Origin of the sequence: Arenibacter sp. S6351L (assembly GCF_023016025.1) — a bacterium.
Lineage (GTDB): Bacteria > Bacteroidota > Bacteroidia > Flavobacteriales > Flavobacteriaceae > Arenibacter > Arenibacter algicola_B.
This window is the reverse complement of the sequence record NZ_JALKBB010000029.1, coordinates 1-57,671: the sequence shown is the minus strand read 5'-3', so window position 1 is coordinate 57,671 and position 57,671 is coordinate 1. Positions and strand designations below refer to the sequence as shown.

50 protein-coding genes and 1 tRNA gene (1 of these 51 running past the window's edge) are annotated in these 57,671 nt (G+C 39.8%); 31 read left to right on the top strand and 20 right to left on the bottom strand.

Annotation, left to right across the window (positions count from 1 at the left end):
• Together MWU82_RS19675 and MWU82_RS19670 are read left to right on the top strand one after the other, a co-directional pair.
• On the top strand, positions 1-231 hold the final stretch of the coding sequence (locus MWU82_RS19675; protein ID WP_247097655.1) for a hypothetical protein. The gene continues 372 nt to the left of window position 1, outside the view; the window shows 231 of its 603 coding nt (coding positions 373-603); the start codon falls outside the window, past its left edge; the stop codon is at positions 229-231.
• Between the two features lie 170 nt (positions 232-401).
• Positions 402-3,179 carry a CHAT domain-containing tetratricopeptide repeat protein gene (locus tag MWU82_RS19670; protein WP_247097654.1) on the top strand — a complete coding sequence of 926 codons (2,778 nt, stop codon included), beginning with the start codon at positions 402-404 and terminating at the stop codon, positions 3,177-3,179.
• On the opposite strand, the gene MWU82_RS19665 is transcribed toward MWU82_RS19670, so the two are convergent.
• A complete protein-coding gene (locus MWU82_RS19665; protein ID WP_215949231.1) occupies positions 3,176-3,910 on the bottom strand; it encodes a tetratricopeptide repeat protein in 735 nt (244 codons plus the stop codon). The two genes, MWU82_RS19670 and MWU82_RS19665, sit on opposite strands and share 4 nt — an antisense overlap.
• Before the next feature lie 2 nt (positions 3,911-3,912).
• Positions 3,913-4,485: a sigma-70 family RNA polymerase sigma factor gene (locus MWU82_RS19660; RefSeq protein WP_247097653.1), complete on the bottom strand. Its 573-nt coding sequence runs from the start codon at positions 4,483-4,485 to the stop codon at positions 3,913-3,915.
• Between the two features lie 244 nt (positions 4,486-4,729).
• On the opposite strand from MWU82_RS19660, the gene MWU82_RS19655 reads away from it, so the two are divergent.
• From MWU82_RS19655 to MWU82_RS19625, 7 genes are all read left to right on the top strand, one after another.
• Positions 4,730-5,776, top strand: a complete 1,047-nt coding sequence (locus MWU82_RS19655) for a hypothetical protein (protein WP_247097652.1) — start codon at positions 4,730-4,732, stop codon at positions 5,774-5,776.
• A gap of 60 nt (positions 5,777-5,836) precedes the next feature.
• Positions 5,837-6,328: a hypothetical protein gene (locus MWU82_RS19650; RefSeq protein ID WP_215949228.1), complete on the top strand. Its 492-nt coding sequence runs from the start codon at positions 5,837-5,839 to the stop codon at positions 6,326-6,328.
• A gap of 238 nt (positions 6,329-6,566) precedes the next feature.
• Positions 6,567-6,965, top strand: a complete 399-nt coding sequence (locus tag MWU82_RS19645; protein WP_215949227.1) for a hypothetical protein — start codon at positions 6,567-6,569, stop codon at positions 6,963-6,965.
• 114 nt (positions 6,966-7,079) lie between these two features.
• On the top strand, positions 7,080-7,706 hold the full coding sequence (locus MWU82_RS19640; protein WP_247097651.1) for a collagen-like protein: 627 nt from the start codon (positions 7,080-7,082) through the stop codon (positions 7,704-7,706).
• Positions 7,707-7,830: 124 nt separating this feature from the next.
• Positions 7,831-8,445 (top strand): collagen-like protein, encoded by a 615-nt coding sequence (locus tag MWU82_RS19635; protein WP_247097650.1) that lies wholly within the window; start codon positions 7,831-7,833, stop codon positions 8,443-8,445.
• A 120-nt stretch (positions 8,446-8,565) separates the two neighbouring features.
• Positions 8,566-9,129 carry a hypothetical protein gene (locus tag MWU82_RS19630; RefSeq protein ID WP_215949224.1) on the top strand — a complete coding sequence of 188 codons (564 nt, stop codon included), beginning with the start codon at positions 8,566-8,568 and terminating at the stop codon, positions 9,127-9,129.
• Positions 9,130-9,284: 155 nt separating this feature from the next.
• The gene (locus MWU82_RS19625; protein ID WP_247097649.1) at positions 9,285-10,403 is read left to right on the top strand and encodes a hypothetical protein; all 1,119 of its coding nucleotides are present in this window, start codon (positions 9,285-9,287) and stop codon (positions 10,401-10,403) included.
• A gap of 118 nt (positions 10,404-10,521) precedes the next feature.
• Here MWU82_RS19625 and lipB read toward each other — a convergent pair whose 3' ends face one another.
• Both lipB and MWU82_RS19615 read right to left on the bottom strand, forming a co-directional pair.
• Complete coding sequence (gene lipB / locus MWU82_RS19620) at positions 10,522-11,238, bottom strand: lipoyl(octanoyl) transferase LipB (RefSeq protein ID WP_247097648.1); 717 nt, start codon at positions 11,236-11,238, stop codon at positions 10,522-10,524.
• A gap of 44 nt (positions 11,239-11,282) precedes the next feature.
• On the bottom strand, positions 11,283-11,438 hold the full coding sequence (locus MWU82_RS19615; protein ID WP_187588110.1) for a YqaE/Pmp3 family membrane protein: 156 nt from the start codon (positions 11,436-11,438) through the stop codon (positions 11,283-11,285).
• 188 nt (positions 11,439-11,626) lie between these two features.
• Between MWU82_RS19615 and lysS the strand changes: the two genes are divergently transcribed.
• The 11 genes from lysS to MWU82_RS19560 all read left to right on the top strand — a co-directional run bounded on the left by lysS (position 11,627) and on the right by MWU82_RS19560 (position 27,751).
• Positions 11,627-13,318 carry a lysine--tRNA ligase gene (gene lysS, locus MWU82_RS19610; protein ID WP_247097647.1) on the top strand — a complete coding sequence of 564 codons (1,692 nt, stop codon included), beginning with the start codon at positions 11,627-11,629 and terminating at the stop codon, positions 13,316-13,318.
• Between the two features lie 547 nt (positions 13,319-13,865).
• Positions 13,866-16,604 carry a PSD1 and planctomycete cytochrome C domain-containing protein gene (locus tag MWU82_RS19605; RefSeq protein ID WP_247097646.1) on the top strand — a complete coding sequence of 913 codons (2,739 nt, stop codon included), beginning with the start codon at positions 13,866-13,868 and terminating at the stop codon, positions 16,602-16,604.
• Positions 16,605-16,606: 2 nt separating this feature from the next.
• Positions 16,607-18,115 carry a DUF1501 domain-containing protein gene (locus MWU82_RS19600; protein WP_247097645.1) on the top strand — a complete coding sequence of 503 codons (1,509 nt, stop codon included), beginning with the start codon at positions 16,607-16,609 and terminating at the stop codon, positions 18,113-18,115.
• A 25-nt stretch (positions 18,116-18,140) separates the two neighbouring features.
• The gene (locus tag MWU82_RS19595; RefSeq protein WP_247097644.1) at positions 18,141-19,010 is read left to right on the top strand and encodes a TIM barrel protein; all 870 of its coding nucleotides are present in this window, start codon (positions 18,141-18,143) and stop codon (positions 19,008-19,010) included.
• A 7-nt stretch (positions 19,011-19,017) separates the two neighbouring features.
• Positions 19,018-20,415 carry a c-type cytochrome domain-containing protein gene (locus tag MWU82_RS19590; protein WP_247097643.1) on the top strand — a complete coding sequence of 466 codons (1,398 nt, stop codon included), beginning with the start codon at positions 19,018-19,020 and terminating at the stop codon, positions 20,413-20,415.
• Between the two features lie 110 nt (positions 20,416-20,525).
• Positions 20,526-21,965, top strand: a complete 1,440-nt coding sequence (locus MWU82_RS19585; protein WP_247097642.1) for a PKD domain-containing protein — start codon at positions 20,526-20,528, stop codon at positions 21,963-21,965.
• Between the two features lie 95 nt (positions 21,966-22,060).
• Positions 22,061-23,491, top strand: a complete 1,431-nt coding sequence (locus MWU82_RS19580; RefSeq protein WP_215949216.1) for a DASS family sodium-coupled anion symporter — start codon at positions 22,061-22,063, stop codon at positions 23,489-23,491.
• A gap of 336 nt (positions 23,492-23,827) precedes the next feature.
• A complete protein-coding gene (locus tag MWU82_RS19575; RefSeq protein WP_247097641.1) occupies positions 23,828-26,329 on the top strand; it encodes a zinc-dependent metalloprotease in 2,502 nt (833 codons plus the stop codon).
• 220 nt (positions 26,330-26,549) lie between these two features.
• The gene (locus tag MWU82_RS19570; RefSeq protein WP_247097640.1) at positions 26,550-26,735 is read left to right on the top strand and encodes a hypothetical protein; all 186 of its coding nucleotides are present in this window, start codon (positions 26,550-26,552) and stop codon (positions 26,733-26,735) included.
• Between the two features lie 140 nt (positions 26,736-26,875).
• On the top strand, positions 26,876-27,055 hold the full coding sequence (locus tag MWU82_RS19565; RefSeq protein ID WP_215949213.1) for a hypothetical protein: 180 nt from the start codon (positions 26,876-26,878) through the stop codon (positions 27,053-27,055).
• Positions 27,056-27,292: 237 nt separating this feature from the next.
• Complete coding sequence (locus MWU82_RS19560) at positions 27,293-27,751, top strand: hypothetical protein (protein WP_247097639.1); 459 nt, start codon at positions 27,293-27,295, stop codon at positions 27,749-27,751.
• 74 nt (positions 27,752-27,825) lie between these two features.
• Here the strand turns inward: MWU82_RS19560 and hemL are convergent, their stop codons facing one another.
• The 4 genes from hemL to MWU82_RS19540 are packed head-to-tail and all read right to left on the bottom strand — an operon-like array spanning position 27,826 to position 31,210.
• A complete protein-coding gene (hemL, locus tag MWU82_RS19555; protein WP_247097638.1) occupies positions 27,826-29,115 on the bottom strand; it encodes a glutamate-1-semialdehyde 2,1-aminomutase in 1,290 nt (429 codons plus the stop codon).
• Between the two features lie 3 nt (positions 29,116-29,118).
• Positions 29,119-29,967, bottom strand: coding sequence for a glucosaminidase domain-containing protein (locus MWU82_RS19550; protein WP_247097637.1), 849 nt, complete (start codon positions 29,965-29,967; stop codon positions 29,119-29,121).
• On the bottom strand, positions 29,964-30,869 hold the full coding sequence (locus MWU82_RS19545; protein WP_247097636.1) for a pyridoxal-phosphate dependent enzyme: 906 nt from the start codon (positions 30,867-30,869) through the stop codon (positions 29,964-29,966). The genes MWU82_RS19550 and MWU82_RS19545 overlap by 4 nt, the downstream gene beginning before the upstream one ends.
• 2 nt (positions 30,870-30,871) lie before the next feature.
• Positions 30,872-31,210 carry a hypothetical protein gene (locus MWU82_RS19540; protein WP_247097635.1) on the bottom strand — a complete coding sequence of 113 codons (339 nt, stop codon included), beginning with the start codon at positions 31,208-31,210 and terminating at the stop codon, positions 30,872-30,874.
• Between the two features lie 181 nt (positions 31,211-31,391).
• On the opposite strand from MWU82_RS19540, the gene MWU82_RS19535 reads away from it, so the two are divergent.
• The 4 genes from MWU82_RS19535 (at position 31,392) to MWU82_RS19520 (ending at position 35,528) form a co-directional block, all read left to right on the top strand.
• Positions 31,392-31,559 carry a DUF5522 domain-containing protein gene (locus MWU82_RS19535; protein ID WP_215949207.1) on the top strand — a complete coding sequence of 56 codons (168 nt, stop codon included), beginning with the start codon at positions 31,392-31,394 and terminating at the stop codon, positions 31,557-31,559.
• A gap of 68 nt (positions 31,560-31,627) precedes the next feature.
• Entirely contained in the window at positions 31,628-32,188 is a 561-nt protein-coding gene (locus tag MWU82_RS19530) for a DUF4136 domain-containing protein (protein ID WP_215949206.1), read from the top strand.
• Positions 32,189-32,448: 260 nt separating this feature from the next.
• Entirely contained in the window at positions 32,449-34,200 is a 1,752-nt protein-coding gene (locus tag MWU82_RS19525; protein WP_247097634.1) for an aromatic amino acid hydroxylase, read from the top strand.
• A 62-nt stretch (positions 34,201-34,262) separates the two neighbouring features.
• Complete coding sequence (locus MWU82_RS19520) at positions 34,263-35,528, top strand: acetylxylan esterase (RefSeq protein WP_247097633.1); 1,266 nt, start codon at positions 34,263-34,265, stop codon at positions 35,526-35,528.
• A 27-nt stretch (positions 35,529-35,555) separates the two neighbouring features.
• On the opposite strand, the gene MWU82_RS19515 is transcribed toward MWU82_RS19520, so the two are convergent.
• The 7 genes from MWU82_RS19515 to alaS all read right to left on the bottom strand — a co-directional run bounded on the left by MWU82_RS19515 (position 35,556) and on the right by alaS (position 44,064).
• Positions 35,556-36,167 (bottom strand): DUF4230 domain-containing protein, encoded by a 612-nt coding sequence (locus MWU82_RS19515; RefSeq protein WP_247097632.1) that lies wholly within the window; start codon positions 36,165-36,167, stop codon positions 35,556-35,558.
• Positions 36,168-36,210: 43 nt separating this feature from the next.
• Positions 36,211-36,861 carry a response regulator transcription factor gene (locus tag MWU82_RS19510; protein WP_247097631.1) on the bottom strand — a complete coding sequence of 217 codons (651 nt, stop codon included), beginning with the start codon at positions 36,859-36,861 and terminating at the stop codon, positions 36,211-36,213.
• A 3-nt stretch (positions 36,862-36,864) separates the two neighbouring features.
• Positions 36,865-38,838, bottom strand: coding sequence for a tetratricopeptide repeat protein (locus tag MWU82_RS19505; protein ID WP_247097630.1), 1,974 nt, complete (start codon positions 38,836-38,838; stop codon positions 36,865-36,867).
• Between the two features lie 28 nt (positions 38,839-38,866).
• A complete protein-coding gene (locus tag MWU82_RS19500) occupies positions 38,867-39,130 on the bottom strand; it encodes a hypothetical protein (protein WP_247097629.1) in 264 nt (87 codons plus the stop codon).
• Positions 39,131-39,288: 158 nt separating this feature from the next.
• Positions 39,289-40,341, bottom strand: a complete 1,053-nt coding sequence (locus tag MWU82_RS19495) for a hypothetical protein (RefSeq protein ID WP_247097628.1) — start codon at positions 40,339-40,341, stop codon at positions 39,289-39,291.
• A gap of 80 nt (positions 40,342-40,421) precedes the next feature.
• A complete protein-coding gene (locus tag MWU82_RS19490; protein ID WP_247097627.1) occupies positions 40,422-41,366 on the bottom strand; it encodes a GSCFA domain-containing protein in 945 nt (314 codons plus the stop codon).
• An 82-nt stretch (positions 41,367-41,448) separates the two neighbouring features.
• Complete coding sequence (alaS, locus tag MWU82_RS19485; protein ID WP_247097626.1) at positions 41,449-44,064, bottom strand: alanine--tRNA ligase; 2,616 nt, start codon at positions 44,062-44,064, stop codon at positions 41,449-41,451.
• Between the two features lie 104 nt (positions 44,065-44,168).
• Between alaS and MWU82_RS19480 the strand changes: the two genes are divergently transcribed.
• The 5 genes from MWU82_RS19480 to MWU82_RS19460 are packed head-to-tail and all read left to right on the top strand — an operon-like array spanning position 44,169 to position 47,327.
• A complete protein-coding gene (locus MWU82_RS19480) occupies positions 44,169-45,146 on the top strand; it encodes a M23 family metallopeptidase (RefSeq protein ID WP_072860729.1) in 978 nt (325 codons plus the stop codon).
• A complete protein-coding gene (locus MWU82_RS19475) occupies positions 45,146-45,475 on the top strand; it encodes a MerR family transcriptional regulator (protein WP_031445282.1) in 330 nt (109 codons plus the stop codon). Before MWU82_RS19480 ends, MWU82_RS19475 begins: the two co-directional genes overlap by 1 nt.
• A gap of 21 nt (positions 45,476-45,496) precedes the next feature.
• Complete coding sequence (locus MWU82_RS19470) at positions 45,497-46,096, top strand: LemA family protein (protein ID WP_215949197.1); 600 nt, start codon at positions 45,497-45,499, stop codon at positions 46,094-46,096.
• A 6-nt stretch (positions 46,097-46,102) separates the two neighbouring features.
• Entirely contained in the window at positions 46,103-46,540 is a 438-nt protein-coding gene (locus tag MWU82_RS19465) for a TPM domain-containing protein (protein ID WP_215949196.1), read from the top strand.
• On the top strand, positions 46,521-47,327 hold the full coding sequence (locus MWU82_RS19460; protein ID WP_215949195.1) for a TPM domain-containing protein: 807 nt from the start codon (positions 46,521-46,523) through the stop codon (positions 47,325-47,327). Before MWU82_RS19465 ends, MWU82_RS19460 begins: the two co-directional genes overlap by 20 nt.
• Before the next feature lie 582 nt (positions 47,328-47,909).
• Here MWU82_RS19460 and MWU82_RS19455 read toward each other — a convergent pair.
• Together MWU82_RS19455 and der are read right to left on the bottom strand one after the other, a co-directional pair.
• Positions 47,910-50,675, bottom strand: coding sequence for an outer membrane beta-barrel protein (locus MWU82_RS19455; RefSeq protein ID WP_247097625.1), 2,766 nt, complete (start codon positions 50,673-50,675; stop codon positions 47,910-47,912).
• Positions 50,676-50,807: 132 nt separating this feature from the next.
• Positions 50,808-52,112 (bottom strand): ribosome biogenesis GTPase Der, encoded by a 1,305-nt coding sequence (der, locus tag MWU82_RS19450; RefSeq protein WP_215949193.1) that lies wholly within the window; start codon positions 52,110-52,112, stop codon positions 50,808-50,810.
• 79 nt (positions 52,113-52,191) lie between these two features.
• Between der and MWU82_RS19445 the strand changes: the two genes are divergently transcribed.
• Positions 52,192-52,695 (top strand): GTP-binding protein, encoded by a 504-nt coding sequence (locus tag MWU82_RS19445; RefSeq protein WP_247097624.1) that lies wholly within the window; start codon positions 52,192-52,194, stop codon positions 52,693-52,695.
• A gap of 157 nt (positions 52,696-52,852) precedes the next feature.
• Here the strand turns inward: MWU82_RS19445 and MWU82_RS19440 are convergent, their stop codons facing one another.
• The 3 genes from MWU82_RS19440 to MWU82_RS19430 all read right to left on the bottom strand — a co-directional run bounded on the left by MWU82_RS19440 (position 52,853) and on the right by MWU82_RS19430 (position 56,937).
• Positions 52,853-54,376: a choice-of-anchor I family protein gene (locus MWU82_RS19440; RefSeq protein ID WP_247097623.1), complete on the bottom strand. Its 1,524-nt coding sequence runs from the start codon at positions 54,374-54,376 to the stop codon at positions 52,853-52,855.
• A gap of 146 nt (positions 54,377-54,522) precedes the next feature.
• Positions 54,523-55,407 carry a GTPase Era gene (gene era, locus MWU82_RS19435; RefSeq protein WP_247097622.1) on the bottom strand — a complete coding sequence of 295 codons (885 nt, stop codon included), beginning with the start codon at positions 55,405-55,407 and terminating at the stop codon, positions 54,523-54,525.
• A gap of 48 nt (positions 55,408-55,455) precedes the next feature.
• The gene (locus MWU82_RS19430) at positions 55,456-56,937 is read right to left on the bottom strand and encodes a Na+/H+ antiporter NhaC family protein (protein ID WP_247097621.1); all 1,482 of its coding nucleotides are present in this window, start codon (positions 56,935-56,937) and stop codon (positions 55,456-55,458) included.
• 249 nt (positions 56,938-57,186) lie between these two features.
• Here MWU82_RS19430 and MWU82_RS19425 point away from each other — a divergent pair.
• A tRNA-Met gene (locus MWU82_RS19425) sits at positions 57,187-57,259 on the top strand.
• Positions 57,260-57,671: the final 412 nt, after the last annotated feature.

Genomic DNA, 57,671 nt, shown 5'->3' with positions numbered 1-57,671 from the left:
TTTGAATACCTCTTGGCACCAAATACCGTAGAGAAAATGGAAATCCTAATTTTGAATGCAAATGGCAAGACCATAGGCGGAGGCGTTATTGATGACTTAAGTCCCCTGTCCGGCACTGGAGGTATGATCCAATTTAGCAAATTAAAGTTTGATTCCTATAAAGAACCAATTACAATATCGGTGAAGGTTTTCGGTGTAAATGGGAAAGACATAAACTATATTGTGGAATAACTGTAATCCTATTTAAAGGACTTTACATATACAAAGGCTAATCTAAAAAGTGTATTTTTAATTCCTCGGTCATTCTCGCGGAGTCGAGCTGGCGGAAACCTCATTGGTTTAACGCTCTCCATTCTTCCCGAATTGACCGTAGAATGGACTTTTAGATTGGCCTTTTTTGTATGAAATGGTATGCTTCACTTTTTTCGGTTCTTTTATCCATTACGGCTTTTGCCCAAAAGGTTTCCTATGAAACCCAAATAGATGAACTCTTTGCAAAGGCTTACGAGCATCTGTATGTAAATAAGGATTCCGCTTACCATTATTTCAAGGAAATAGAGGATTTGGCCGTTGAAAACAACGACTGGGCCACGGTTTTTGAAGCCCTGATTAGTTCCAATAGAAATGCCGGTGCTTTTTACGACCTTGACAAACTAGGCGATAATCTGAACATCTTGGATTCCCTTTTTTTAACACACAAGACATATCTGGATACCCTACCGGAAAAACGTCTCTTCATAAATTCCTTATTGTACGATAAGGGCAATTACTTTTTTCAACTTAATAATTACAGGTCTTCCCGACAAACCTTTGGGCAAATTATTGAATCATTGGAGGCCTTACCAGATTCGGAAATGGATGAAGACCTAATAGACCTATTATCGGTTTCCTATAGTTTTATCGCCAAGATGTACACCGAAGAGGGCAAATATGCACTTGCCCAGCAATATTACGAAAAGAACATTAGGTATATCCTACAAAAAAAACCCGATGACCTAGCTTCCTTGAACACCAATTATAGCTTACTGGCAGAACTGTACGCTAAAAAAGGGCAGTATGAAACTTCCAATACTTATTTTAACAAGGCCTTGGAGTTCTACCTTAAAGACCAATCCGGCATTAACGGCATTATTGCAACGGCCCATAATCTCTCGAAAAATTATCTTTCCCTATCCAAGACCGATAGTGCCCAACATTATCTAAAATTGGCCAAAGACTATTTGAACGACACCCATCATTTTGCGTCTTTTCATCATAGGGTACAAGCAAAATTGGAACAGAAGATGAACCGTTTTGAACTGGCAGTCAAGGAACTAAATTTAGCACTTCAATTGGAAAGAAATAAATGGAAAAATGCCAAAAATGAGAGCATGGCCCAGATTTATAATGAAATTGGAGATTTACACGCCTCATTCGGACAACATAGGAGTGCGGTTTCCAATTATAATTTGGGCTTGGATCAAATTGTGGATTTTAGCGAAGATGGAACCATCGCATTAAAACTTCTCAAAAATAAATCCCTGGCAATGAACACCCTAAACTCTAGGGATAATTATAAGACCACCTTAGAAACCGTTAATCTAGGCATTAAAACCTTGGACTCCCTAAAACCCACTTTTAGAAGTCAGGCTGACCAATTGTTTCTAATTGAGGATGCCTTTCCCTTATTTGAAGCAGGTCTGGAAGCTGCTTACCAACTTTATCTTACGTCAAATGACGACTCCCTTTTAAATCTGGCTTTCCAATATTCCGAGAAAAGTAAATCTGTCCTATTGCTAGAGGCCTTATTGGGAGCCAAAGCCACGGAATTTGCCGATATACCAGCTGACGTTTTGGAGCGGGAGAGCGAGTTAAAATCTGAAATCACCCATTTGGAGAAACAAATCAAAAATTCCATAGGAGAAAAAACTGAAAAACAGGATGCTCTTTTCAATCTAAAAGAAGAATACCGCCAACTAGTACGGAAATTGGAGACCGATTATAAAAGCTATTACGATCTAAAATACAATACAGCCACTATTTCAATCTTAGAGACTCAACAGGACTTGGCCAAAACCGAACTTTTAATTTCCTATTTCTATGGCAATAACGCTATTTATGTTATTTCCTTGGGCAGCAATACAAAGGATATGCTAAAAATACCCATTGATGCAGACTTTGAGGCGAGCATCAAAAAGGCCTACAGGTTGCTTGCCGATCCCAAAACGGATGTAACGGCTCTGAGTAAGGCAACCCATAAAATATATGTACGCTTGCTAGAACCCATCTTAAAATCTGAAGACCAAAAGAAACTTATCATCATTACCGATGGTCTATTGAACTATATCCCTTTCGCGGCTTTGAACACGGCTCCCGAAGACATTAGCTATTTGGCCGAAAAGCATGCCATTAGTTATGTTAATTCCGCCACGCTGCTTTCGGAATTGCGGCAACGGCATCCAAAAGAACATAGCGTTTTGGCCTTTGCCCCAAGTTTTGATGGCACCGTAAGTGTAAGCAATGCAGACCGAGGAAAATTACTGCCTTTGCCAAACAATAAAAAAGAAGTGGAGCAGATATTAACCTCTTTCAACGGCCGTTCTTTTATTGATAATGAGGCGACTCTCCTAAACTTTAAATCCCAACTATCCTCTTTCGGGGTGGTTCATTTGGCTACACACGCCATTTTTGACGACGCTGCTCCGGAATATTCTTATTTGGCCTTTTCACAGAACCAAAACGCAACGGAAAACCTTCTTTATGTAGCCGATCTATACAACCTGAAAATAGATGCTGACCTGGTTACCTTAAGTGCCTGTGAAAGTGGTTTGGGAGATCTAAATCGGGGCGAAGGCTTTATGAGCTTGGCGAGAGGTTTCTTTTACAGCGGGGCGGCGAGTATTGCCAGTACCTTGTGGAAGATCAACGATGCCAGTACAACTGCTTTAATGCACGGTTTCTATATAAATCTTTCCAAAGGAGATTCCAAGGATGTAGCCTTGCAAAAAGCGCAGGTAGAATTTTTGAACACCAACCGTCAAAACGGCTTTTCACATCCTTATTATTGGTCGGGTTTTGTGATTTCCGGAAATACCGTTCCGCTGTCATTTTTCAATAATTGGACCTGGACATTAATTGGCGTCATCGTTGTGCTTGTGGCAATAATTTTATACTTGCGAACTCGAAAAAGAAACCCTTAGTCCAATTCCCTGAGCAAAGCTTCTGCTTTATTCTTGTTGTAGTTGAAGTCCGCAACATGTTTTTTAAGCGTGGCAACCGCGTTTACCTTATCAGAATCCTTAAGATAGGCAAGTGCCATATACCAATTGGCTTCAGCTTTAAATGCTTCATCGTTCAATATTACATTCTTTAACAAATCAATGGCCTGTGCATTCTTTCCCAATTGTAAATAGGACAGTGCTTGGTAAAAATCGCCATGGGATATACCTCCCGTGCTCCTAAGTTCTTGGAAGGCAGTTATCGCCTTTTCATATTCACCAGCCTCATAGGCAGCAAACGCATCCCTTTCCTTTGATGTATCGCCATCACCTCTACTTATGGTGTAAACAGTATTGGGATAGCCTTCAAAATTATCTTGGTACAGGTTATCATAATCAGGCCCTGACAAGGATTTGAAACCAATCCAACCCAAACCGATCAATAAGGTTATGGAAGCTGCAATGGACCAATTCTTAAAGCGCCATTTGGAGGGGTTACTTTTATCCTTCGCACTAATCTCCTTTTCATAACCGACCAGTTTTTCTTTGAGGTCTTCATTTACATATTCCTTGATGACACGTTTTAAATCTTTTTCAAACTCGAATTGCGCCTTGAAATCCATGTCATTTTTCAATAATTCATCAAAGAGAAGTTGCTCATCTTCAGTGAGCTGGTTCGCAAAATAGTTATATAATAAAAGTTCCTTATCCATAATTACTGGACGTTATTAGCTTGGATTCGTTCCCGCAAGGTTTTCATACAACGGGATTTTGCCGCTTTTACAACGTTCTCGCTATTGTAATTTTCAGCTTGCATAATCTCCTTTATGGTATAACCGCGATAGTAAAAAAGGATCAATAACTCCTGACATTGTTTACCCAAGGTGCCAAAGTGTTTTTGTAATAATGTCTGCTCGGTCGTCAACTCCTGTTCTTCCATTTCAAAACCACTCACCAGTTCATCTTCCCTACCAACAATTGTTAGGTCAAATTTGGAGCTCACCTTTTTTTTATTTTTTTTCATACGATCAAAAATCAAGTATTTGCCAACACCAAAAAGATAGGTAGCAATACTACTGGTAAAGCTTTCCACTTTACCGCTCATCACGTTATCATAGAATATAATATAGGCATCTTGGTAAACATCAATATTTTCCTCATCCGACAAGTGGTACCTCCGAGCAAAATTCAAAAATTTTTCACGGTTCTCTTCGTAAACCTGTTTCAACGCTTTGTCAGAACCATTTCTTAAGTCTTCCAGCGTTATTTCGGTCTTTGCTTCTTTCACTTTATAGATGGGGGATAAATAAGGTTAACACCGCTATGCTAATTTAACATTTTTAAGAAAAAGATTTCCATGAAATCTCCAAAATAGTATGTATTGCCCTGTTTGTAGTATTACCGCTACAATGTGTGCCACTTCTTTACAACAAAATCCCTGTGGCACTAACAAAACACCAAAGAAATTTTCTTCATGATGTTAACCTTTCCTTTCCAATACTATGAAAGGTTAAATTCTTAAAACCAAAATCATGAAAACTATTAGAACTTTATTACTCATAACAATTATATTATTTGTTGCATCATGCGATAAAGACGAGTCCATTTCAATGGATACAGATCTTACAAAAGGCACCAGCATTCCAAAAGGTGATGACCCGGCAACGGAAGATGAATCACTGACTTTTACGGTACGGACAACTGAAGATCAGATGGGCCCATTTGCGAAAAGCACCATGGTTGAATACAATGGAAAAGTATGGTCTGTTGGAGGTATCAACGCCTATTCAACCCCTAATTCATCAAGTGATGTCTGGAGCAGTGAAAACGGGAAAAACTGGATTTCTGTGACAAACGATAAGTTTAGTGAACGTGAGGGCCATACGCTGACCGTATATGACAATAAAATGTGGCTTATTGGAGGTGTAGATGATTCGCGCACCCATTTAGGAGAAATATATTTCTCTACCGACGGTGTTAACTGGACCATGGTAACGGCCCTTAGCCCCACACTACTCGCCCCTGCCTTTCACAGCACAGTAGTATTCAACGATAAACTTTACGTAATCAGGGATGGCTTTGATGACCATGTCATTGTATTATCCTCCAGTGATGGCATTAATTGGAATCTTGAAACTGACCATGCTTTTTCCAACAGGGAAGATTTTGAAGCCGTGGTATTTGAAAATGCCATTTATGTAATTGGCGGCAAACATTTGGACACCTCTTTTAATGAAATATGGAAAAGCACCGACGGCATTGAATGGAATTTGGTTACTCCCAATACCGACATATTTAGTCCCAGGTATGCACATACGGCAACGGCACATAACAATAAAGTATGGGTAGTTGGCGGTGTAACCGGACCTTATTCGGAAACACATATCGATTTTTGGTATTCGGAGAACATGGAGGATTGGACAGAATATGATGGCCCATTACCTGCTACAGAAGGTCTTATTCATCATGCGTCGCTTTCCTATAATGAGGAATTATGGCTCTTTGGCGGGTATCAGCCAAATGCTTCAGGCACGGCTCCTATAACAGGGGAAATTAGAAGTATTAAAGAAGAAGAATAAAGGTCAATGTTAACCTAACGAATACCTAAAACATAAAAAGAAAACTCTAAAACCCAAGTTATGAAAACAATATCCATCATTAGAATCAAATTTAAAAATATTTGGACATTAGGACTGCTACTCCTTCTTGCAACAACCTTTTTAAGTTGCAACAAAGAGGACGATCCTGAAATTGAAGCCTCCCTTCTGATAGACAGTTCACAAGAACTGGTATTGGGCAAATGGTTTGTAGAACTGGCCCAAAGCGATATTCCAGGTCATTGTCTTGAACAGTACTATTTGGATTTCAAGTCCGACGAAGTTAGAAATGTGGGGGCATTGGGCTTGATCCATGAACAGACAACAAATTTAGACACGGGCATTCCGCTGACCAAAATTTGTGAGCTGCCCGATGAAACTACTCATGGGTATTCCTGGGCAGGTGACCAAGATCTTAATGTTATGATAGACTCTAGAGAGGCAAGGTTTTCCATCATTATGATATCCAATAACCTTCTTATCCTGAACAACGAAACAACCGGAAGAATGCTAGTGTTGAAAAAGAAGCCTTGACAAGCATAATTTTTATAGTCGATCCCGTTTTTAATATTTTCATCCCATAATCCTGAAGATGGCAGGGATGGCCCAACTTAGGATCCGGTAACGCCAAATCCATACTATTTAGGACGCATCTTCGTGGCATGGATATAATTTTGAAAGTCCGGTTGTAAACGTAATCAATATTTTTTTGCCGAAATGTTAACCTTTAAGGAGTGGGGCCATTAAGATTACAAATACTAAAAACACAATTATGAAAACTATCAAAACTATAATGACATTGAGCCTAATATCAACGTGCATAGCTTGTCAAGGACAGGCAAAACAAGAAAACCCGAGCAAAAAGGAAGCGCAGAATGTTTCTAAGACGGATACTACCAAACAGATGAATCTTTTGGATGAACAAGCTAAGGTCTTAGGTTCTATTTTTGGAAATCTTGAAACGGGAGAAGAAAATCCGTTTGAAGATATTACCAACTATTTGGAACTGATTGAAAAAATGGAAGGTCCCGAAGCAGATAAACAGTATTTACGGGAACAGTACAAATTGTATGACCTGGGAACAGACCCCAAGAAAAAGGAAGAGTTTAAAGTTTTGTTCAATAAAAAACTAAAAGAGGCCATGGACAAAGGCATGGCAGAACAGCAATAAGATAGCGTCATTAAAAAAGCCGAAGTAAAAATCTTCGGTTTTTTTATGCCCTAATGTTAACCTATTAAATATCCAAACCATTAAAAGGTAAATAACATAATAAAACAAGAAATTATGAAAACTTCAAAGAAATTTTTAGGCTTAGTTATAGCAGTAATGGCCCTTACTTTTACATCTTGTTCAAAAGATGGAGAAATAGGGCCTATAGGGCCTACCGGACCTCGAGGGGAACAAGGTATTCAAGGTGCCACGGGTGCCAACGGAGAAGTTGGAGAAGATGGAGAAGATGGCCAAGATGGTATTGACGGAGTTGACGGGCAGGATGGCAATGCCAATATAATTGCCTCAGAATGGATTTCGTCCCAATTCCCAGAGGGGACAGCTTTTACGTATTTCTTGGTAGATGACGACAGGATTACCAACGAACTGGTTGCAGAAGCCGCTATACTTGCCTACGGATTGGATACTACTGGAGCTGTAGCGCCCTTACCTGTTTCCTCAAACAACGAGTCATATTCTTATGTCTTATATCCTCAATTTCTACAAATCGGTTTTTTTGCAAAAAGTGTAGATGGCACGAATGAGACCTTTGATATTTTAAGCGCATTCAGATATGTAATTATACCCACCACTATGACTGGAAAAACTAGTGGGACAAACATACATTCAATACTTAAGAATGCAGGTATCGACATTAATGATTACTACGCTGTTATGGATTACTTGGGTTTGGATTACTAATAATGTAAGTCCCTAATGTAATTATAGAATCTTGGCTCAAATCGGGATTTATTTTATGTACCAATGTTAACCTATTAAATATCCAAATCATTAAAAAGTAAATAACATAAAAACACAAAAAATCATGAAAACTACAATGAAATATTTAGGCTTAGTTATAGCAATAATGACCCTTACTTTTACATCTTGTTCAAAAGATGGCGAAATAGGGCCTATGGGGCCAGCGGGCGCAAACGGCATCAATGGCATTGACGGGGTCGATGGACAGGATGGGCAAGATGGAGAAGATGGCAACGCCAATGTAACTGCTTCTGATTGGTTTGAGCCAACTGAGAGTTCCTTTAGCGTTAACAATCCTAGATATAAGGCCTTACCACTTGCAACAAATTTGAATTCGGGTTTATTGGAGGATGGGGTTATTCTTGTGTACTATGATACTGACGTAGATATTTATCTCCTACCCAATCATGTTTTCGCTCCGGACGGCACCATATTAAAATCGGTAGATTCAAAAATTAATCGTGCCTCCCGCAATATATATGTTAACATCCAACGTTCCGATTCCGATCTAACTCCACGTGAATATCTCTGGGATCCAAGCGGTCCGGCTTATGGCAAGGGAGTTCGATTTAGATATGTAATCGTTCCCTCCAACGCTGAATCCGGTAAAAAGGCTACAATCGACTATAAGAAAATGTCCTATGAAGAGGTAATGGATCATTTCGGTTTGGATTATTAACAACCATTATTGGACAACATATTAAAAACCGAGTATCTCACTCGGTTTTTTTATGTGCCAATGTTAACCTAATAAATATCCAAACCATTAAAAGGCAAACAATATAAAAAGCAAGAAATTATGAAAACTACAATGAAATATTTAGGCTTAGTAATAGTATTAATAGCTCTTACCTTTACATCTTGTTCAAAAGATGGCGAAATAGGACCTATGGGTCCTGCTGGGCAGGATGGAATAAATGGAACCGATGGGCAGGACGGGAATGCCAACGTACGAACTTTGACCTATGATCTTACAAATTTTTCCGGTGATTCTCATGATCAACGAATCCCAGAACTTACCCAAGAGGTGTTGGACAATGATGTAATCCTAGGTTATTTAAAAACCAGCATAGTATATTATCCTATACCGACTACCACTATAAGGCTTGGTGGACAAGAGGTAGACATCAATGTTGAGGTGACCCCTAATTTATATACCATTGAATTTCATGACTCTGAAACCACAAATAATAGGCCTTTAACTCGCGGAACCTTATCATCACTTAAGATAGTAATCATAAAATCTTCGAGTAACACAGCAGGCAAAATCGCCACATTGGGGATCCTTTCCAAACTTAAATCCGAGGGGATAGACTTCAATGATTACTACGCGGTAATGGACTATTTCGGATTGGAATACTAATAGTTTAAATATCAATTGATTGAAAACCGAGGCACACACCGCGGTTTTTTTTGCTCTGATGTTAACCTTAAAATTACTAAACCATTAAAAGGTAAACCGTTGACTTCAATTGGTAAAATGAAACTTAATAGATAAATAACTTAAAAAACACAGCGATGAAAACTTCAAAGAAATATCACAGCCTATCCTATCAATTAGGGAAACACCAAAGTGCCAATAGATATTTAGTTTACCTATATGCACTTAAATACCTTATGATCCTACTATTATCAGCAACCTTATTCAGTTGTAGTAGTGATGATGACAATACTAATTTAGAACAAGATCCTTTATTGGGAAAATGGGAAGTCACCAGTGGTGTTTTTATAGAATCACAACCTAAATACCTCATTTTCAACACAGACAATACCATAAGTTTTTTACATGAGACGGGGCTAGGATTTAAAGCAAATGAAACAGTTGCCTATACGGTTTCAGGGTCCGAGATCAAAATAAATGTGCAAGGATTTTTCCCTTTTGAATTCATATTGGAACAGAATAAACTTCAGATTATAGATGGTGCTAATGTTTTGCAGTTGATAAAAAATAATAATGCGCCCTCTTCTGAAAATTGGGTGGAGGAACTTTCAATTCTAAGTAAGGGAAATGCCCCAGTGAGCGGGGAGATAGATTTCGCATTTAGCTATGACAAAACAAAAATAATATATGGAATGAATGATGAAGCAACTTATATCCCTTTAATTGACCCGGTAACATTTACAGAAATTGGCCAAATAGCGACCACAAATATTGCAACGGCCGTTGAGATTGAAAAGTTTGAAGATGCGGACAGGTTCCTTTTTCAGAACAATGCCAACTCCAACGAAATTAGCGTTTATAAAATGGATGATGGCACATACCAATTTAGCCTAGAAGTAAACAATAAAATAAGTGGAATGGCTTCTGTAGATCCCCAGTATCTATGGGCAGCTTCCAATGAGGATGAAGGAAGCTTAAATCTAATAAATGTTGCGGACAATACCATAGACCAGACCATACCATTGGGTTATTATAATGTAAATGGGTTGGACTATCAAAATGGCTTCTTATACATTGCAGATGGTAAATATTTGCATAAATGCCAAACTACACCAACGTTTAAAACTGTTGCGACTTATGAAGTGTCAGATTTTGGGATACAAGGTATTGCTTTCGACGGCTTCAACTTCTGGGTAAGTGGATTTGATGTAATGGAAAACAGTTATAAGATCATTAAGACCAACCTTACCCCATAAAATATATCCTCCTAACGGATAATCTTTAGATAACCTTATCCATAAATAATCACAAAAAACAAGAATAATGGAATTTTTGGTGAAGCCAGGGCAATTATTGTAAATGTCGAAACCACTCCTACACTTGGCTTTTTGCCGAAATAAGTTGTGCTTCGAAAAGTACCTTAAAATGCTTCAATAGTCTCTGCTTCACCTCGGCCATATCCACTTCCTTTTGGCCAAGTTCCACATTTAAGGAAGTAACGGCCTTACCTTTGATGCCACAGGGAATCATCAGATCAAAATAGCCGAGATCGGCATTCACGTTTAGCGCAAAGCCGTGCATAGTTACCCATCGGCTGGCCCGTACCCCCATGGCACATATTTTTCGGGCAAAGGGTGTACCTACATCCAACCAAACTCCTGTTTCCCCTTCGGATCGCTCCGCTTTAAGATCGTAGTCCGCCAGGGTCAAAATAACCATCTCCTCTAAAAACCTCAAGTATTTATGAATATCGGTAAAGAAATTATCGAGGTCCAAAATAGGATAACCAACAATCTGTCCCGGGCCATGATAGGTGATATCTCCGCCACGGTTTATCTTGTAGAATTTTGCGCCTTTCTCGGTAAGAACGTTTTCATCCACCAACAGATTACCCATATCACCACTTTTTCCTAAAGTATATACATGCGGGTGCTCTACAAACAAAAAATGATTGGGTGTTTCCAATTGGGAACCCTCCCTCCTATTCTTTATTTTTAAGTCGATAATAGATTTGAACAATTGCTCTTGGTAATCCCAAGTATCCTTGTAATCTTTAAGTCCCAAATCTTCTAAGAGAATACTTTTGTTCATGCTGCAAAGATACAAACTCCACTCATAAACCAAACCCCAAAACCCTAGTTTGGATTGTTAAGGATAATCAGCGCGGCAATTACACCGGGTACCCATCCACAAAGAGTAAGCAGAAAAACTATTATAAAGGAACCGCACCCCTTGCCTATTACGGCCAAGGGCGGAAAAACAATGGCCAATATGACCCTAAAACAGCCCATTTTTTTTGAATTTTAATTGATTCTGCCACATTGCGGGACAGGTGTACTATTAAGACTAAAAAACAGTCTGTTTGTTACAGGAAAATGGAAAAAATTAGAGTGCCCTGTTTTCAAAACTATCAATTCTGATTTTTGGATTGATAGATTAACGCAGAGTACCTATATTTGCAGCCTTAATTTATAAGTATATGCAGCTTTCGGAACAAGAAGTAATAAGAAGGGAAAAACTTGGCAAGTTAAGGGAAATGGGCATCGACCCCTACCCCGCCGCCCTATACCCAGTAGACAGCACTTCTAAAAAGGCCAAGGAGAATTATGAAGAAGGAAAAAAGGTTGTTCTTTCCGGAAGACTTATGTCCAGAAGAATCCAAGGTAAGGCTTCTTTTGCCGAACTACAGGATAGCGAAGGCCGTATACAGGTCTATTTTAACAGGGACGAAATTTGTACAGGAGAAGATAAAACATTGTACAACGATGTGTATAAGAAATTGTTGGACATTGGTGATATCATTGGCATTGAAGGGGAGCTTTTCACCACTCAGGTTGGGGAGAAAACTGTAATGGTAAGGAATTTCACTTTACTAAGTAAATCCTTGCGCCCATTGCCATTGCCAAAGGTAGACGCAGAAGGTAAGGTTTTTGATGAATTTAACGACCCAGAATTGCGCTATCGCCAGCGATATGTAGATTTGGTAGTTAACCCGAGCGTTAAGAAAAATTTTATAAAGCGTACCAAAATCACCAATAGTATGCGTCAGTTTTTTAACGATGCAGGCTATTTGGAGGTGGAGACCCCAATACTACAACCCATTCCTGGAGGAGCTGCGGCACGTCCGTTTATGACGCACCACAATGCACTAAACATTCCTTTATACTTAAGGGTTGCCAATGAGCTGTACTTAAAAAGATTGATTGTAGGTGGCTTTGATGGCGTTTACGAATTCGCAAAGGATTTTAGGAACGAAGGTATGGATCGCACCCATAATCCTGAATTTACGGTCATGGAACTTTATGTGGCCTACAAGGATTACAATTGGATGATGGACATGACCGAAAAGCTTTTGGAAAAAGTAGCCATCGATTCCAACGGGACATCCAAAGTAACCGTTGGCAAAAATGAGATAGAATTTAAAGCACCTTACCCTAGAGTACCCATTTTGGAAGCTATAAAAATCCATACCGGTTTTGATGTTGCCGGAATGAATGAAGTAAAACTTAGGGAAGTTGCCAAAAAGTTAAATATTGAGGTTGATGATAGCATGGGAGTTGGGAAGCTCATTGATGAAATTTTCGGTGAAAAATGCGAACATCACTATATACAGCCCACCTTTATCACGGACTATCCCAAGGAAATGAGTCCGTTATGCAAGGAGCACAGGGACAATCCCGCATTAACCGAACGTTTTGAGTTAATGGCGAATGGAAAGGAATTGGCCAATGCCTATTCCGAGCTGAACGATCCCATTGACCAGCGTGAAAGATTTGAAGAACAACTTCAACTTTCAGAAAAAGGCGACGACGAGGCCATGTTCATTGATCAAGATTTCCTAAGAGCCTTGGAATACGGAATGCCACCTACAAGTGGTATTGGCATAGGTATTGATCGCTTGGTTATGCTAATGACCAACAATGCTTCCATACAGGAGGTACTTTTCTTTCCACAAATGAGACCAGAAAAGAAACAACTGGAACTTAGCGAGGAAGAAAAAGAGATACTTGCCCTTTTAAAACCAGAAGGCAAACTAGCGTTAAACGAACTTAAGACCAAAGCAGGCTTAAGTGGCAAAAAATGGGATAAATCCATGAAGGCCCTTTCCAAGCACGAGTTGATCAAGGTTGCCACCGAGGGCGACACTAAAGTGGTGCTTTTAAAGAAATAATTTCCAAGGAAACTAACAACAACTTCCAATATTTTTAAGCGATTCTATCTTCGAGGAATAGAATCGCTTAAATTCTTGTACCCCATAACCATCATCTGCCCAAGGCATAATATTGTATTGACAATAGCTTTTCAATTTCTTACTTTTATAAGGGTATTGTTCCGATATAAATTAAGTTTAGACTGAATAAATTGAAGTATTGACAGTAAATATCTAAAAATAATAAGCATTTGATAGCCAGTGCAGATTATTTCCCATATAATTGCTGAAAATATCTCCGTTTTATCACCCTAAATAATGGCATATTGCATGTCGAAGAGATTGGTGCTTAAAGCACAGTGAGTATTGGGGGACTAAAGAATACATTTCCACCAAGGTGGAAGAATAAAGTATTACTAATCAACATGATGATGGTTGCCCCTAATTTTATGAAGCAGTATTATTATTCATGAGAACTATTGGATCAACTGCCTAATATTAGCATACCTCAAATAAGTGGTGCGGATTTAAAAACATTGATATTGAACAAACATTTAAAAATAATAGCATGAAAAATAAAGCATATTTATTCCTATTGATAGTGGGGGCACTTGTGCTTGTTATTTACGTTTGGAGCCTTCTTAAACCTGCGGATACCGTAGATTTTAGTGCGGATATAAAACCTATCTTGAACAAGAACTGTATTACCTGCCATGGTGGGGTTAAAAAAAGTGGTGGTTTCAGTCTATTATTCGAAGAGGAAGCCTTTGCCAATACCGAATCCGGAAAGCCCGCAATTATCCCCGGCAATGCCGCCAAAAGTCCTTTTATACAGCGCCTTACCGAGAGCGACCCGGAGCTGCGAATGCCCTATAAGAAATCGAAACTTTCAGAGGAGGAAATAGAACTGTTGACCAAGTGGGTAGACCAGGGAGCCAAATGGGGCAAACATTGGGCCTATACCTTACCTGAAAAAGTGGAAATTCCGGAAGCAACACAATCGGCCGGTATTTCTTCCGGTGATTCTCAAGGATTTATTCAAAATGACATAGACCACTTTATTTTAAGGACCTTGGAAAACAACGACTTGGAACCTAGTCCACCTGCCGAGCAAAACGTTTTGGCACGGAGAGTGTCCATGGACCTTACCGGACTTCCACCGGACGATTCCTTATTTAATGATTTTACCTCCGGGAAAATTACTTACGAAAATATGGTGGACGAATTATTGTCCCGTGATGCCTATGGTGAAAAATGGGCCAGTTGGTGGTTGGATCATGCGCGTTATGCGGACACCAAAGGCTATGAAAAAGATATGGGTAGGACTATGTGGCAATATAGGGACTGGGTCATAAAATCCTTGAACCAGGATATGCCCTTCGACCAGTTCACGATTGAGCAGTTGGCCGGAGATCTTTTGCCCAACCCCTCGGCCGATCAGCTGATCGCCACTGCCTTCCACAGAAATACGATGAACAATGACGAAGGAGGTACCGAGGATGAAGAATTCAGGGTAGCTTCCGTAATCGATAGGGTAAACACCACCTTTGAAGTATGGCAGAGCACCACCATTGGGTGTGTACAATGCCATAGTCACACCTACGACCCCTTTAAAAACAAAGAGTATTACAACCTCATGGCATTTTTCAACAATACCAGGGACGAAGACACATCGGAGGATGAACCCAATTTAAGGTTTTTCTCCGAGGAACAACAAGGGGAAGTAGATAAGATTTACCAATGGATCTCTAAAAACGAGAATAAGGAAGTTGCCAAAACCTATAACAATTTCTTACAATATTCCGAACCTATTTACCACGCCCATTTGGCCAAGAATTATACCAATGGCAATTTGGCGGACACGAAATGGCTGGCCTTAAGGGACAATGGCTCCTGCTACCTCCCTGATGTTTATACCCAAGGTGCCGATTATATGTACCTGAAGTACTCTTCAGGAATAGATGGCACCAAAGTAACCGTCAGAAAAGACAATGCGGATGGAGAGATATTAGCACAATTTACAACGAACAAAACCAAGGGCAGGGAAATTCAAAAGTTCCCTTTCAAAAAAACAAACGACAAATTAAACTTATATATTGAAGCCAATAATGACAAGATCTCTCCCAAAAGCCCTACCAGTTATATTTCATGGTTTGCATTTCTCCCGGAAATAAAGGCTGAGAACATTTCTGGATACTCCCAAATTGATGACAGTTTTATGAAACTGTTGAACGCCGACACCCCTACACTACCCATCATCATAGAAAATCCTGATTACCTAAAGAGGACCACCCAGGTTTTTGAACGGGGCAATTGGCTAATGAAAACCGATACCGTAGAACCTGCTACTCCCCAAAGCCTCAATGCTTGGAACGATGCCTGGCCAAAAAATAGGCTAGGATTGTCCAAATGGATGGTCAGCAAAGAGAACCCGCTAACGGCACGTACCCTTGTAAACAGGGTATGGCAACAAATTTATGGTCGGGGAATAGTAGCCTCCTTGGAAGATATGGGATCACAATCCGATCCGCCTACACACCCCGAATTATTGGACTGGTTGGCCTTAAGATTCATGAACGAGCATAATTGGAGCATAAAGGCTCTGGTAAAAGATATTGTAATGAGTGGCACCTACCGGCAAAGTTCTAAGAACAATGCCAAATTATACAATTTGGATCCGGAAAACAGACTCTATGCCCGTGGTCCTAGAATTCGCTTGGGAGCAGAACAAATTCGCGATCAGGCCCTGGCAGTATCCGGACTTTTAAGCACCAAAATGTACGGCCCAAGTGTTATGCCACCACAACCGGATGGCATTTGGCAAACGGTATATAATGGCGGCAATTGGGTGGAAAGCCAAGGGGAGGACAAATATAGGAAGGCCGTATACACCTATTTAAAACGAACAAGCCCTTACCCCTCCTTCCTCACTTTTGACGCAGGAAGTAGGGAAGTATCCACGGTACGTAGAACCGTGACCAACACCCCATTACAGGCCTTGGTTACCCTAAACGATCCCGTATATCTGGAAACTGCCTATCATTTGGCCAAATTTATGGGCCAGAGCAATGGTGTAGACAAAAGTATACGAGATGGCTACAGGAAAGCAGTTTTGGCGGATATTACAGAGGAAAAACTAAATGTCCTAAAGGAACTATACAACAGTTCCCTTTCCGATTTCCAGGAAAAACCAAAGAATATCAAGGAATTTATTCCTTTTGAAACCGATACAGATGCCAATTTAGCAGCATTGACCGTAGTGGCCAATGCCATCATGAACTTGGATGAGTTTTTAACAAAATCGTAGCTATGAACAGTTTGGACCGATTAATAAAGGAAAAGTTACAACGGGAAATTCAAGCGAAGACCCGTCGACATTTCATTAAAGATTGCGTTGCCGGCATGGGCGGTTTGGCCCTAGGCTCCTTCTTTATGTCCTGTAATTCCTTTCTTGGCAACAAGGATACCGCTAAGATTGCCCTAACGGAAAGGGACATCAACCCTTTGGCTTCCATGGCCCCTCCTTTCCCCGCCAAGGTAAAATCGGTAATTTACCTACATATGGCAGGAGCTCCTTCCCAGTTGGAAATGTTCGATTACAAACCTACATTGCAAAAACTGGACGGACAGGTTACCCCGCAATCCATGTTGGAAGGCAAAAAATTTGCCTTTATTAGGGGAACACCTAAACTTTTGGGTCCCCAGGCGGAATTTAAACAACATGGAGAATCCGGTAATTGGGTCTCCAATTTCTTGCCCCACTTTTCCAAAGTAGTGGATGAAGTGGCTTTCCTTAAAGCGGTAAATACAGATCAATTCAATCACGGGCCCGCCCAATTGTTTATGCATACGGGAAGCCCCAGATTGGGCAGACCAAGTATAGGGTCCTGGGTTACCTATGGCCTAGGTTCCGAAAATCAGAATTTACCAGGCTTTGTAGTACTTACCTCCGGAGGCAAAACACCGGATGCCGGAAAAAGTGTGTGGGGAAGCGGTTTCTTACCATCAGTTTACCAAGGGGTCCAATGTAGGTCCAAAGGAGATCCAGTGCTTTATATAGATGACCCTAAAGGTATTACCCGAAATCTTAAAAAAAGCACTATCGATGCTATAAACAATATCAACAAAAAAGAATTCAACGAATATTCCGATCCAGAGATCTTGGCTAGAATCAATCAGTATGAGATGGCCTACCGTATGCAGACTGCAGTACCAGAGGTAATGAACATCAACAATGAACCAGAGCATATAAGGGAAATGTACGGGGTACAACCCGGAAAGGAATCCTTTGCCAACAATTGCCTTTTAGCCAGAAAACTCGTTGAGGACGGGGTACGATTTGTTCAATTGTTCGATTGGGGCTGGGACAGTCACGGAACTGGTCACGATACTGCAGTAGACCTAGGGCTCAGAAATAAATGTACAGAAATAGACAGACCCATGTCCGCGCTACTCCTGGATCTTAAACAAAGGGGATTACTGGACGAGACCTTGGTGGTCTGGGGAGGCGAATTTGGCCGGACCCCAATGCAGGAAAACCGGGAAGGTCAGGAAATGGCCTATAAAGGCCGGGATCATCACGGAGATGCCTTTACCATGTGGATGGCCGGAGGGGGCATAAAAAAAGGGGCCAGTTGGGGCCTCACCGATGAAATTGGATTTTCCGCTTTGGAAGGCCAGGTCTCGGTACACGATGTTCACGCCACTATGATGCACCTTCTAGGTTTTGACCACGAACAATTTACTTTTGATTTTCAAGGAAGACCCTTCCGTCTTACCGATGTAGAAGGACATGTAATACACGAAATTCTTGCCTAAAACACAAACCCACCAAACCAATAAAATGCGATTATTCATAATACTTTTTGGCTCCCTACTATTTTCCTATGGTCAAGAAAAGGTGCTTTTTTTTCAAACCGATTGGGGCAACCAATTGTCCTTGGATGGCTTTTGCGAACGGGCCAAGACCTCCGGCTATGATGGAGTAGAATTATGGTTGCCTTCGGGATCCGAAAAACAGGAAGCCTTGAAGGCCGCCTTGGAAAAACATGATCTACTATTAAACCTACTGCATGGCACCAATAAGGGCCTGCCTTTTAAGGAGAGTTTGGAACAGTACAAAGGTGTTTTGGAGACCTTAATGCTATGGAAACCGGTACTGATCAATAGTCAGACCGGCAGTGATTTTTTTACGGCCGAAGAAAACAAGGCCTTTATTGATGCGGCCAATACCATAAGCGCCAAACACAATATTCCCGTATATCACGAAACACATAGGGGCCGTTTTAGTTACAACCTGCCGGATACCAACAAATATCTGGCCCTAATTCCTGATCTTAAGCTTACCCTGGACATTAGCCATTGGATGGTAGTCCACGAGTCATTACTACAGGGCAAGGACGAATTATTAAAGGAAGTAATAAAAAAATCCAACCATATACACGCCCGTATCGGTTATGCCGAAGGTCCGCAGGTAAATGATCCCCAGGCCCCAGAATGGAAAAATGCCCTGGAAAGACATATGGCAATTTGGGAAAAGGTAATTAGGAAAGGTTGGAAGGAAAACAACGGTGTTGTAACAGTGACCACAGAATTTGGTCCAGCAGATTATATGCCAACCCTGCCCTATACCCGTGTACCAGTTTCCGATCAATGGGAGGCCAATGTTTTTATGATGGAGACCCTAAAAGAACGCCTAAAATTGAACAAATAATTTATCCATGGAAGTTATCCAACAATTAATTGGGCGCTTACACCCTCTTGTAGTGCATTTACCGATAGGATTCATTATTGCCGCCTTACTATTGCAATGGTATGATAGAAGGAATAAGGAATGGACCAAAATAATTGGGATCCTGTTTCAATGGGCATTTATTTTCGCAACCATAGCTTGTATTAGTGGTTATCTACTTTATAAGGGTGAAGGATATTCCTTTGATACGGTAAAATATCATTTATGGCTGGGCATTGTTACTGCCCTATTTTCTTTGTTGATGTACCTTCGATTGACAGCACCCTCAAAAATCGACTTTATAAAGCGAGTACCGGTAGTCCTTTTTTCGTTCTCACTATTATTTCTAATATCGTTCACCGGACATCTTGGGGGAAATATTACCCACGGATCGGATTACCTTATTGAACCACTGCCCAACAGCATAAAATCCCTTTTGGGTGTTGGCCCGAAAGTTTATGAAATGCCCACTTTGGAAGAAGAGAATTGGGAAGAGGCAATTTTATATACGGATTTGGTACAACCCATCCTCAACACTAGATGTGTAAGCTGTCATAATGCCAAAAAAGAAAAAGGCGAATTGCAATTGGAAGAAGAAAATGGCATCCTTAAAGGCGGGGAAGACGGATTAATAATAGAGCCGAACGACCCGGAAAAAAGCTCCCTCTATGCCAGATTGATATTGCCTTTGGACCATGAAGACCATATGCCACCAAAAGATAAGGATCAGCCCTCCAAGGAAGAATTGGATATTATAAAAATCTGGATAGCCAATGGCAATTCATTCAACAAGAGCATTGGGGAAATAGGCTTAAAAAAAGAATCAATTCAAGCTTTCTTCCCAAAAGCCAAGGACGATACTTATCCCAACGTAGCGGTTGCCGAAATTTCAACGGATACCATTGCAGTTCTCAAGAAAAAGGGCTTTCACGTAGAACGCTTAAGTGAGGAAAGTAATTTTATAAAAATCTCCTGTATCAATAAACCTTCCTTTTCCGATAAGGATTTTGATTTGCTATCTTCAGTAAAGAGTCAAGTTGTTTATCTTGATCTAGGTGAAACCCAGATTACCGATGCCATTTTTGAAAAAATAAGCACCTTGCCCCACCTTACCGTATTAAAATTGGACAATACCGGGGTAACAGGAAAGAATATAGAGGCATTGGAAAAACTGGAATATCTTAAAAACTTGAACCTTATGGGGACAAATTTTGAAGAAGCACATCTCCCAAAATTAAAAAAGTTTAAAGAATTACAGATTGTATATCTGTTCAACACACCTATTAAAAAACCGGATCAAATAGACAAACCCAAAGAAGGGGAATTGTTTATGGATTACGGAGGTTACGACCTACCTAAAATAGCCACAGATTCCATAGTTTACTAGTTTGGACACTAACTTGGTGCAGTCAGCGTTAAAACACTGGTTTACATCGAAATGCTGAAATAAGAGCGTCATTTTCACGTTAATACTAATGGATCCCAAATCTGTTTAGTATGAAAAAATTCTACGCAATTATTTTTATGTGTTTTTTTACGCTTTCCTGTACCACGGAAAACAATGGAGAAGGCGGCATTCCTGAAGCTGAAATAGATTTAACCTCCTGTTTTACATTAAGTACAGATACCTTAGCTATTGGGGAGTCTTTACAAATAACCAATTGTTCCAAAGGTGCCGTACTCTATTCCTATGATTTCGGAAACAATGAAACCAGCAATCAGGAAAGTCCCGTTATATCCTATCAGGAGGGTGGCAGTTTCACCATTACCCTTGTTGTTTACGATGACCAAAAACACAGTAAAACCTTTAGCAAAACAATTTTTGTAGAAACCCCGGTGGAATCCTATTACCTATTCCCCGAAATTCCCCTTGGAAACAATGGGTTACCAATAGAGATGGGTCTTAATCCGCATAATGGCAATATTTTCTATCTGGAAAAAACCGAGGATCTGGTAAACCTGACCGTGCCAAAATTCTACTACAAAGAATTAGGTATCAACCTTATACCTACTTCCAATTATATTACCGACCAACAATTCAACACGGAAAATGCTTATGTCAACTTCTTGGGCAACGGCAACAAGAACATCCATTTTTCCCGTACCCTGCCCGAATTGTACGGATCCCGGGAAATAACCATGAATAGCAGCTGGGGCTTAACATCTACTTTAAGTTCTGCTACCAAATACCTTTATGGTTATTTGAAAGAAGATGTAAATTATATATTCTATGGAACTCAAAAGGACAATGGTGTATATAAAGCTGTCATTGAAAAAAGAAATGCTAATGGCGATGCCTTTGATGTCCAATTTAAAACTATTGGGTCTAACAATGCCATGCTGGCAGATATGATCAAGACAAACAATGGCTATGTAGCTTTTGGAGCCACATTCAACAAGAACATTATCCTTCCCTTCATTAGCAACTATAGCCCATTTCTTGTGTTTTTCGATACTAATTTGGCCGTTACTAAAACGGTAGACCTAAGTAATTCCGTACTTGGGGGGCATATTACCGAAGCCAACCATTTAAATGGCACCTATCACTTAATACAATTGTCCAACGGCAACTTGGCCGCTTACGGTAATGGCGAGCTCAGCATTACATCTTCGGACGGAAGCATTATCAATTCCCACTATTTTAATGTGGATAATAATATCCAAGCAATGATCTCTTTAGGAGATTCCTTTGTAATCTCAACGGGCGATGGCTATTTGCGCAAATTCGACCCTACCGGTGCGGAAATAAAGAAACTAAAGTACAAGGGGAGCTTTATTCCTGAAATATTGGAAATAAACAATAAATTATTCTTTGTTGCCGGATACCGTACTGAGGATACGATCCCCAACATAGGTGAACTTTTCGTCATAAAAACATTTTACGGTGCGGTGGATAAAGACCTAAATTTGATAAACTTGGAGTCGATTTTCAACTAATTGGAATCAAAGGCGCTAAAACTAAAACTACTAATCAGTTTACATTTTTATAACTGCCAGAAATAACCTAGTTTAGAACACCATAAACCTCCCATATGGATTTGAGCAAAAAATTAGGATTATTATTAGGCCCCATCTTCTTTTTTATTCTTCTAAATTTACCCAACACCCTGGTCTCCGAAAAAGGCGATGCCGTAATCGCCGTGGCGGTTTGGATGGTAGTTTGGTGGATTACCGAAGCCGTTTCTATTTCGGTGGCGGCCCTTTTGCCCCTTATTTTGTTTCCCCTACTTAAGATCATGCCCATCAACGAGGTAGGCGCCAATTATGGAAGTCCCATCATTTTTCTGTTTTTTGGGGGATTTGTGATGGCCTTGGCCCTGGAAAAAGTGAATTTACATAAACGCATTGCCCTCAACATCATACGAATTACGGGAACAACACCGAACAAGGTAGTACTGGGATTTATGATTGCTACTGCTGCTTTAAGTATGTGGATCAGCAATACGGCCAGTACGGTTGTTATGCTCCCTATTGCCATGTCCGTTATTGGGCTGTTGGTAAACGATGCGGATGGCTTCACCAAGGATGATCGCAATTTTGCCCTCAATGTAATGCTGGGAATCGCATTCTCGGCAAACGCAGGTGGTATTGCAACCGTTATTGGTACCCCTCCAAATTCAATTTTAATTGGTTTACTGGAAAACGAGTACAATATTGAAATCTCCTTTCTTAAATGGATGGTTATTGGATTACCATTTTCAATCATTATGGTAACCATTTGTTATCTGGTCCTAGTAAAATGGTTTTTTCCCAATAAGCAATTAAAATTTACTGGCTCCAGACAGATTATTCAAGAAGAATTAAAAAAATTGGGCCCTATGAGCCGCAAAGAAAAAATGGTGCTCACCATCTTTGGAATAACGGTTTTCCTATGGATTTTCAGAACATTGATCAACAGTATTTTTCCATCCCTGGGATTATCGGACACTATCATAAGTATGATAGCCGCGGTTTCCCTTTTTGCGATTCCTTTTAACCTTAAAAAGGGTGAGTTTATAATTGGCTGGAGCGATACCGAAAAATTGGCCTGGGGAATTCTAATATTATTTGGTGGCGGACTGGCCTTGGCCGAAGGCATGTCTACAAGTGGTATTGTTGATATGGTGGCAAGCGCCATTTCCACTAGCGAAATAAGTATACTATTTACGGCATCCTTGTTAATTCTATTAATGCTCTTTATGACAGAATTAATGAGCAATGTAGCCTTGGTTGCAGTGCTTGCTCCGGTAGTTGCAGGTATAGCGATAGGTCTTGGAGTTCCTTTACTCTATTTATTGATTCCGGTTACCATTGCCAGTAGCTGCGCCTTTATGTTGCCCATGGCCACGCCCCCCAATGCCATAGTTTTTGCCAGTGGTTATATAAAGGTATACCAAATGGCAAGGGTGGGAATAGTCCTTAACCTTATCTCAGTGGTATTGTTGATCCTATTGTTCCAATTCGTGATTCCCCTACTCTTCTAGTTTATAGGATCAATTTAGACGATGAGTACCGGAAAAGTCCTAACAAAAGTAAAGCCTTTGTTCCCACAAAGACTTTACACATGCTAAATTCAAATAAACTATTAAAAGAAATTCTCTATTCAAATAGACTTGTAATAGGTAAAAATGTTACACTCTAATTGTAATTTTTTTTCTTTTTACTGATAGAATGCAAGAATAAGGGGACCTAAGATTAAGAAAGACCTATAATTCCGTTAATTATTTTGTAATTGGGCAATAATCCAAATCCACTTCCAGAATTTAAATTATTTTTAGTTCTTTGAAAGATTACAAGAATTTATAAAAATTGCCCGAAATATGATTAAAAATTTACTCGCGAAAGCGTTATTTACATTTTTGCTTATAGGGTGCTTCCAGACAACAGAAGCACAAATCTTTAAAAAGAAGGACAAAAAAGCCGAATCCTCCGACACCAAGGAAAAATCAAAAAAAGGAGAAATAGAATCCTATGAAAAGGTAATCACCAAAGATGCAAAAACGGATAAAGGTCTTTTTGATGTACATATAGTAGATGACAATCATTACTACGAAATACCGGATTCCCTGTTTAACAAGGAAATGCTAATGGTCAGTAGAATTTCCAAAACGGCTACAGGTATAGGCTTCGGAGGAGGAAAAATAAATACCAAGGTCCTTAGATGGGAAAAGTTGCCAAAAAAAGTCTTGCTTAGGGTTGTAAGCTATGATATTGTTGCTGCCGATTCACTACCGGTAAGTGAAGCCGTGGTAAATTCCAATTTTGAACCCGTGCTGTATTCATTCGATATAAAGGCATTTAAAAAAGATAGCTTGAATCCCGCTACCGTAATCCAAGTGAACGATCTTTTTGAGAAGGATGTAAATGCCCTGGGCATGCCAGATCATTATAGGAAGGAATATAAGGTTTCGCGATTGGATGAATCCAGAAGTTATATCAGTACCTTAAAAAGTTATCCCCTAAATATAGAGGCTAGACATGTAAAGACCTATGTGGCCAGTAATCCTCCTTCCAATGGAAGCCTAGGTTCTATTTCGATTGAAATAAACAACTCCATGATATTACTGCCGGAAGAACCCATGAAACGCAGATATTTTGACAAGCGTGTGGGTTGGTTTGCCCGTGGCCAGGTAGATTATGGCTTGGATGCACAGGAAAGTAAGACGGTGCGTTTTCTTGACCGTTGGCGACTGGAAGTGAAGGATGAAGATATTGAAAAATATAAAAATGGTGAACTTGTAGAGCCAAAAAAGCCCATTGTATATTATGTTGACAGGGCCACCCCAAAAAGTTGGGTACCCTTTATAAAACAGGGAATTGAGGATTGGCAGGTCGCTTTTGAAGCTGCTGGCTTTAAAAATGCCATTTTGGCCAAAGATCCCCCAACTCCTGAGGAAGATCCAGAATGGTCACCAGAGGATGTACGTTATTCCGTAGTTCGCTATCTGGCCTCTCCTATTCCCAATGCCAACGGACCACATGTAAGCGACCCCAGAACTGGTGAAATATTGGAATCCGATATCAACTGGTACCACAATGTAATGACCTTGTTAAGAAATTGGTTTTTTGTACAAACGGCCGCCATTAACCCCGATGCCAGGAGTGTTGCCTTTAAAGAAGAGGTTATGGGCCGCCTAATTCGGTTTGTGTCTTCGCACGAAGTGGGCCATACCCTAGGGTTGCCCCACAATATGGGTAGTAGTATAGCCTATCCTGTTGATTCGCTCCGCTCTGCTTCCTTTACCAAAAAATATGGCACGGCGCCCTCCATAATGGACTATGCCAGATTCAACTATATAGCCCAACCAGGGGACGAGGGTGTAGCCCTTATGCCGGAGATTGGGGTGTATGACAAATATGCCATTGCTTGGGGATACCGCCCCATATTGGACAAATCCGACAAGGAGGAAAAGGAAACCTTGGATAGCTGGATCCTAAAACATTCAGGGGATCCATTATACCGATTTGGCCACCAACAAGTAGGTGATGTAGTTGACCCAAGTTCGCAGACCGAAGATTTGGGTGACAATGCCATAAAGGCTAGTGCCTATGGTATTGAAAATTTGAAAAGAATAACTCCAAAACTGATTGAATGGACGGCTGAAAAAGGCAAGGAATACGACGATCTAAACACCATGTACGGTCAGGTAATTTCACAATTTAATAGATACATGGGCCATGTCAGCAATAATATTGGTGGCGTCTATGAGCAATATAAGACCTATGATCAGGAAGGGGCAGTATACACTCCTGTAGATAGGGAGCATCAAAAAAATTGCTTGCTATTTGTGCAGGAACAATTATTCCAAACCCCGGAATGGCTGATTGTTCCAAATATATTTAATAAAATAGAATATTCAGGTTCCGTAGAGCGTATTAGAAGCCTACAAGTTAGAACGCTGGATAATATTTTGAGTTTGGGCAAATTGGCCAGATTGATCGAGAACGAAACTGCTAATGGCAAGGACGCCTATTCCCTTTTGGAAATGATGACCGATCTAAGAAAAGGGTTATGGTCCGAAACACGAAATGGGAGAAAAATTGACACCTATAGAAGAAATCTTCAAAAAGCGCATATTGAAAGATTGGGCTACCTGTTGACCACTGAAGATGATGCCAAAAAAGGAAATTCCGGAGGATATCAAAAATCCACCCCAATTAACACTGGACAGTCAGATATAAGGTCGATTGCCAGAGCGGAATTGAATATTCTTAGAAAAGACCTAAAAAATGCGATCAATAGAACAGTGGATCCCATGAGCAAGTATCATTTGCAGGATGCAGTGGAACAAATAGAACTCATTTTAAACCCCAACAGTTAGATTCATCATAATTTAAGGACTACCTCTGATTTTATAAAAGTAACATTATGTTTAAAGGGATAGGGCTATCTTAACCGATAGCCCATTTTTTAGGTCTAAATCCCATATTTTTCCGTTGAACGGATACCTTTTGACGATTAAATGTAAAATTTAACAATATTTATTTTCTGACATTTAATATTTTTCCTACTTTCAGACCTTTATTAATACCCCCCAATCTATGTCTTATAAAATAAAAAGTTTATTGTATTTTGTTTGTTTTGCAGCCTCGGCTGTTTTATACTATGCACTGGAGCCCGAATATAACAATAAAAATAATCGTGATTCGGCCGAAATCATACAACTACAATCCGATAATTTAGATATTGACAATAAGTTGGCAAAATTGGAGAAAATACAGGAATAAGTCTACTTCTACCTTCCTTTCAAATTTACGACCACATTTTTTGGTCTTTTTACAACAACTTTAAATGTGTTTCACAACATTGGCCAATTTGGAGACAATAGATTATATATCTTAGAGGTATAATAAAAAACCCCAAATCTATGTCCTACAAAATAAAAAGTCTTTTATATTTTATTTGTTTTTTGGTGTCCGCTTTGGTTTACAATAATCTATCCGACAACACTACAGCAAATAAAGACCTGATCTCAACGGAAAAATCAAAAGTTACTATTGAAGCTTTGGCAGATAACTCAGAAAATCAATTCATAAACATACAATAACAACAATCCAATAATTTGTTTTGAATAAGGGCATAAACCTAGGTTTATGCCCTTATTTTTTGTTAGTTAATACACCTATTACCATTCCTTTGGGATTAATAATTTATGCCGCTATAGTAACTATACTCGCCCTTATCCATATAGGCCATTCTGTTAAAATTGCCCCAAAACTAGCTTTCCTATTAAACCAATCTGTTACCATATTGTCCTATATACAAACAGTAAATAATAAATAACATGAAAAAATTAGTTGTATTAGTTGTATTAATGGCCGGAATAACTGCCATAGCACAAAAACCAGAAAGGGAAAGAGGCCACAGAGGCGATATGAAAGATATGAGTCCTGAACAAATTGCCACCCTGCAAACGAAGCAGATGACCCTGGCCTTGGACCTTACTGATGCCCAACAAAAGGAAATTCAAAGTCTAAACCTGCAAAATGCTGTGAAGCGTTCAGAGAAAATGAATGAAATGAAGGCGAGAAAAGAAAGCGGTGAGGCCAAAAAATTAACTTCAGAAGAGCGTTATGCCATGAAAACAGCCATGCTGGATCATCAGATTGCCCAAAAAGAAAAGATGAAGAAAATATTGAACAAGGAGCAATATATGAAATGGGAAAAGATGAAAGCAAACAGGGAAGGTCATAGAAAAGGCAGAGGAATGAAGGACAACGAGAAAAGGTCCGGAAAGAAATAAAACTTTTTCCCCTCTAGAATAAGGAAGGCTAAATAGGCAAAGTAGTGTCTATTTAGCCTTCTGTATTTTACTGATCAATGTAGATCTTTGGCAATATTGGAGAGCGCAGTGATGGTCTCATCCAAATCTTCATAACTAAGGGCATCATTTAAGAAGTAACTTTCAAATGCGCTGGGAGGCAGGTAGATACCCTGATCCAACATGCCGTGGAAATATTTCTTGAATGTTGCATTGTTCCCTTTGGCCGAAGATTCAAAATCCACCACTGGTTCTTCTGTAAAATGAATAGAGATCATGGATCCGAACCTATTCATCTGAAAAGGAATATTGTTATCGGTCAATACCTGTGCCAGTCCTTTCCCTAGGTATTTGGTCTTATCGGCCAAACTCCTAAAGACTTCCGGATTATTGTTCAATTCGGTCAACATTGCCAGTCCGGCACTCATTGCCAAAGGGTTCCCGCTCAACGTTCCTGCTTGATAAACAGGACCATCAGGGGCTAAATGTCCCATGATCTCCTCTCTAGCTGCAAAAGCACCAACAGGTAATCCTCCTCCAATTACCTTTCCAAAAGTCACGATATCGGCATCTACACCCAATACTTCCTGGGCACCCCCTTTTGCCAATCTGAATCCGGTCATAACCTCATCAAAAATCAGCAAAATATCCTCTTGGTCACAAAGATTGCGCAATCCCTTTATAAAGTTTTCTTCTGGAATAATGCACCCCATATTACCGGCTACGGGCTCAATAATAATGGCAGCAATTTCTCCTTTATTGGCCGTAGCCAAGGCTTTTACACTTTCCAGATTATTATAAGCCGCCAAAAGGGTATCCTTTGCCGTGCCCTGGGTAACCCCGGGGCTATTGGGACTCCCAAAGGTAACCGCACCACTTCCCGCTTGAATTAAAAAGGAATCCGAATGACCGTGATAGCACCCCGCGAATTTTATTATTTTATCCTTTCCGGTAAATCCCCTGGCCAAACGCACGGCACTCATACAGGCTTCCGTACCACTGTTTACAAAACGTATCTTATCAATATTGGGAACCATGGAAACCGCAAGCTTTGCCAATTGGGTTTCTATTTCCGTTGGCATTCCGAACGACGTTCCCTTTTTTGCCTTCTCAATTACCGCATCTATTACGGGAGCATAGGCATGACCTAGGATCAGCGGCCCCCAGGATGCAATGTAATCTATTAATCGGTTACCGTCCTCATCGTATAAATATGCCCCTTTGGCTTCCTTTACAAAAACAGGGTTACCCCCAACGGCCTTAAATGCCCTAACAGGGGAATTTACCCCTCCAGGAATATAACGCTGTGCTTCAGCAAATAAAGCACTGCTTCTTCTATAAATCATAGATTATCTAATTTTTTCAGATTTTACAGTCAATTTTTGGCCCTCGGCCAAATTGCTATTGTTCATATTGTTCAACTTCATCAATTCTGGGATGGAGACAAAGTAGCGTTTGGAAATAGAATATAGGGTATCTCCCTTCTGCACCACATGAATTTTATGTTCGTACTGTTTAGGTTCCTTTTTTACAATGCCCCCAGACTTTACAACTGTCCTGTCATACTTATCCAGTTCATAGCGCTCTATAAGTGCAATCAACTTATGGGGATATTTACGGTCCGTTGCATAACCTGCCTCTTTTAAACCATAGGCCCACCCCTTATAGTCATCATGATCCAGGTCGAACAAAAACGCATATCTGGCCCGTGAAGATAAGAATTCACTGTGGTCCCTAAAGGAGTACATGGGATGGTTATACTTTCTAAAGCATTCCCCTTTTGCATCGTCATCATGAAAATCATAATCTCCTTCCCAACCCGTATGACATTTTATTCCAAAATGATTATTGGTCTTGGCGCCAAGAACACCTCTGCCCGCACCACTTTCCAGGATACCCTGTGCCAAGGTAATGCTGGCGGGTATGCCATAAGCCTTCATTTCAAATTGCGCTATTTCGGCAAAGGTCTCTATATATTCCTCGGTAGAATTAACCGTGAATTTTACAAATTTGCCATTGTCCTCCGGCAAGGCATAGGCGCCCTCACTTTTGGATTCGCTCAGCGGTTTGGAGGCCGACTTGGTAGCAGTTGTAGTAGTCCTTGGGTCTGGCTTTTTAGCATAGGTAGTTCTCTTTTTAACACCGCAACTCACCAGGAACAAACCCAATATTGTTGTTATCGCTATTCTTTTTATCATACTTTTATTAATGGTAGATTCTTCTTTTTTAATACTAAATTCATTCCTGCTATCCCCTGTAGACCACCACTGTGTATTGCCAAAATTTTGGTTCCAGGTTTAAAATAATCATTTTTTACCAAATCCAAAATTCCATACAAAAGCTTGCCCGTATAAATGGGATCTGTAGGAATATTGGTCTTTTCCTTAAAATAGTTAATAAACTCTATAAGCATTTCAGAAACTTTGGCATAACCCCCAAAATGATAATCTGTGTTGATTTCCCAGTTTTCTTTGGCTGTAAAATTACGAATATCTTTTTTTAAAAAATCACCTTTTAGCGAGGGAAAGCCTATAATTCTCTGATAATGAAGGGAAGAATTGACAATTCCGGCCAAGGTACCACCTGTTCCCACACTGCAACAAATGACGTTAAAACCCTTATCATCCGGGGTCAATATTTCCTCGCAACCTTTCACGGCCAACAAATTTGCACCTCCCTCGGGAATCAAATAATATGGACCAAAATCCTTGTCCAACATATCTAAAAATGATATATCCGCCTTTTCCTTATAAGCAGTTCTAGAAACAAATTTAAAACTCATCCCATGCTCATGGGCCTTGGCCAAGGTGGGATTGTGCATCCAATTTTGACTTAGCTCTTCGCCCCTGATTACCCCTATGGTCCTTATACCGTATAATTTTCCAGCGTAGGCGGTAGCGGCAATATGGTTGGAATAGGCCCCACCAAAAGTTAAAATGGTATCCAAGTCCCTTTGCTTGGCCTCCAAAATATTATACTTAAGTTTTCGGTATTTATTGCCAGAAATAAACGGGTGTATCAGGTCTTCCCTTTTTACCACCAGGGTAACCTGTTTTTTACTTAAAATAGAAAGGTCTACTTCCTGATTTATTCCCTGCACGCCTAAGGCTTTTGGCCCCAAAGATATTTAATAAAACTAAAAGTCCTTCTCTCTTGTAGATAATATAAATTAGTTTCATTATCGTAGGCTTCCCTTTCAAAGCTAATATTTTGGTAGGCCTTGTAAGCATCAAAATACACAAGGTACCTAATAATACCTTCCAACAAATACAAAAAATAAAAGGGTACTATCAATAGTTCCCGTTGTTGTCTTAGATGTATTTTTTCGTGGTTAAGTAGCGTGGCATCCTTTTTTAAAGAAGAGTTCTTCAAAATAATGAAGGGCCAAAAGGAGAGTCCCACATAGTTTTTGTAAAATACATGTTTAAAAACTAAAATCATTCTATCGGATAAATATCACGCCTATCAAAGATAACAGGGAGCTTCATAAAATCTTTTCATAATCGACTTACTACGAACAAAATAGGTTCAAATACAAAAAGTATGCTAAACTCTGTTAAATTACCCCCCACTTAACTGACCAGCATAAATTATTTGGCATAAATCGCATAAATTTACATCAATGAAGAAATTTATACCATTGGAGGAAGGGGATTTTTACCTTTCAGAGGAAGGCTACAAAGTTTTTACAAAACAATATCATCTAAAAAGGGGGTATTGTTGCGAAAGTGGCTGCAGACATTGTCCGTACGGTTATAACCAAAAAACGAACACACAGCGCCAAAACTAAGGTATTCGGCATGATTTTTGAGCTTGATTACATTGAATATCACAAGTACTAATTCAAATATAATAGCTATGAAAAAAATTAAATTTTTAATCGTTCCGATCTTGGTTCTGCTCTTCGCCAGTTCCTGCACATCGGTACGTGTATTATCCGATTATGATAAAGAAGCAAATTTTAATTCGTTCAAAACCTATGCCTTTTATAAAACTGGGATAGACAAGGCCCAGATTTCAGATTTGGACAAGAAGAGAATACTAAAGGCCATTGATGCTGAAATGAGCTCTAGAGGTTACGTAAAATCCGAAAATCCCGATATGTTATTAAGCATATTTACCAAGGAAAGACAACAGGTAGATGTGTACAGCAACTATTGGGGCGCAGGCTTTTATGGCTGGGGCTGGTCTCCATTTTACTGGGGATCTCCATATTACGGAGGAAACAATGTTAGCACAAGAACCGAAGGCTCTTTATATATAGACATCATAGATGCCAAGAACAAGGAACTGGTTTGGCAAGGAAGGGGCGTTGGCACCTTGAACAACATTAGAAATATGGAAAAGAAAGAGAAAAGGATAAAAGAGTTCGTTTCTGAAATATTGGAAGCTTATCCTCCCGGATCAGCTATGAATTAAACTTTTGACCATAAAAAATACCGATTACCTGGAGCATGTTTAGGTAATTTTTTAGATTAAATTCTCCCAAATTCCCTTCCCATTAAGGAAGGGAATTTTTTTTGTTCCCATCCCAATAAATAGGTTGCCTTAAAAATGCCAACTGCCATTAAACCATCCCCTTAATTGTCCTTTCACTTTATTTAGTTATATAATTACGAAAGGTCATCCTTTGGGAACAAGGGGGCATTTTGTATCTTTAATAGAATAAAACACCATCTATGTCTTTTGAAAGCAATTTCATTTTGGATAAGCTTCCCGAGCATTTGAAGCAGTATATAAAACCGCAGAATTATGAGGATTACTCCCCTATAGATCAGGCGGTATGGCGCTATGTAATGCGAAAAAATGTAGATTATTTAAGTAAAGTGGCCCATAAAAGTTATTTGGAGGGCCTAAACAAAACGGGGATTTCCATAGATTATATTCCCAATATGTACGGTATGAACCGTATTTTGAAAGAAATAGGGTGGGCGGCCGTGGCCGTGGATGGCTTTATTCCCCCTTCTGCCTTTATGGAATTCCAGGCTTACAATGTCTTGGTCATAGCCTCGGATATTCGGCAATTGGAGCATATTGAATATACCCCCGCGCCCGATATTATACACGAAGGAGCTGGGCACGCCCCTATTATAGCCAATCCCGAATATGCGGAATACCTGCGTAGGTTTGGAGAGATAGGATCCAAGGCCATTTCCAGTGCCAAGGATTACGAATTATACGAAGCCGTTAGACATCTGTCCATTATAAAGGAGGCCGAAGGCACCCCTCAAGAAGAAATTGATAAGGCCCAAAAGAAAATTGAAGACCTACAATTGAATATGGGCGAGCCAAGTGAAATGGCCCTGATTCGAAATCTTCATTGGTGGACTGTAGAATACGGACTGATCGGTACCGTGGATAGACCAAAAATATATGGTGCAGGTTTACTTTCCTCTATTGGGGAAAGTGCTTGGTGTATGACCGATAAGGTTAAGAAAATTCCATATTCCATAGAAGCAGCGCATACTTCCTTCGACATAACCCAACCTCAGCCCCAACTTTTTGTTACTCCGGATTTTGCTTATCTAAACCAAGTACTGGAGGAATTTGCCAACACCATGTCCTTGAGACAAGGTGGCCTAAGTGGCTTGGAAAAACTTATCAACTCCAAGGAAATGGGTACAGTGGAGCTAAGTACGGGCCTGCAAGTATCTGGGCATTTTGAAAGTGCCATTGCCCATGACGGAAAACCGGTCTATTTACAGACCAAAGGAAATACAGCCCTTGCCTACCGCGAAAAGGAATTGATTGGGCACGGCATTAAGCAACATACAAACGGATTTGGTTCGCCCATAGGGAAATTGAAAGGCATAAATCTTGCGATAGAGGATATGAGTCCCCGCGATTTAAAGGCCTACAATATCTATGAAGGTAAAGTGGTGGACCTTGAATTCATCGGAGACATAAAAGTTTCAGGGGAAATTATTACGGGCACCAGAAACCTTAAGGGAGAAATTATACTGATTACCATGGCAAATTGCACGGTTACCCATAATGATGAAATCCTATTTCATCCGGACCACGGCTTATACCATATGGCCGTGGGAGAAAATATTGTTTCTGTGTTCAATGGCCCGGCAGATTTAAATAGTTTTGATCTGGTTACGCACAAAGTCACCGACACCACCATTAAATCGGCCAAAACTGAAAAAAGGAAGCAATTAGAGCAGTTATACAAGCAAATTAGGGAATTCAGGGAAGGCAAAAACGTAACTATCTCTAGAAACAAGGTTTTCCAGGAAATAAAAGCCAACCATCCAGAAGATTGGTTGCTTGCGGTTGAATTGTACGAATTGGCAAAAAATAATGACGATGTAAGTTTTGCCAAAGAGCTGAAATCCTACTTGGAAACCCTTAAACACCAAAAACCACAACTTGGACACCTAATAGATGACGGTCTGGAATTAGTGGACAAAAGTTTGGTATCATAATCCTGCTCATTAGTTTCATTTGGATTCCCTATATTTATGCTGCTACCTTTAATAGATCTGAAATGAAGCTTTTAACTTGTTTTGTGTGTTCCTTTTTTATTTTATCCATGTCCCCTATATTATCCCAAACCAATTATGAAGAAAGCAAGGTTCCTTCCTTTGAGGTGCCCGATCCATTACTGACTTTTAGCGGTTATAAAATTAATTCGGCAAAAAACTGGGAAAAAGTAAGACGGCCGGAACTACTTCGTTTTTTTGAGAACGATATATACGGTAAGATTCCAAAAAGCCTTAAGATAGACTCCTATACCATTTTAGAACAGGACAACAATGTCCTTAACGGAAAAGCCAAGCGCAAGCAAGTAGAACTTACTTTTAAGAACAATGGCAAAACTTTGAGTTATACCATTTTGCTCTATCTCCCGAAAAACAAAGTGAAGGCACCCGTTTTTTTGGGCTATAATTTTTATGGCAACCACACCATCACAGAGGATAAAGCTGTAATAATTTCATCGGCCTGGGCCAATAACAATGAATCATTCGGGATCAAAAACAACACTTTGACCGAGGAGTCCAGGGGAAAAAGAACGAATCGCTGGGCAGTTGAAAAAATATTGGATGCCGGTTATGGCCTAGCTACCATATATTATGGTGAAGTAGACCCGGATAAAAATGATTTCTCGGATGGCATTCATAGCCTCTTGTATCAACAAGGCCAGAATCAGCCTAAACCTGCTGAATGGGGCAGTATTGCGGCTTGGAGTTGGGGCATGGTAAGGGCTTTGGATTATTTTGAAAAAGATCCTGACATAGACGCTTCCAAGGTAATTGCCTTCGGCCATTCGCGACTGGGAAAAACATCCCTTTGGGCCGGAGCTACGGACAAAAGATTTGCCGGGGTAATTTCCAACAACTCGGGCTGCGGGGGCGCCGCTCTGTCCAAACGTAAATTTGGAGAGACCATATCGGTGATAAACGAAAGGTTTCCACACTGGTTTTGTGACAATTTCAACCAGTACGGTGACCATGAAGAAGCATTGCCCGTAGACCAACACCAGTTGTTGGCGTTGATTGCACCGAGGCCACTCTATGTAGCCAGTGCGGAGGAAGACCAATGGGCCGATCCCAGGGGAGAGTTCCTTTCCGCACATTATGCAACACAAGTTTACAACCTATACGGCAAAAAAGGAATAGAAACCATGGAAATGCCCAAGGTAAATGAACCTATACATAACACCGTTTCCTACCACATCCGTACCGGCAAGCATGATGTTACCGACTACGATTGGGAAAACTATATTAAGTGGGCAAATACCTTTGTGAAATAATAGGAAAGTCGTTCTTATAGGTAATTTTTAATCCAGCAACTTTAATTCTTCAAAATTTTGGATGTTCCTATCCCCATAGGTCAGTGTCCAACCCATGGAATTGGTAAGTACCAAAAATTTGGACAGCTCACTTAGAAGTCGGTTCTGCGCATTGGACTTTAAAGTTGAGGCCTCAATTTTTTTCAGTAGGGACGCATTAACATTGCGTTTTATTTTGTTGTAGTCTTCGGCGTTGAACTGGTTTAAATAATCCGAAGTAACATCGTAGTATTCAAAATCTGGGTTTATCTTAATTTCCGGTTCCGGGATACTAATAATGCGCAGTGTCTTGGTAGTCTCGTCGATGTCAAATTTTATTAGACTTAGGTCATAGGCTACGGTCACCTCGGCATTCACCACCACCAATGCTTTTTTATCGGCAGTAATCAACGGACCAAATAATTGCTGGGAATCCTTATAATTGTACACTTCGGCAAAGTGCCCTTCGGTAACGATCAATTTGGAAACGTTATTGATCTGTTCCTGAATAAGCATTGAATTCTCCTTTAAAATGGACTTCTTTTCTTTCTCCTCCGAACAGGAACGAAAAATTAAAACAATAGCCAACGTAAATATAACACCAACAAAAAACCTTTTCATATCATTAAATATATGTTATAATCAAGAATTATAATGCTAATTTTTAAATAAGATTATTGCGTTTTGCCTTTTCTACCGCTTCCAATTTACTATGCACTTGAAGTTTTACATATATGTTTTCTATGTGCTTTCGAACGGTACTGGGCGATAAAAAAAGATTTTCGGCAATTTTAGTATAACTAAGGCCTTTGCCCAATTGCTCCAAAACTTCCACCTCACGGTTTGTCAGGAAGACTTCTTCCTGGGCCGTAATATTATTCAAAGCTATTGGGTTTCTAAGTAATTTAAGGGTTCTTAGTGCCACTGAAGGAGTCATGGCCGCTCCTCCATTTAATGTGTCCAAAATTCCTTTGTACAAGGTATCTGGGTCAACATCTTTTAACAAATACCCATCAGCCCCTACTTTAATAGCATTAAAAATATTCTCATCATTATCAAAAACCGTCAGCATAACAATTTTAATCTGGGGGTATCTTGTCTTTATTCTTTCGGTAGCCTCAATACCACCTAAAATAGGCATTTCTATATCCATCAAGATCAGATCCAAATGGGGATTTTCTTCCAGTTTTTCCAAGCATTGCAATCCGTTGACCGCTTTCCATTTCACCACTATAGCCTCAAAAAAAGCAAGCTTATCCTCTACTGCTTTTAACAGAAAAGAACTATCATCTACAATGGCTATTTTAATTTTCATTTTCTAATCTCTAACAGGGATATTAAAAACTATTGAAGTTCCTTGGCCCAACATTGAAGTCAGTTTTAATTCACTATTTAGATCCTTAGCTCTTTTTTGCATATTGGACAGGCCATTGCCCAACGTAACTTCGGAAAGTTCAAAACCTACGCCATTATCGGTTACTTCTACATGAAAATAATCCATTGTTTTATGAATGCTGACCTCCATAGTATGTTCTAATTCTTCACTATTTGCAAAAGCGTATTTTAGGGCGTTATTAACAGCCTCTTGAATGATTCGATATAGATTTACCCCTTCTTCTGCAGTAAAGGAATAGGTTGGATCTATATCCGAATCTACCGTAAAATTTAATTTTATATGTTCTGATGCTCTGGTTACGGTTGCCATAAAGATGTTCAACCGATATTGTAAGTCATCAAAAGTGATGTTCTCTTTGTTCATTGCCCAGATCGTATCGCGCAATTCATTAATCGTGGTTTTGGTGAACATCCCAATTTCACTTAATTTATTTTTTATTTTATCCTCTCCAGCGGTTAAACCATACTTTAAGGTATCTATTGATGAGATAATAAAGGTTAATTGACTGCCAATATTATCATGCAAGTCCCTTGATATTCTTAACCTTTGATCCTGTAATCTATTTTGGGTCTCTATATGAACCAAAGCTGTTTTTAATTCGTTTTCCTTTAATAATTGCCTGTTCTTCAATCGCTGTTGCCCGTAAAAAAGATAACCGATCAATCCCAATAAAAAAGCCAAGGAAAGTAGGCCATAAATTAGATTGTTCTTTTTGTCGATCTCCATTTTGTTTTGTGTCAATTGCAATTGCTGTTCAGACAATTCCTTCTCTTTCTTTTCTGCCTGATATTTTGCCTCCAACTCAAACATTGCCTTGGTTTTGGCAATCTGAAACAAACTATCTTTTTTATTAATAAACGCTTGACTAGTGGTATAGGCCAGATCACTATCCCCTTTATTATAATAGGCTTCCGATAGTAATTGTAGCGCATTGACCTCAAATTCTTTAAAATCCTTCTGCCGGGCTACTTCCAAAGCCTTATCCAATTGAGCTATTGCAACATCATATCTTTTAAAACCCAATTGGTTTTTGGCAAAACCTATCCTAGTATTGGTTAGTTCATATTCATTATTATCTGAAGCAAACATATCCATAGCCTCCAAATAAGTTTTTTCGGCTTTCCCATGTTGGCCCAAACTATCTTCCGCTACGGCAACATTGTTCAACATATAAGGCACATATCTATGGTACCCTAATTTTTTATATCCTTCGGCAGCATCAAGTGCATAACTTATAGCGTTGTCAAATTTTTTTAAACGTAGCATTACCGAGCCTATATTCCCGGCAGCAACCGTAATCCCAAATGTATTCTTACTTTTCTTATATAATTCAAGTGCTTGTTGGTAATAGTCCAACACCATAGCATATTCTCCCTGCTTTTTATAAACGATGCCAATATTGCTCAATACCATGGGCAGTAGGTCCGGATCAGTAGCATTATTTCCATAAATTCTCAACGCCTTAAAATAATGCCCAAGTGAAGTTTCAAAATTTCCCCGCTCATCCTCTATAATCCCTAAATTATTATAGGTATCGGCCAAGCCAATACTATCTGCCTTTAAATAATTGACAGAAAGACTTTTGGAGTGGAAATAAATGGCACTATCGTAATCTGCTTTGGCCTGATAAGCACTGGCCATAGAAATATACACAGATGCATAAAGTTTTTCTTGTTTCGTTTTTTTTGCTTCCGATAGCGCCGCCTTTGCATAAACCAAAGCACTATCCAATTGTATGTTTCTATATTGCCAGGAAATCTCGTTTAAAGTGCCAACTAGGAGTTCTCCATTTTGAGTTTTTGAAACCCCTAAAAGGCTGTCCAGCTTTTTTTGCTGAGCATAACATTTTAATATCGTTAGAACTGCTAACAAAAAAATTAGACCTTGCCTTTTCATTAGTACAATTATCGTGAAAATTTCTAATTTATACTATACTTTGATCTAGCAATGATTCTTTTAAATTATACGATATAAAACTATAGCTATTTAGTCCATTTTCCCTAGCAGCACAAGCAACACGATGGTGCTCTATACATTCCAGATAATATCCTACAAGATCTCTATGGGCATTGTCCAGTGCATTGTTTTTATTTTTAAAATATAACATTACACCAAAAGCGATGGCCAAGGTAGCAAGAACTATCAAAATTGAAATAGGCATACTTTCGGCTTTAAATACAGAACCCATCCTGACTATTTTGAATGAAGAAAAAATGTCAGGACGGGTGCAAACTTTTCAAACTATTAATTAAGGTATGAAGGCCAAGACAGACAAATTATCTTGAGCATTAAATAGGGCTACAATTGGGTCCTTTTCCTGAGATAGCCCCCAATCAATAATTATGATTACTTGCCAAGTATTTCGCTGGCATGGTATTCAAGTAGTTTTTTACCTGCCAAATATATTCCTTCTGCATATTTGCCTCCATCAGGCTGGAGCCATTTGGTGGTTTCGCTATAATTATCCCCTCGAATAGAAACTATCGGATTCAGTAATGTAGCCGTTGCCTGGGTTTGAGTGGAATAGGCGGCAATCTTTTCTTTCTGCATAACGCCATCAATTTCCAAATCAGATTTCATACTTCCTAAGTATTGAGATTCTGGACTCCCACCAATTTTCAATTTTCCACGTGTAAAATTCACATAACTGGAAAGTCCGACCGCTTGTTTGGATTTGTCGAACATGCTTGTTAATCCTGCTGAAGTTTTTTCATCCGTTACGGTATAGGTATCGGCTAATCTATAATTCACAAAAAGCTTTACTTTGGCCTGATTGCCAATATTCCAATCTGTCCCCAAGGAAGAAAAAACATAAACCAATGAAACATCGGCTATTAAGGCATCATCCAATTCACTGGACAAATTTTGAGCTGTTTTATCAAATCCTCCCAATTTGGAAGAAAATGCATTTCTATCTTTATAGTAATAAGAGTAATCTGTAGGTACAACCGCAATAATCCCTGTCATATCGGTTTCAAAAAGCATTGGACCAACAGCCTTTTCCCAGCCCTTATAGGTGTCGGTTTTACCGGCTTCTTCGCTTGTTATTAGCTCATATCCCTTATTTTTAAAATCCGCTATAAACTCGGTATATAATTGATCCGCTTTTGCCTGAATGGCCTCTTTGTCCAAAGACGCCAATCCAACGGCCGCTTTTGCTTTGGAAGCGTTTTTAATACTTCGCCCAAATCCACCGGCTTTTTTTTCATCGACCGCCTCCTTATAAATTTCAAAATTTATAGTAAAGCTCGAGATATAGATTTTCTTTGGTCCATCACCAATTTTATTGGATTTAAAACCATCATCTTTTGGTTTAAATTCACCCAATTGTTGTGCTTGCACAGCGGTTATAACAAAAAGAAAAATCGTAAGGTGTAAAAAGTTAAATTTTGATTTCATGAAGTTTAAGGTTTAAATTATTTGCCTCAAAACTCCAATAAAACAGAATACAAAACCATAGGGCAATTGCCTTATTTTAGTCAGAATTTCATAAAAGGAAACTGCTCTTGAAGCAAAATTATCCTTTCTTTAAGATGTCGTAGAAATTTTTGATGCTTTTCCGATTCTAAATTAAAAGGGCGGTGATCCAATCCTTTTTGAATAGTGGCCACTTCATCCATAGTCCTATAGGAAGTTTCGGAAATCCATACCGCTTTAAATTTTTCCCAGATATAGTTAATCGCCAGATCATTGGGATGCACCAGATCATTCGCGTAAAAGCGATAATCCCGAAGTTCGTCCATCATTAGTTCATAACTCGGAAAATACGAGGCATTCCCTGCTTTTATTATATGGTGAACCGCACTGATCAAATGTGCCTTACTTTGTTGATTTTCCACAAAACCATCCTTTAAGTGACGCACTGGGGAAACCGTAAAGACAATCTTGGCCTTTGCATTTACCGCTCGAATTTGATGTATAATTGCCTCAAGACTCTGACTGATTTTTTCTATTGAGAGTAGTTGTTTCTGAAAGGCTATCTGAGGAACCTTATGGCAATTGGCCACTTCCTTTCCACTCTCCTTCAATTGATAGGCCCAAGCTGTCCCTAAAGTAATAAAGATATGCGTAGCCTTGGTTATATATAGTTTCGTTTGCAATAAGCCTGAGTTTAGGCTACCAAGCAATTCTTCCTTTGTAACAGAGGACAAATCGGAATGTGCATCATAACACTGCCAGCGCTCGTTCAAAAAAAACACCTCTTCGCCCGTGTATTCCTTCTGTTGAATAGCCCTAGAAATTAAATTTTCAATGGCCATAGGATGAAATAAAATTCCAAACGGATTTTGTAGGGTTTGAAATTTATAGTAATCCAGTTTGTCTCCTATATTGTTGGCAAAACAAGACCCCAACACCATTAGCTGACTTCTATAATCAATCTGATTTTCAGCTTTTTTTAGAGGTACCTGTGTTTGAAGTTTCATGATTCAATTTTAAGCATTGACTTCCTAAGGCAACTCTAGAGCCTCCTTAAGTTATACCACTATTCGGATTATTACTATCGTCCTATACTATATAAGCTTTAGCTTTCTCGAGCACCTCGCCAATCCCGGCTGGATTTTTACCTCCGGCAGTAGCAAAAAACGGCTGTCCGCCCCCGCCACCTTGAATGTATTTTCCAAGCTCCCGCACTATGGTTCCGGCATTCAATTTCCTCTCTTCTACCAGTTCTTTGGAGATATAACAGGACAAAAGTGCTTTCCCTTCGTTCTCCGAAGCGAAAAGTAAAAATAGGTCCTTTCTATTCTGTCCCATCTCAAAGGAGATGTCCTTTATTCCTGCCGCATCCAAATCCACCTTCTTCGCCAAGAATTGAATTCCGTTTACTTCAGTAAGTTCATTGAGCAACTCGCCCTTCAAGTTTTTGGCTTTGTCCTTCAAGAGGTTTTCCAGCTCTTTTTTCAACCTCAAGTTCTCCTCTTGCAAAGCCGTTAACGCTTTAACTGGTTCCTGGGGATTATTTAAAAGTTCCTTTAATTCCAACAGGGTATTATTACTTTCGGCGTAAAAGTCCTTGACAGCATCGGAGGTTATGGCTTCTATTCTGCGTATTCCCGCGGCCACGGCCCCTTCCGACTTAATTCTAAAATGCCAGATATCGGCCGTATTCCGTACATGGGTACCCCCGCATAGTTCTATGGATTGTCCAAAGCGAATGGTTCTGACCGCATCGCCATACTTTTCCCCGAACAGGGCCATTGCCCCTTGCTCCAAGGCCTTTTCCATGGGTACATTTCGCTGTTCCTCCAAAGGAAGACCATTGCTTATACGCGCATTTACAAAACTTTCTATGGCTACCAATTCATCCGTACTAAGTTTGGCAAAATGGGAGAAATCGAAACGCAGGTATTTGGAATGCACTGCAGAACCTTTTTGTTCCACATGTTTCCCCAGAATTTCACGTAGGGCCTGGTGCAATAAATGCGTAGCCGTATGGTTACATTCTGTTCTCTTGCGTTGCTTTGCATCTACCACTGCCTTAAACTTATCTGCAGTATCCTTGGGTAAATTTTTTGCAAAATGGACAATCTCGTTATTTTCCTTTTTGGTATCCAAGATATATACCACATCGCCATTGGGAGCTTCCAAATATCCCTTGTCCCCAACCTGCCCTCCTCCTTCGGGATAAAACGGGGTTAGGTTGAATACGATCTGATATTGCTCTCCTTCTTTTTTGGAAGTTACCTTTCTATATTTTACAATTTTTACCGAGGTTTCCAAATTATCATAACCCACAAATTCCTGATGTGGATCATCGGCAAGAACAATCCAATCTTCTTTGGACACTTCGGAGGCCGATCTGGAACGATCCTTTTGCTCCTTCATGGCGGTTTCGAACCCTTTTTCATCCAGCTCATACCCTCTTTCACTTAAAATAAGGGCTGTTAAATCAATGGGGAATCCGAACGTATCGTATAGCTCAAAGGCTTTTCTACCGTCTATTTTTTTATCCTTGTTTTCGGCAACAATATTATCCAACAATAATAGTCCTTGGTCCAAAGTCTTTAAGAAGGAATGTTCCTCCTCCTTCACCACATTTTCTATTAACTGTCGTTGGTCCTTAAGTTCTGGAAAGGATTTACCCATGGTATCGGAAAGCACCTTTACCAATTGGAACATAAAAGGTTCCTTAGTATTCAAAAACGTAAATCCATAACGAATGGCCCTTCTCAAAATTCTACGGATTACATAGCCAGCCCCTGTATTACTGGGCAACTGTCCGTCTGCAATGGAAAAGGAAACCGCCCTTATATGATCTGCAATTACCCTTATGGCAATATTTATTTCTTCGTCCTTTCCGTATTTGGAATTGGTGATGGTCTCTATCTCCCTGATTATTGGTGTAAAAACATCGGTGTCGTAATTGGATTGCACCCCCTGCATTACCATACACAAACGCTCAAAGCCCATTCCCGTATCCACATGTTTGGCCGGCAAAGCTTCCAATTGTCCGTTGGCCTTCCTATTGTACTGCATAAAAACCAAGTTCCAGATTTCCACAACCTGTGGATGATCTTGGTTGACAAGAGCAGCACCGGATACTTTTGCTTTTTCCTCTGCGGAACGGATATCCACATGAATTTCCGAACAAGGCCCACAAGGCCCTTGGTCTCCCATTTCCCAAAAATTATCCTTCTTGTTCCCAAAAAGTATTCTATCCTTGGCCACTATTTTACTCCAAAGCTCCAGGGCTTCCGTATCTTGATCTAGCTTATCGGCATCCTTACTGCCCTCAAAGACGGTTACGTATAGGCTATTTTTATCAATCTTGCATACTTCGGTTAAAAACTCCCATGCCCAAGCAATGGCCTCGACCTTAAAGTAATCCCCAAAACTCCAGTTCCCCAACATTTCGAACATGGTATGGTGGTAGGTATCCTTCCCCACCTCTTCCAAGTCGTTATGCTTGCCACTAACCCTAAGGCATTTTTGGGTATCGGCCACACGAGTGTTCTTAGGTACAGAGTTCCCCAAGAAAAACTCCTTAAACTGATTCATACCCGCATTGGTAAACATTAATGTTGGATCATCTTTGATGACCATAGGTGCAGAAGGAACAATTTTATGGGATTTTTCCTTAAAAAATTCTAAAAACTTGGCTCTAATTTCTTGGGATTTCATGTAAATTGGTAAGCTTTTTATATATTTAACGGTTGTTAGAAAACAATTTGCAAATTTGCAAGTTATCTATAAACATGACCACAAAAATAGGATAAATTAGATACATGTCTAAGGTAAAATATTATTACGACCCGGACACCCTATCTTACCGTAAGATAGAACCCAAAAAATCCAGAAGATTTAGAAATATTGCTCTATTTTTTCTAGGGTCATTTCTATTTGGATTTTTAGGCCTTATATTACTTTTAAATACCAATTTGGTAAACACCCCACGAGAACTTTCCTTGGCCAGAGAGGTCAAAAACTATGAGCTTCAGTTCGAATTGCTGGGCAAAAAAATGGAGCAGATAGAAAATGTACTGGCCAATATTGAGGACCGGGACAACAATATTTACAGATTATATTTCGAAGCCAACCCAATACCCGAAGAACAGAGAAGAGCTGGATTTGGAGGGGTAAACAGGTATAAATCCCTAGAAGGCTTCAACAATTCCGAAATGATCATCGCCACTACGAAAAGGCTGGACATTATTCAAAAGCAAATGGTGATTCAATCCAAATCCTTGGATGAAATTACCAAGCTGGCGGAAGAAAAAGAAAAATTATTAGCGGCAATCCCTGCCATACAGCCCATAAAGAATGAAGACCTAACACGCATGGCATCTGGTTATGGTTGGCGTTCCGACCCATTTACCAAAGCTAGAAAAATGCACTGGGGAATGGATTTCACCTCTCCAAAAGGAACTCCGATATATGCTTCGGGCGACGGAACGGTTACTAGAGCGGACAACAATGCCTCGGGTTACGGAAAACATATAAGAATAGATCATGGCTATGGATATATGAGCCTTTACGGTCATTTAAGTCAGTATAACGTTAAAGCCCGCCAAAAGGTAAAAAGAGGTGACCTCATCGGTTTTGTAGGAAGCACAGGTAGATCAGAAGCGCCACACCTACATTACGAGGTATGGAAAGATGACGAAAGAATTAACCCTATTAACTTCTACTACGGCAGTTTAACCGCGGAAGAATTCGAAAATATGTTGAAATACGCAAACCAAGAAAATCAATCCCTGGATTAATGCATATAGATCTTCCGGAAAAACGATATTATGGTATTGGTGAAGTGGCCGATGCCTTTGATGTGAACACCTCACTTATCCGTTTTTGGGAAAAGGAGTTCGACGTGCTCAAGCCTAAAAAGAATGCTAAGGGCAATAGAAAATTCACTCCCCAGGACATTAAAAATCTTCAACTTATCTACCATTTGGTAAAGGAGCGCGGTTTTACGCTAGAAGGTGCCAAAACACATTTAAAGGAAGATAAATTAAAAACCTTGTCTACCTTTGATGTAATCCAAAAATTGGAAAAGGTCAAGGCTGAACTTATCAAAATAAAGAACCAACTATAAATAACACTAAATACACTGATCATGAAAAAATGGTTAATTCCAGTAATTATCCTCGCGGTTTTAGGAATAGGCTTATACCAATGGGCCGTAGGCTTTAACAATACCGCTGTTAAACTTAAGGAAACTTCTACCCAGTCTTGGGCCAATGTGGAAAGTGCCTACCAAAGACGTAACGATCTTATTGGCAACCTTGTTAAGACAGTACAGGGCGCAGCGGACTTTGAAAAGGGAACACTTACAGCGGTTATAGAAGCAAGGGCCAAGGCCACCTCGGTCAGCATAGACCCTACTAATATTACCCCTGAGCAACTTGCAAAATTCAACGAGGTACAGGGTGGACTTAGCGGTGCCTTGAAAAGTCTTTTGGTAACCGTGGAGCGATACCCTGACCTGAAGGCAAATCAAAATTTCCTGGAACTGCAGTCACAATTGGAAGGCACGGAAAACAGAATAAACATAGAACGAAATCGTTTTAACGAAAGTGTTTTGCCTTACAACAATCACATAAAAACCTTCCCAAATTCCGTATTGGCAGGCCTATTTAATTTTGATGAATTGGCATACTTTAAATCGGAAGCCGGCGCAGAGCAAGCTCCAGACGTGAATTTCGAATTCAACTAAAACAAGATGTCCAAAGTAGAAGATTTTTTAACAGCCGATGAGGAATTGGAAATAGTGAATGCTATTGTAGAGGCCGAAAAAAATACTTCCGGGGAAATAAGGGTACATATTGAACCTATGTCCAAAAAAGCCCATTTTGAACGTGCCCAAGAGGTATTCCACTATTTAAAAATGGACAATACCAAAGAAGAAAATGGGGTATTGATCTACATTGCCGTACATGACAAGAAATTTGTTATTTATGGCGACAAGGGCATAAACCGGGTTGTCCCCGATAATTTTTGGGACAATACCAAAACGATTCTGGAAAATCATTTTAAAAAAGGAAATTTTAAGCAAGGTATCATAGAAGGAATACTCATGGCCGGTAAAGAATTGGAAACCCATTTCCCCTGGCAGCATAATAATCCCAACGAATTAAGCAATGAAGTATCTAAAGGGTAGTCTCTTATTCCTAGTATTATGCAGCTTCTCTATAACTGTTGCCCAATTTAAAATCCCCGAAAAGCCAAAACCTGGGGCACAAACGAGTGTTTATGATTATATAAATCTACTTTCTGCCGAACAGAAAACTAGCCTGGAGCAAAAATTGATCCGCTATTCGGACAGTACTTCCACCCAGATAGTAACGGCGATTATCTCCTCTACACAGGGGGAAAATATAAACTTTCTAGGAGCAAACTGGGGACATGCTTGGGGAATAGGACAAGCCAAGGAGGACAACGGTATTTTAATTCTGTTGGCACGGGACGACAGAAAAATTGCCATTAATACAGGTTATGGCATTGAGCCGCTATTGACAGATGCACTATCCAAACGCATTATAGAAACAGTAATCATCCCAGAATTCAAGCAGGGCAACTATTACAACGGACTCAACAAGGGGGCAGATGCCATTTTTAAGGTACTTAATGGCGAATTCAAGGAAGAGCGCAGTTTTGACAAAAGTCCTGGATTTCCATTTCAGACCTTACTACCATTCATCATTTTTATCATAATCCTCATTATACTTTCCAATAGAGGGAGAAGAGGAGGTGGTGGCAAGGGAGGAAACCGTAAGGGAATGGACCTTTGGGATATTATTGTGCTCAGCAATATGGGCCGTGGCGGTTACAGATCTGGGTCCTCGGGCGGTGGCTTTGGAGGTGGAGGCAGTTTTGGCGGCGGTGGTTTCGGAGGAGGCTTCGGCGGTGGCGGCTTTGGTGGCGGTGGTTCTTCAGGAGGTTGGTGATGGTTTTAATGTGAAAATGTACCAATTGCTTAATGTAACAATGTGTTAATTGGGTAATTTGACAATTTGAAGATTTGAAGATTTGAAGATTTGAAACTACAACTGTATAACCTTCCAAACCTTAAACCCTTTAAACTAGAAACAATTCAAACCAGAAACTAGAGACTAGAGACTAGAGACTAGAAGAAAGAAAAAAAAGGTCAAGCACTATCCAAGAGAATGGAACAATGGGCTAATTTGAAAATGTGAAGATGTGGAAATGAAAATGAATAACCCTTCCAACCAGAAACAATTCAAACCAGAAACTAGAGACTAGAAAAAAGAAGGTCAAGCAATATCCAAGAGAATGGAACAATGGGCTAGTTTGAGAATTTGAAGATTTGAAACTACAACTGTATAACCTTCCAAACCTCAAACCTTTTAAACTAGAAACAAGAGACTAGAAGAAAGAAAAAAGAAAAAAGAAGGTCAAGCAATATCCAAGAGAATGGAACAATGGGCTAATTTGAAGATTTGAAAAAGAAAATGAATAACCATTCAGACCTTAAACCCTTTAAACCAGAAACCCTTCGAACAAAAACATTAATTGTAATAACGCCTTCCCCTTGATCCCATATCGGGTTTTTTGCCCCCAAACTGATCAAACTTATAGGTAAAGCTTGCCATAAAATACTGCTGTAGCACAGTGCCTTGAAAATCCTGAATAAAATCTTCCCCTGTAGTCCTACGGGTATTTATATTTTGATCCAACAAGTCGTAAGCCAACACCTTAAGGGTACCTTTATCTTCCAGTATTTGAAGACCGAGACTCATATTCCAAAAAAGGGCATCCTTTCTAAATCCTGGTCCCACATTTCCGTTATAACTATATTTAAGGTCATTGCCCCAAATTAAATTTTTAGGCCAATATGAAGTGACCCTTAGATTGGCATTTTGGGAAGTATATTCCACATCCTCTATATTATCCAGATTGTAGGTAGTATTGTTAAAAGAAATACCATAGCCTGGTTCAATTTCCAGAACCTCCTTATAATTATAGGTGGTAGACACATAGGGCGATACATCAAACCTTTTGGCCTTAAGTTCAACTCCGTTGGTAAAACTTATCTGCCTACCGTAACTTAATCGTGGCCTTACATTAAATTTTAAGGTATAAAGGCTATCCTTTTTAATCTGCTTGGAATAACCAATTCCCCCATAGCCACTGTAATTACCATCAATATTGGTATATCTGGTGGTCCTCAGGAAATTTTCATCGGTAGTTGATATGGCAGAAACCCTATCCTTTTGTATATCCAGCCCCGTATAGAAAAAGACCCCGCTCCGTTCTTTCCAATTATAATTATTGTAGTTAAAATCTATCCCATGATTCACACTTGGCAACAAATTGGGGTTACCTATTACCACGTTCAATGGGTTGTTTACATTGGGTACTGGCTGCAACTGACTTACCGAAGGAAGATTGAGTCGGGAGTCGTACCGTAAATAAACCCGACTATTTTTTCCCAAGGAATACCTTAATCGGCTTCTTAGCAATAGGTTTTTGTACGATTTGGAAAAGGATGTCCCTTGCAAAAAGTCCTGATTGTCCAGCTCGGTCATTACATAAGAAGCGTTCACCCGTAGGTTTAGCTTTTCTCCGTTATGGCGCAACCCCAAGAAAGGTGACTGTTGAATATTTTCAAAGTTAAAATCGGAACTTAAAGCCTCGTTAAACTGGGTATACCTATTATCATCCACATCATAGTCCATAACCTCCTTGGTATTGTCCCTGTGATCATTCTTAAATTCGTAGCCAATATCCAAGAACAACTTGGTGGTCAAAGGCTGCCTATAACGAGCTTCCAGTTCATAGGAATTTCTTTTGTTATTGATGTCGGACAGCTGATCCACGTTCTCTACACTGGGATCGTCCCCAAATACTTCCCTTACGGAATTGAGGTTGGAACTGCTTTTGTTTTCGGTATTGTCATTGGAAAATGAAAAAGTGATCAGTTTGCCAATCGTATCCAACTTTTTCATAACACTTAACCTATTGGAAAAATTTCTTTGAAAACCGTCATTGACCGTGATACGATTATTGCTGTTTATCAATTCTCCCTCCTCATCAGTAGAAAACGTATTGTTCCTGTTCACAGAATTAGTTCTATTGACACTCATGGAAGGCTGCAGGCTAACACGAAGGGTTTTATCCACATCATATTCTATATTTGCTGCTCCTCGATTGGAATTGGTAGACCCTTCAAAATTGGATTCGTTTTCCGTAAAATATCTGCTGTCAGGCAAAATATTCTCCCGGGATGTTTTTTGATCATTATAGGAATCGCTGTATCCAAAAAAGTAATTGGCATCGATCTTATACTGGCCCTTTTCCGCATTGGCATAGCTGGTACCCAAGTTGGAAGAGGTGGTAATACCATTTCCAAAGTTATTGATCAAGCCCGATTCCTGTGCACCGGAATACCCTCCATTGGTATTCCCCACCATATCGTAAATTTCGTCATAGGAAAATCCGGAATTGTTAATATTATTGGAACTGGCAATAAAACTCAATCTCTTCTTATTGCTAAAATAATTGAGCAGTCCGTTGAGTTGATACCTCTCATCAGTACCATAACCGGCCGCCATTCTTCCCAAATACCCTTTATTCTTATCTTCCTTTATGGTCAGGTTAATGGTTTTGTTCTCCCCTTCCCCTTCTTCTCCACTAAACTCCTGCTCTTTGGTCTTGGTATCCGAAATCTGTATCTTACTTATGATATCCTTGGGCAAACTTTTGGTTGCCACCTTAGGGTCGTTACTAAAGAATACCTGGCCATTGACCAGTACCTGGTCTACTTCCTTCCCGTTTACAGTGATCTTACCATCACTATCCACTTCTACCCCGGGCAACTTTTTCAATACGTCCTCTACGGTAGCATCCGGCTTTGTCTTAAATGAATCCGCATTAAATTCCAAGGTATCCTTTTTAATAGTAATTGGCACCCTATCGCCCACAATCAGCACTCCTTCCAACTCTTGCGCCTGCTCCTCCAATTGTACTTTCCCCAAATATACCTGAGACTCCAATTTAACTTTTACATAATATGGTTTATACCCATTATAGGAGAAGAATACATTTACCTCCTTAAGACTTGTATCCCCTTCCAATTCAAATGCTCCTTTTTGATCGGATACGGTGTATGACACCAATGTGCTGTCTTTTACAGATTCTGCATAAATAGTGGAGGCCTCCAATGGGGCCTGGGTAATGGCATCAACAATCTTCCCGCTCAAAACAAAATCCTGGGAAAAAGAAAGGCTAAAAAATAAAATGGAAAATAGGATAGAAAAGTGAAATTTCTTCATTTGGTAAAAATGTCTCGGATTCTTGGTAGTTTGGTAAGTCCCCAAAAATAACCCTTGACCTTCTACGACCCAAATGCTTAACAGAACTTTAAGACCTCATATTAAGAAATACCCCAATACAGGTACAGTTTCCTATTTCTTTCTCATAAATACCGTTACCGGTACCCCTGTAAAATCGAAATTCTCCCTTAATTTATTCTCCAGAAAACGCTTATACGGCTCCCTTACATATTGTGGAAGGTTGCAGAAAAAAGCGAACTGTGGATAAGGCGTTGGCAATTGGGTACAGAATTTAATCTTTACATACTTATCCTTATAGGCAGGTGGCGGATAGTTTTCTATAATGGGCAACATAATATCGTTCAGTTTTCTGGTCACCACCTTTTTTTGCCTATTTTCATACACCTGAACGGCCGTTTCAATGGCTTTGAAAATCCGCTGTTTTGTTAAAACAGAGATAAAAAGAATGGGCACATCTGTGAAAGGTGCTATGGCCTCTTTAATTTTCTGAGTGTAATGTTTAATGGTATTGGTTTCTTTGTCTTCAATCAAATCCCATTTGTTTACCAAGATCACTATTCCCTTGTTGTTCCGCTGAGCCAACCAGAAAATATTTTCCACCTGTCCATCAAAACCACGGGTGGCATCCAACATAAGAATACAGACATCGGAATGTTCAATAGCCCTTACTGACCGCATTACGGAATAGAACTCCAGATCCTCCCTTACCTTGGCCTTACGACGGATCCCAGCGGTATCTACCAGATTAAATTCGAACCCAAACCGGTTGTATTTAGTATCTATACTGTCTCTAGTAGTACCGGCAATATCGGTTACTATATATCTTTCCTCCCCGATAAGGGCATTGATAAAAGACGATTTTCCGGCGTTGGGCCTACCTACTACCGCAAAACGAGGCAAGTCGTCCTTATCCTTTTCTTTTTCCGGTAATACCTTTACCAAATCGTCCAACAAATCGCCCGTACCACTTCCGTTTATACTGGCAATGGTATAATACTCCCCTAGACCCAAGGAATAAAACTCTACGGCATCTTCCGCTCTTTTGCCGTTGTCTACCTTATTGACCACCAAGAAAACAGGCTTATTTACACGTCTCAACAAATTGGCTACATCTTCGTCCATACCGGTAACCCCAGATTCCACGTCCACCATAAAAATGATGGCATCGGCCTCATCGATAGCCAATTCTACCTGCTTATCTATTTCCTTTTCAAAAACGTCATCGCTCCCTAACACATATCCGCCGGTATCGATCAAAGAAAACTCCACACCGTTCCAATCACTCTTTCCGTAATGACGATCTCGCGTAACCCCACTCACGGCATCAACAATGGCCTCTCTTCTTTGAATTAATCGGTTGAAAAAGGTTGATTTGCCTACATTAGGTCTTCCTACAATGGCTACTATAGCACTCATACTTTTAATTTGATGCAAAAGTACTATTTATATCCGAAGAAAAAACAGTATCTTTTATCCTAATTATCAGCCAAATAGTTTGAAAGCTTTACCCAACGAAATTGTACTAAGACCTAGATTCCAACTTAACCTAAAAGGTCCGGCCCAACCCATTCTGCAATTGTTTCAAGAAGTAGACAATCCTCCTTTTATCGTTAAAAGATCCGATCATCATATTTTTATAAAATTCAATAAGTCGGAATCCCATTTTTGGTCGCCGCAATTACAAATTGAGATTGTGGACCAAGAGGACGGCAACAGTACCATTTATGGATTGTTTGGTCCCAATCCTACCTTATGGACATTCTTTATGTTTGTCCATTTTGGAGTGGCCTCCCTTTTTATCATTTTTGGGGTTTGGGCATATTCCAACAAGGCCCTGGGCAAAGAAATAGGCCTTCAGATCGGGTTAATGGCTTTAATGGTCGTAGCGTGGATTGTTCTTTATGTATTTGGTAGAATAGGAAAAAGAAAGGGCAAGCCCCAAATGCATCAATTGCATGAGTTTATGTTGCAGCATGCCAAGGTTGATAACCAATTATAAGTTGGCATCGGGAACTCGATATTAGATGCTGGATGCTGGATGCTGGATGCTGGATGCTGGATGCTGGATGCTGGATGCTGGATGCTGGATGCTGGTATGAAAATAAAAAATCCCTGGACATCAAGATACCCAGGGATAATTCCAATATTTATTTTTTCTATTTTATTTCGTAAATCGCTACGGTATTGGAAACCTCATTGGTGATAATTACCAAGGCATTTCCTGTTGGGCTATTATCCTCTGAAATAGTCACCAAACCTTCGGGGGCCATATCCGAGGCATCAAAAAGCCAGTTTACGTATTCTGGACTATTGGGGTTGGTAATATCATACACCAAAACACCCCCTGTACGCTCCAAACCAACAAATAACAAAGTAGAATTGCCCACCTTTAAAGTAGTTACAGATTCTGGTTCGGCACCTTTATCATCACTTCTTCCATCGGCCTCGCCCTCATCGGCATTAAAATAAGATGGGTTAAGCTCTAAAGTCCTTCTTCCAATTTCATCCGCACTGTCATATACCAAAGTCCCAGAAGTAGACCAGATTGTAAAAGACCTTCCTCCGTAGGCATAAATTTTATCAAAGTCACCATCGCCATCGATATCACCATTGGCGGTGGTAATTTTTAACCTTCCCAAATTTTCCTTCATTTGTAGATCAGCGGCATTAGGGAAAGCTGTTGGGTCCAAGGTTACATCTTCTACCCTTTCCTCTTCGGAATACCCATCGTAATCCCTAGAATCCCCTTCATTGGCCGTAATAATATAATCCATGCCATCTAGCTTGGTAAAAGTAATGGCATCCGGCATATAAAAACCGAGCACTGGCCAATTCTGAAAGTTCCCTACCACGTCATCCTTGTTACTGGCGTCCATCTTATTTTCCCCAAAAGAATAATCTTTTACACCTAAACCAAAAACATTGGCAATGGCCTTATTCTTTAAATCCACTACGGCTATACCATTATTTTCCTGAAGCGTTACATAGGCAAACTTACTATCGTCCGAAACTGCCACATATTCTGGTTCCACATCCTGGGAAATACTTGCCGATGGACCAAAAACCCTAAAATCGTCCCCTATTGAAGCCGCACTAAAGGAAGTAAAAAACATAGTATTAACTTCATTTTTTTGAACGTCCACTACAGAAATAGACCCCTCTGGATCTACCGAATAATCAGCATTTGGCTCCCCTTCATTGGCAGAAATTATATATTTCCCATCAGGACTAAAAGCAACCATGTCTGGCAATGCCCCCACATTATATGAATTTACCAAGGCTTGGGTCTCGGTATCATAAGTCTGTACTGTACCATTCATTTGTTTATTGGCATTTTCTACGGCCACAGCCAAAAGTCCGTCGTGAACAGCTACACTGTTTGGAGTTCCCGCCAATGAAATTGAGCTTAATTTTACTGAGGAGGAAGGAGATGAAATATCCCAAACCGAAACTTCGGACTGAACTGGATTTACGATAAACAATTTGTTGGTCTCGGGATCAAAGGCACTGATTTCAGCAAAACCTTCCTCTCCGGTACCGTTGGAGAACCCACCTATTTTGGCGAATGTAAGGGTTGATACATCTACATCGTCATTACCGCCACCATGGCCGATATGATCCTTAATACAGGAGGTGAATAGCATTCCACCTACGAAAAGTGCTAAAAGTGTTTTTTTCATTTTCTTTGGTTATTTATTTAAAACCAAAGATGTAAACTGGCTATAAGCTAAGCGTAAAATAAATAATAACTAATTGTTAAGGATCTAGCCTAAATGTTGTGAGTAAAGAAAAATAGCGGCCAACAACAAAACGAACTGTTAAAACGCTAACCCTGGTTGTAACCAAAGCGCTTTAACTGATTGGGATCGCTTCTCCAATTCTTGTTTACCTTAACATAGAGTTCCAAATGAACCTGCTTGTCGAAGAATTTTTCCAAGTCCTTGCGGGCTTCCACCCCTACCCTTTTCAGAGCACTTCCTTTATGCCCTATTATAATCCCTTTTTGGGAATCGCGCTCCACCATGATGACTGATCGCATGCGGATAATGTCCTCGTCTTCAAAAAATTCCTCTGTATCGATCTCCACGGAGTACGGAATTTCCTTTTTATAGAATTGAAGAATTTTTTCCCTAATGGTTTCGTTTACAAAAAAGCGTTCCGGCTTATCCGTTAATTGGTCCTTGGGATAATAAGGCGGGGCTTCTGGCAGCAATTCCAAAATCCGCAGAAAAACTTCCTTCACATTAAAATTCTGTAAGGCAGATATGGGATGTATTTCCGCTGTAGGCAATTGCTCCTGCCAATACTGTACCTGCTCTTCCAAGATACCTTGCTCGGAAACATCAATTTTGTTCAGCAAGAGCAAAACAGGAATCTTGGTATTTTTAATTTTTTCAAAAAAGCGTTCGTCCTTCAGGGCCTTTTCTCCTATCTCCACCATATAAATCAATACATCGGCATCTTCAAAGGCAGACTTTACAAAATCCATCATAGAAGACTGCAATTCATAGGCAGGTTTTATAATCCCTGGAGTATCGGAAAGAACCACCTGAAAATCGTCCCCATTGACGATTCCCAAAATACGGTGCCGGGTAGTTTGGGCCTTGGAGGTAATAATAGATAATTTTTCCCCTACAAAGGCATTCATGAGTGTGGATTTCCCCACATTGGGATTTCCTATAATATTTACAAAACCGGCTTTATGCGACATCTTCCCTTTTTAACTTTAATAATTGCAAAGGTAGTAGAATCCTTCCATCTATATCATAATAAAGCCTAAAATTACGTATAGCAGCACTGTTACCAAACCACCGATCAGGGCATAGGGCAGCTGGGTATTTATATGGTCTATGTGATCACTGGCTGAGGCCATGGAGGAAATAATGGAGGTGTCCGAAATAGGCGAACAGTGATCTCCAAAAACCCCTCCTCCTAAAGTCGCGGCTACTATCAAAGGTAGTGGTGCGCCATGGATTTCGGCCATCGGCATGGAAATCGCCATCATAATGGCAAAGGTCCCCCAAGAAGTCCCTGTTGAAAATGCAATAAAAGAGCTGATCACAAAAATAACTGCCGGTAAAAAAACAGGAGACAACCAATCTTTGGACCAGTTTGCGATAAATTGTCCAGTACCCAGGGCATTACAAGCGTCTCCTATGGCAAAGGCCAATAACATTAATAAAGCCAGTGGCATCAATTCACTTATACCCTTCAGGGTGAGGTCTATCATTTCCTTGGTTTTCATAATTTTTTGAGATCTATAGAGCACCATAGCAACCAATATCGCCGTCAGAACTGCGTACAGGACAGATGACGAACCAGAACCTTGACCAATAGCTTTAAAAACATGATCGCCAAAAGAAGTTGCACCCTCCACAGCATCCCAGCCCGTATATGCCAGAAAGAAAGGCATCATGACTACCATGGTTGCCAAGGGAACGATCATATTAAAGGCCTTGGCCTTGATCCCTTCCTTGGACTCAAAGGAGGTTACCTCGCTGGACAGCATTGGTTTGGCATTATCATTTAGCAATTTACCCGTTTCCCTTGTGCGCTTTTCCGCTTTTGACATAGGTCCAATATCCTTTTTGGTAATAATTACCACGAAAACAATGGCAATGGCCAGGATAGGATAAAAATTATAAGCTATGGACGAAAGCATGGTTCCAAACGGATTTTCGACCCCCTGGGTAAGCAAAAGTCCCATTATAAATGCTCCCCAAGCATTAAAGGGAATTAAAATGGAGGAGGGTGCGGAACTTGAATCGGCAATATAGGCCAGTTTTTCCCTGGGAATCTTCAGTTTATCGAAAATTGGACGATATAGGGTTCCTACCGTTAAGGAACTAATACTGGTCTCCACAAACAATAATATTCCTGTGAACATAGCCATAAGCTGTACCACCACCCTGCTGTAGCCACTTTGTTTTTTTTCAAAATAGGCTATTACCTTATTAAGCTCGTTTATAAAACCTTCAACACCTTTGGAATACTGTATAAATAAAAGTAAGGCACCCACTAAGGCACTGAACATTATGGTTCTGGTATTACCGGGAGACTTAAAAACATTGACCATCCCTTCAATGGCTGCCAAGGTACCAGTGAAGAAATTCCAGTCATTGATGATCACCCAAGAAAACCATATCCCAAAAAGTAGGGCTATATAAACTTGTTTGGTTCTGAGCGCCAATATAATAGCGATTACGGGTGGTAAGATTGAGAGAAAACCATAGTTATCCATAAATGATCGGGCGAATTAAAAGTGACGGATTGTAATTAAAATCGATACAAAATAGAAAGATTTTGGACAATGAGGACTACAACTGGGCATTTTTAAATGTTTGATAAAAATTTAGTCTCATTTTTAATATTTAATTGAAAATAGATTTGGGAAATCATAAAAAGCATGTATCTTTGCAGTCCGAAATAATTCAGTCAGCATTATGAACTGAAGGTTTAGAGCCAAGTTGAATGTTTTGGAATCGCACATCGCGGGATAGAGCAGTAGGTAGCTCGTCGGGCTCATAACCCGAAGGTCACTGGTTCGAGTCCAGTTCCCGCTACTAGGAAAGACAGGGCTTCAAGAGATTGAAGCCTTTTTTTTATTTATAGGGTAAAACATAGGTAAAACAAATTGAACCGAAATGCACCTGAAAGTTGAACTATTCATTTTATTAACCTCTGGCTTCCATCCGTAAAAAAATAAGTGTATTCAAAAAAATATTCGTCTTTCTTCTTCCCATACCACAAAAAATTACCCGTTAGGTGAAAAATTCTATATCAAAAATCAAATTAATTGCGGCAGGTTTTTATGGTCCACTTGAATATCGCAGATAAAGATTTAGGTCCAGCATTGGTTTTCACTTCGCCAGAAGTAGTAGTTTTAAGATGCTTAAAACATAACTTGCTATCTTCTCAGAAGATAATAATATTCAATTCCTTTTTAATGATTTATTAATTAAAACGGTTGGTTCA

Excerpts from the sequence above, each read along its gene's own strand:
- MWU82_RS19670 (WP_247097654.1), top strand. The coding sequence starts at position 402 with ATGAAATGGTATGCTTCACTTTTTTCGGTTCTTTTATCCATTACGGCT.
- MWU82_RS19665 (WP_215949231.1), bottom strand. The coding sequence starts at position 3,910 with ATGGATAAGGAACTTTTATTATATAACTATTTTGCGAACCAGCTCACT.
- MWU82_RS19655 (WP_247097652.1), top strand. The coding sequence starts at position 4,730 with ATGAAAACTATTAGAACTTTATTACTCATAACAATTATATTATTTGTT.
- MWU82_RS19650 (WP_215949228.1), top strand. The coding sequence starts at position 5,837 with ATGAAAACAATATCCATCATTAGAATCAAATTTAAAAATATTTGGACA.
- MWU82_RS19645 (WP_215949227.1), top strand. The coding sequence starts at position 6,567 with ATGAAAACTATCAAAACTATAATGACATTGAGCCTAATATCAACGTGC.
- MWU82_RS19640 (WP_247097651.1), top strand. The coding sequence starts at position 7,080 with ATGAAAACTTCAAAGAAATTTTTAGGCTTAGTTATAGCAGTAATGGCC.
- MWU82_RS19635 (WP_247097650.1), top strand. The coding sequence starts at position 7,831 with ATGAAAACTACAATGAAATATTTAGGCTTAGTTATAGCAATAATGACC.
- MWU82_RS19630 (WP_215949224.1), top strand. The coding sequence starts at position 8,566 with ATGAAAACTACAATGAAATATTTAGGCTTAGTAATAGTATTAATAGCT.
- MWU82_RS19625 (WP_247097649.1), top strand. The coding sequence starts at position 9,285 with ATGAAAACTTCAAAGAAATATCACAGCCTATCCTATCAATTAGGGAAA.
- lipB (WP_247097648.1), bottom strand. The coding sequence starts at position 11,238 with ATGAACAAAAGTATTCTCTTAGAAGATTTGGGACTTAAAGATTACAAG.
- MWU82_RS19615 (WP_187588110.1), bottom strand. The coding sequence starts at position 11,438 with ATGGGCTGTTTTAGGGTCATATTGGCCATTGTTTTTCCGCCCTTGGCC.
- lysS (WP_247097647.1), top strand. The coding sequence starts at position 11,627 with ATGCAGCTTTCGGAACAAGAAGTAATAAGAAGGGAAAAACTTGGCAAG.
- MWU82_RS19605 (WP_247097646.1), top strand. The coding sequence starts at position 13,866 with ATGAAAAATAAAGCATATTTATTCCTATTGATAGTGGGGGCACTTGTG.
- MWU82_RS19600 (WP_247097645.1), top strand. The coding sequence starts at position 16,607 with ATGAACAGTTTGGACCGATTAATAAAGGAAAAGTTACAACGGGAAATT.
- MWU82_RS19595 (WP_247097644.1), top strand. The coding sequence starts at position 18,141 with ATGCGATTATTCATAATACTTTTTGGCTCCCTACTATTTTCCTATGGT.
- MWU82_RS19590 (WP_247097643.1), top strand. The coding sequence starts at position 19,018 with ATGGAAGTTATCCAACAATTAATTGGGCGCTTACACCCTCTTGTAGTG.
- MWU82_RS19585 (WP_247097642.1), top strand. The coding sequence starts at position 20,526 with ATGAAAAAATTCTACGCAATTATTTTTATGTGTTTTTTTACGCTTTCC.
- MWU82_RS19580 (WP_215949216.1), top strand. The coding sequence starts at position 22,061 with ATGGATTTGAGCAAAAAATTAGGATTATTATTAGGCCCCATCTTCTTT.
- MWU82_RS19575 (WP_247097641.1), top strand. The coding sequence starts at position 23,828 with ATGATTAAAAATTTACTCGCGAAAGCGTTATTTACATTTTTGCTTATA.
- MWU82_RS19570 (WP_247097640.1), top strand. The coding sequence starts at position 26,550 with ATGTCTTATAAAATAAAAAGTTTATTGTATTTTGTTTGTTTTGCAGCC.
- MWU82_RS19565 (WP_215949213.1), top strand. The coding sequence starts at position 26,876 with ATGTCCTACAAAATAAAAAGTCTTTTATATTTTATTTGTTTTTTGGTG.
- MWU82_RS19560 (WP_247097639.1), top strand. The coding sequence starts at position 27,293 with ATGAAAAAATTAGTTGTATTAGTTGTATTAATGGCCGGAATAACTGCC.
- hemL (WP_247097638.1), bottom strand. The coding sequence starts at position 29,115 with ATGATTTATAGAAGAAGCAGTGCTTTATTTGCTGAAGCACAGCGTTAT.
- MWU82_RS19550 (WP_247097637.1), bottom strand. The coding sequence starts at position 29,967 with ATGATAAAAAGAATAGCGATAACAACAATATTGGGTTTGTTCCTGGTG.
- MWU82_RS19540 (WP_247097635.1), bottom strand. The coding sequence starts at position 31,210 with ATGATTTTAGTTTTTAAACATGTATTTTACAAAAACTATGTGGGACTC.
- MWU82_RS19535 (WP_215949207.1), top strand. The coding sequence starts at position 31,392 with ATGAAGAAATTTATACCATTGGAGGAAGGGGATTTTTACCTTTCAGAG.
- MWU82_RS19530 (WP_215949206.1), top strand. The coding sequence starts at position 31,628 with ATGAAAAAAATTAAATTTTTAATCGTTCCGATCTTGGTTCTGCTCTTC.
- MWU82_RS19525 (WP_247097634.1), top strand. The coding sequence starts at position 32,449 with ATGTCTTTTGAAAGCAATTTCATTTTGGATAAGCTTCCCGAGCATTTG.
- MWU82_RS19520 (WP_247097633.1), top strand. The coding sequence starts at position 34,263 with ATGAAGCTTTTAACTTGTTTTGTGTGTTCCTTTTTTATTTTATCCATG.
- MWU82_RS19515 (WP_247097632.1), bottom strand. The coding sequence starts at position 36,167 with ATGAAAAGGTTTTTTGTTGGTGTTATATTTACGTTGGCTATTGTTTTA.
- MWU82_RS19510 (WP_247097631.1), bottom strand. The coding sequence starts at position 36,861 with ATGAAAATTAAAATAGCCATTGTAGATGATAGTTCTTTTCTGTTAAAA.
- MWU82_RS19505 (WP_247097630.1), bottom strand. The coding sequence starts at position 38,838 with ATGAAAAGGCAAGGTCTAATTTTTTTGTTAGCAGTTCTAACGATATTA.
- MWU82_RS19500 (WP_247097629.1), bottom strand. The coding sequence starts at position 39,130 with ATGGGTTCTGTATTTAAAGCCGAAAGTATGCCTATTTCAATTTTGATA.
- MWU82_RS19495 (WP_247097628.1), bottom strand. The coding sequence starts at position 40,341 with ATGAAATCAAAATTTAACTTTTTACACCTTACGATTTTTCTTTTTGTT.
- MWU82_RS19490 (WP_247097627.1), bottom strand. The coding sequence starts at position 41,366 with ATGAAACTTCAAACACAGGTACCTCTAAAAAAAGCTGAAAATCAGATT.
- alaS (WP_247097626.1), bottom strand. The coding sequence starts at position 44,064 with ATGAAATCCCAAGAAATTAGAGCCAAGTTTTTAGAATTTTTTAAGGAA.
- MWU82_RS19480 (WP_072860729.1), top strand. The coding sequence starts at position 44,169 with ATGTCTAAGGTAAAATATTATTACGACCCGGACACCCTATCTTACCGT.
- MWU82_RS19475 (WP_031445282.1), top strand. The coding sequence starts at position 45,146 with ATGCATATAGATCTTCCGGAAAAACGATATTATGGTATTGGTGAAGTG.
- MWU82_RS19470 (WP_215949197.1), top strand. The coding sequence starts at position 45,497 with ATGAAAAAATGGTTAATTCCAGTAATTATCCTCGCGGTTTTAGGAATA.
- MWU82_RS19465 (WP_215949196.1), top strand. The coding sequence starts at position 46,103 with ATGTCCAAAGTAGAAGATTTTTTAACAGCCGATGAGGAATTGGAAATA.
- MWU82_RS19460 (WP_215949195.1), top strand. The coding sequence starts at position 46,521 with ATGAAGTATCTAAAGGGTAGTCTCTTATTCCTAGTATTATGCAGCTTC.
- MWU82_RS19455 (WP_247097625.1), bottom strand. The coding sequence starts at position 50,675 with ATGAAGAAATTTCACTTTTCTATCCTATTTTCCATTTTATTTTTTAGC.
- der (WP_215949193.1), bottom strand. The coding sequence starts at position 52,112 with ATGAGTGCTATAGTAGCCATTGTAGGAAGACCTAATGTAGGCAAATCA.
- MWU82_RS19440 (WP_247097623.1), bottom strand. The coding sequence starts at position 54,376 with ATGAAAAAAACACTTTTAGCACTTTTCGTAGGTGGAATGCTATTCACC.
- era (WP_247097622.1), bottom strand. The coding sequence starts at position 55,407 with ATGTCGCATAAAGCCGGTTTTGTAAATATTATAGGAAATCCCAATGTG.
- MWU82_RS19430 (WP_247097621.1), bottom strand. The coding sequence starts at position 56,937 with ATGGATAACTATGGTTTTCTCTCAATCTTACCACCCGTAATCGCTATT.